General features: G+C 34.8%; 56 protein-coding genes, 1 tRNA gene and 1 other RNA gene (1 of these 58 running past the window's edge). 48 read left to right on the top strand and 10 right to left on the bottom strand.

The features are described from left to right. Window positions 1–46: 46 nt before the first annotated feature. The 22 genes from C7437_RS09880 to C7437_RS09780 all read left to right on the top strand — a co-directional run bounded on the left by C7437_RS09880 (window position 47) and on the right by C7437_RS09780 (window position 19,230). Window positions 47–118 (top strand) — tRNA-Arg (locus C7437_RS09880). Window positions 119–266: 148 nt separating this feature from the next. Further along, on the top strand, window positions 267–845 hold the full coding sequence (locus C7437_RS09875) for a LemA family protein (RefSeq protein WP_111439524.1): 579 nt from the start codon (window positions 267–269) through the stop codon (window positions 843–845). Next, entirely contained in the window at window positions 845–1,636 is a 792-nt protein-coding gene (locus C7437_RS09870) for a TPM domain-containing protein (RefSeq protein WP_111439523.1), read from the top strand. Before C7437_RS09875 ends, C7437_RS09870 begins: the two co-directional genes overlap by 1 nt. 55 nt (window positions 1,637–1,691) lie before the next feature. Further along, window positions 1,692–1,925, top strand: coding sequence for a glutaredoxin family protein (locus tag C7437_RS09865; protein WP_111439522.1), 234 nt, complete (start codon window positions 1,692–1,694; stop codon window positions 1,923–1,925). A gap of 275 nt (window positions 1,926–2,200) precedes the next feature. After that, window positions 2,201–3,238: a sugar-binding transcriptional regulator gene (locus tag C7437_RS09860; protein WP_111439521.1), complete on the top strand. Its 1,038-nt coding sequence runs from the start codon at window positions 2,201–2,203 to the stop codon at window positions 3,236–3,238. A 12-nt stretch (window positions 3,239–3,250) separates the two neighbouring features. Next, window positions 3,251–4,258: a type I glyceraldehyde-3-phosphate dehydrogenase gene (gap, locus tag C7437_RS09855; protein WP_111439520.1), complete on the top strand. Its 1,008-nt coding sequence runs from the start codon at window positions 3,251–3,253 to the stop codon at window positions 4,256–4,258. A gap of 108 nt (window positions 4,259–4,366) precedes the next feature. Continuing rightward, window positions 4,367–5,551 carry a phosphoglycerate kinase gene (locus C7437_RS09850; RefSeq protein ID WP_111439519.1) on the top strand — a complete coding sequence of 395 codons (1,185 nt, stop codon included), beginning with the start codon at window positions 4,367–4,369 and terminating at the stop codon, window positions 5,549–5,551. A gap of 13 nt (window positions 5,552–5,564) precedes the next feature. Beyond that, window positions 5,565–6,326, top strand: a complete 762-nt coding sequence (gene tpiA / locus C7437_RS09845) for a triose-phosphate isomerase (protein WP_111439518.1) — start codon at window positions 5,565–5,567, stop codon at window positions 6,324–6,326. After that, on the top strand, window positions 6,319–7,857 hold the full coding sequence (gene gpmI, locus C7437_RS09840; protein WP_111439517.1) for a 2,3-bisphosphoglycerate-independent phosphoglycerate mutase: 1,539 nt from the start codon (window positions 6,319–6,321) through the stop codon (window positions 7,855–7,857). The genes tpiA and gpmI overlap by 8 nt, the downstream gene beginning before the upstream one ends. A gap of 2 nt (window positions 7,858–7,859) precedes the next feature. Further along, the gene (gene eno, locus C7437_RS09835) at window positions 7,860–9,152 is read left to right on the top strand and encodes a phosphopyruvate hydratase (protein ID WP_111439516.1); all 1,293 of its coding nucleotides are present in this window, start codon (window positions 7,860–7,862) and stop codon (window positions 9,150–9,152) included. A 133-nt stretch (window positions 9,153–9,285) separates the two neighbouring features. Then, window positions 9,286–9,513, top strand: coding sequence for a preprotein translocase subunit SecG (gene secG / locus C7437_RS09830; RefSeq protein ID WP_111439515.1), 228 nt, complete (start codon window positions 9,286–9,288; stop codon window positions 9,511–9,513). 119 nt (window positions 9,514–9,632) lie between these two features. Beyond that, window positions 9,633–10,379: an alpha/beta hydrolase gene (locus C7437_RS09825; RefSeq protein WP_111439514.1), complete on the top strand. Its 747-nt coding sequence runs from the start codon at window positions 9,633–9,635 to the stop codon at window positions 10,377–10,379. 42 nt (window positions 10,380–10,421) lie between these two features. Further along, the gene (gene rnr / locus C7437_RS09820) at window positions 10,422–12,728 is read left to right on the top strand and encodes a ribonuclease R (protein ID WP_111439513.1); all 2,307 of its coding nucleotides are present in this window, start codon (window positions 10,422–10,424) and stop codon (window positions 12,726–12,728) included. A 45-nt stretch (window positions 12,729–12,773) separates the two neighbouring features. After that, the gene (smpB, locus tag C7437_RS09815; RefSeq protein WP_111439512.1) at window positions 12,774–13,241 is read left to right on the top strand and encodes an SsrA-binding protein SmpB; all 468 of its coding nucleotides are present in this window, start codon (window positions 12,774–12,776) and stop codon (window positions 13,239–13,241) included. 70 nt (window positions 13,242–13,311) lie between these two features. Further along, window positions 13,312–13,665, top strand: a transfer-messenger RNA (tmRNA) gene (gene ssrA, locus C7437_RS09810). Between the two features lie 762 nt (window positions 13,666–14,427). After that, a complete protein-coding gene (locus C7437_RS09800; RefSeq protein ID WP_170122359.1) occupies window positions 14,428–14,886 on the top strand; it encodes an MFS transporter in 459 nt (152 codons plus the stop codon). A gap of 126 nt (window positions 14,887–15,012) precedes the next feature. Further along, window positions 15,013–15,654, top strand: a complete 642-nt coding sequence (locus tag C7437_RS09795; protein ID WP_342767788.1) for an MFS transporter — start codon at window positions 15,013–15,015, stop codon at window positions 15,652–15,654. 139 nt (window positions 15,655–15,793) lie between these two features. Beyond that, a complete protein-coding gene (locus C7437_RS16975; protein WP_170122358.1) occupies window positions 15,794–15,943 on the top strand; it encodes a hypothetical protein in 150 nt (49 codons plus the stop codon). Between the two features lie 508 nt (window positions 15,944–16,451). After that, window positions 16,452–16,973 (top strand): hypothetical protein, encoded by a 522-nt coding sequence (locus C7437_RS09790; protein WP_111439509.1) that lies wholly within the window; start codon window positions 16,452–16,454, stop codon window positions 16,971–16,973. A gap of 133 nt (window positions 16,974–17,106) precedes the next feature. Further along, window positions 17,107–17,283, top strand: coding sequence for a hypothetical protein (locus tag C7437_RS16970; protein ID WP_170122357.1), 177 nt, complete (start codon window positions 17,107–17,109; stop codon window positions 17,281–17,283). Between the two features lie 160 nt (window positions 17,284–17,443). Next, window positions 17,444–18,616, top strand: coding sequence for a YhgE/Pip domain-containing protein (locus C7437_RS09785; protein WP_111439508.1), 1,173 nt, complete (start codon window positions 17,444–17,446; stop codon window positions 18,614–18,616). A gap of 74 nt (window positions 18,617–18,690) precedes the next feature. Next, window positions 18,691–19,230 (top strand): PadR family transcriptional regulator, encoded by a 540-nt coding sequence (locus tag C7437_RS09780; RefSeq protein ID WP_111439507.1) that lies wholly within the window; start codon window positions 18,691–18,693, stop codon window positions 19,228–19,230. Between the two features lie 515 nt (window positions 19,231–19,745). On the opposite strand, the gene C7437_RS09775 is transcribed toward C7437_RS09780, so the two are convergent. Continuing rightward, window positions 19,746–22,781 carry an efflux RND transporter permease subunit gene (locus C7437_RS09775; RefSeq protein ID WP_111439506.1) on the bottom strand — a complete coding sequence of 1,012 codons (3,036 nt, stop codon included), beginning with the start codon at window positions 22,779–22,781 and terminating at the stop codon, window positions 19,746–19,748. 730 nt (window positions 22,782–23,511) lie between these two features. On the opposite strand from C7437_RS09775, the gene C7437_RS09770 reads away from it, so the two are divergent. Further along, a complete protein-coding gene (locus tag C7437_RS09770) occupies window positions 23,512–23,985 on the top strand; it encodes an MgtC/SapB family protein (protein WP_111439505.1) in 474 nt (157 codons plus the stop codon). Window positions 23,986–24,067: 82 nt separating this feature from the next. On the opposite strand, the gene C7437_RS09765 is transcribed toward C7437_RS09770, so the two are convergent. Continuing rightward, window positions 24,068–24,355 carry a gamma-type small acid-soluble spore protein gene (locus tag C7437_RS09765; RefSeq protein WP_245909265.1) on the bottom strand — a complete coding sequence of 96 codons (288 nt, stop codon included), beginning with the start codon at window positions 24,353–24,355 and terminating at the stop codon, window positions 24,068–24,070. Between the two features lie 168 nt (window positions 24,356–24,523). Here C7437_RS09765 and C7437_RS09760 point away from each other — a divergent pair, with 168 nt between their 5' ends. After that, complete coding sequence (locus tag C7437_RS09760; RefSeq protein ID WP_111439504.1) at window positions 24,524–25,054, top strand: hypothetical protein; 531 nt, start codon at window positions 24,524–24,526, stop codon at window positions 25,052–25,054. A 106-nt stretch (window positions 25,055–25,160) separates the two neighbouring features. On the opposite strand, the gene sstT is transcribed toward C7437_RS09760, so the two are convergent. Together sstT and C7437_RS09750 are read right to left on the bottom strand one after the other, a co-directional pair. Continuing rightward, window positions 25,161–26,402 (bottom strand): serine/threonine transporter SstT, encoded by a 1,242-nt coding sequence (gene sstT / locus C7437_RS09755; protein WP_111439503.1) that lies wholly within the window; start codon window positions 26,400–26,402, stop codon window positions 25,161–25,163. Between the two features lie 910 nt (window positions 26,403–27,312). Next, the gene (locus C7437_RS09750) at window positions 27,313–28,536 is read right to left on the bottom strand and encodes an MFS transporter (protein WP_111439502.1); all 1,224 of its coding nucleotides are present in this window, start codon (window positions 28,534–28,536) and stop codon (window positions 27,313–27,315) included. Between the two features lie 229 nt (window positions 28,537–28,765). Between C7437_RS09750 and C7437_RS09745 the strand changes: the two genes are divergently transcribed. Both C7437_RS09745 and C7437_RS09740 read left to right on the top strand, forming a co-directional pair. Further along, window positions 28,766–29,095, top strand: a complete 330-nt coding sequence (locus C7437_RS09745; RefSeq protein WP_211309999.1) for a PadR family transcriptional regulator — start codon at window positions 28,766–28,768, stop codon at window positions 29,093–29,095. Then, window positions 29,092–30,222 (top strand): DUF2812 domain-containing protein, encoded by a 1,131-nt coding sequence (locus C7437_RS09740; protein ID WP_111439500.1) that lies wholly within the window; start codon window positions 29,092–29,094, stop codon window positions 30,220–30,222. The genes C7437_RS09745 and C7437_RS09740 overlap by 4 nt, the downstream gene beginning before the upstream one ends. A gap of 149 nt (window positions 30,223–30,371) precedes the next feature. On the opposite strand, the gene C7437_RS17320 is transcribed toward C7437_RS09740, so the two are convergent. After that, window positions 30,372–30,494 carry a hypothetical protein gene (locus C7437_RS17320; RefSeq protein WP_281269944.1) on the bottom strand — a complete coding sequence of 41 codons (123 nt, stop codon included), beginning with the start codon at window positions 30,492–30,494 and terminating at the stop codon, window positions 30,372–30,374. A gap of 200 nt (window positions 30,495–30,694) precedes the next feature. On the opposite strand from C7437_RS17320, the gene C7437_RS09730 reads away from it, so the two are divergent. The 3 genes from C7437_RS09730 to C7437_RS09720 all read left to right on the top strand — a co-directional run bounded on the left by C7437_RS09730 (window position 30,695) and on the right by C7437_RS09720 (window position 33,541). Beyond that, on the top strand, window positions 30,695–31,441 hold the full coding sequence (locus tag C7437_RS09730; RefSeq protein ID WP_111439499.1) for an IclR family transcriptional regulator: 747 nt from the start codon (window positions 30,695–30,697) through the stop codon (window positions 31,439–31,441). An 85-nt stretch (window positions 31,442–31,526) separates the two neighbouring features. Further along, window positions 31,527–32,069, top strand: coding sequence for an NADPH-dependent FMN reductase (locus tag C7437_RS09725; protein ID WP_111439498.1), 543 nt, complete (start codon window positions 31,527–31,529; stop codon window positions 32,067–32,069). A gap of 206 nt (window positions 32,070–32,275) precedes the next feature. After that, a complete protein-coding gene (locus C7437_RS09720; RefSeq protein WP_111439497.1) occupies window positions 32,276–33,541 on the top strand; it encodes a M48 family metallopeptidase in 1,266 nt (421 codons plus the stop codon). 534 nt (window positions 33,542–34,075) lie between these two features. On the opposite strand, the gene yhfH is transcribed toward C7437_RS09720, so the two are convergent. After that, a complete protein-coding gene (gene yhfH, locus C7437_RS09715) occupies window positions 34,076–34,204 on the bottom strand; it encodes a protein YhfH (protein ID WP_111439496.1) in 129 nt (42 codons plus the stop codon). Between the two features lie 262 nt (window positions 34,205–34,466). Here yhfH and C7437_RS09710 point away from each other — a divergent pair, with 262 nt between their 5' ends. Beyond that, on the top strand, window positions 34,467–34,967 hold the full coding sequence (locus C7437_RS09710) for an MgtC/SapB family protein (protein ID WP_111439495.1): 501 nt from the start codon (window positions 34,467–34,469) through the stop codon (window positions 34,965–34,967). Between the two features lie 109 nt (window positions 34,968–35,076). Here C7437_RS09710 and C7437_RS09705 read toward each other — a convergent pair whose 3' ends face one another. Continuing rightward, window positions 35,077–35,964: a fructose bisphosphate aldolase gene (locus tag C7437_RS09705; RefSeq protein ID WP_111439494.1), complete on the bottom strand. Its 888-nt coding sequence runs from the start codon at window positions 35,962–35,964 to the stop codon at window positions 35,077–35,079. Window positions 35,965–36,289: 325 nt separating this feature from the next. Here C7437_RS09705 and C7437_RS16965 point away from each other — a divergent pair, with 325 nt between their 5' ends. The 5 genes from C7437_RS16965 (at window position 36,290) to C7437_RS09685 (ending at window position 41,006) form a co-directional block, all read left to right on the top strand. After that, entirely contained in the window at window positions 36,290–36,454 is a 165-nt protein-coding gene (locus C7437_RS16965) for a hypothetical protein (RefSeq protein ID WP_170122356.1), read from the top strand. 158 nt (window positions 36,455–36,612) lie between these two features. After that, window positions 36,613–37,287 carry a YczE/YyaS/YitT family protein gene (locus C7437_RS09700; protein ID WP_111439493.1) on the top strand — a complete coding sequence of 225 codons (675 nt, stop codon included), beginning with the start codon at window positions 36,613–36,615 and terminating at the stop codon, window positions 37,285–37,287. A gap of 716 nt (window positions 37,288–38,003) precedes the next feature. After that, a complete protein-coding gene (locus C7437_RS09695; protein WP_111439492.1) occupies window positions 38,004–39,266 on the top strand; it encodes an ammonium transporter in 1,263 nt (420 codons plus the stop codon). 25 nt (window positions 39,267–39,291) lie between these two features. Further along, window positions 39,292–40,248, top strand: coding sequence for a DUF294 nucleotidyltransferase-like domain-containing protein (locus tag C7437_RS09690; RefSeq protein WP_111439491.1), 957 nt, complete (start codon window positions 39,292–39,294; stop codon window positions 40,246–40,248). Between the two features lie 35 nt (window positions 40,249–40,283). Beyond that, entirely contained in the window at window positions 40,284–41,006 is a 723-nt protein-coding gene (locus C7437_RS09685; RefSeq protein ID WP_111439490.1) for an exonuclease domain-containing protein, read from the top strand. An 80-nt stretch (window positions 41,007–41,086) separates the two neighbouring features. Here the strand turns inward: C7437_RS09685 and C7437_RS09680 are convergent, their stop codons facing one another. After that, window positions 41,087–42,322, bottom strand: a complete 1,236-nt coding sequence (locus C7437_RS09680) for a hypothetical protein (protein WP_111439489.1) — start codon at window positions 42,320–42,322, stop codon at window positions 41,087–41,089. After that, window positions 42,303–42,839, bottom strand: coding sequence for a sigma-70 family RNA polymerase sigma factor (locus C7437_RS09675; protein ID WP_111439488.1), 537 nt, complete (start codon window positions 42,837–42,839; stop codon window positions 42,303–42,305). The genes C7437_RS09680 and C7437_RS09675 overlap by 20 nt, the downstream gene beginning before the upstream one ends. Before the next feature lie 435 nt (window positions 42,840–43,274). Here C7437_RS09675 and C7437_RS09670 point away from each other — a divergent pair, with 435 nt between their 5' ends. The 13 genes from C7437_RS09670 (at window position 43,275) to C7437_RS09610 (ending at window position 57,291) form a co-directional block, all read left to right on the top strand. After that, window positions 43,275–43,928 (top strand): sugar transferase, encoded by a 654-nt coding sequence (locus tag C7437_RS09670; RefSeq protein WP_342767786.1) that lies wholly within the window; start codon window positions 43,275–43,277, stop codon window positions 43,926–43,928. 106 nt (window positions 43,929–44,034) lie between these two features. Next, on the top strand, window positions 44,035–44,775 hold the full coding sequence (locus C7437_RS09665; protein WP_111439487.1) for a YveK family protein: 741 nt from the start codon (window positions 44,035–44,037) through the stop codon (window positions 44,773–44,775). Further along, window positions 44,768–45,463, top strand: a complete 696-nt coding sequence (locus C7437_RS09660; RefSeq protein ID WP_111439486.1) for a CpsD/CapB family tyrosine-protein kinase — start codon at window positions 44,768–44,770, stop codon at window positions 45,461–45,463. The genes C7437_RS09665 and C7437_RS09660 overlap by 8 nt, the downstream gene beginning before the upstream one ends. Window positions 45,464–45,662: 199 nt before the next feature. Beyond that, the gene (locus tag C7437_RS09655; RefSeq protein ID WP_245909264.1) at window positions 45,663–46,808 is read left to right on the top strand and encodes a glycosyltransferase family 4 protein; all 1,146 of its coding nucleotides are present in this window, start codon (window positions 45,663–45,665) and stop codon (window positions 46,806–46,808) included. 59 nt (window positions 46,809–46,867) lie between these two features. Then, window positions 46,868–48,070, top strand: a complete 1,203-nt coding sequence (locus tag C7437_RS09650) for a glycosyltransferase (protein ID WP_111439485.1) — start codon at window positions 46,868–46,870, stop codon at window positions 48,068–48,070. Beyond that, window positions 48,063–49,406 (top strand): hypothetical protein, encoded by a 1,344-nt coding sequence (locus tag C7437_RS09645; protein WP_111439484.1) that lies wholly within the window; start codon window positions 48,063–48,065, stop codon window positions 49,404–49,406. Before C7437_RS09650 ends, C7437_RS09645 begins: the two co-directional genes overlap by 8 nt. Window positions 49,407–49,561: 155 nt before the next feature. Beyond that, window positions 49,562–51,076 (top strand): murein biosynthesis integral membrane protein MurJ, encoded by a 1,515-nt coding sequence (murJ, locus tag C7437_RS09640; protein ID WP_111439483.1) that lies wholly within the window; start codon window positions 49,562–49,564, stop codon window positions 51,074–51,076. A gap of 34 nt (window positions 51,077–51,110) precedes the next feature. Continuing rightward, window positions 51,111–51,875, top strand: coding sequence for a hypothetical protein (locus C7437_RS09635; RefSeq protein ID WP_111439482.1), 765 nt, complete (start codon window positions 51,111–51,113; stop codon window positions 51,873–51,875). A gap of 10 nt (window positions 51,876–51,885) precedes the next feature. Continuing rightward, window positions 51,886–52,986: a glycosyltransferase family 4 protein gene (locus C7437_RS09630; RefSeq protein WP_111439481.1), complete on the top strand. Its 1,101-nt coding sequence runs from the start codon at window positions 51,886–51,888 to the stop codon at window positions 52,984–52,986. Further along, window positions 52,983–53,891, top strand: coding sequence for a GDP-mannose 4,6-dehydratase (locus C7437_RS09625; RefSeq protein ID WP_111439480.1), 909 nt, complete (start codon window positions 52,983–52,985; stop codon window positions 53,889–53,891). Before C7437_RS09630 ends, C7437_RS09625 begins: the two co-directional genes overlap by 4 nt. 29 nt (window positions 53,892–53,920) lie before the next feature. Then, a complete protein-coding gene (locus C7437_RS09620) occupies window positions 53,921–55,564 on the top strand; it encodes a GNAT family N-acetyltransferase (RefSeq protein WP_245909268.1) in 1,644 nt (547 codons plus the stop codon). Between the two features lie 118 nt (window positions 55,565–55,682). Beyond that, entirely contained in the window at window positions 55,683–56,330 is a 648-nt protein-coding gene (locus C7437_RS09615; RefSeq protein ID WP_111439478.1) for a hypothetical protein, read from the top strand. Between the two features lie 49 nt (window positions 56,331–56,379). Then, window positions 56,380–57,291: a polysaccharide deacetylase family protein gene (locus C7437_RS09610; RefSeq protein ID WP_170122354.1), complete on the top strand. Its 912-nt coding sequence runs from the start codon at window positions 56,380–56,382 to the stop codon at window positions 57,289–57,291. Window positions 57,292–57,360: 69 nt separating this feature from the next. Here C7437_RS09610 and C7437_RS09605 read toward each other — a convergent pair whose 3' ends face one another. Beyond that, window positions 57,361–57,671, bottom strand: the final stretch of a protein-coding gene (locus C7437_RS09605) for an NAD(P)/FAD-dependent oxidoreductase (protein ID WP_111439476.1). It continues 904 nt past the right edge of the window; 311 of the gene's 1,215 nt are visible here — the last part of the coding sequence; its start codon lies beyond the right edge, outside the window; the stop codon is at window positions 57,361–57,363.

Here is a 57,671-nt window from a genome sequence, read left to right as displayed (position 1 = left end):
ATGGTTGAATTAATCCTGTTATATTTGTATAATAGATAAGTCGCTTGCCCTTGTAGTGTAATGGATAACACACAAGCCTCCGAAGCTTGGAATGTGAGTTCGATCCTCGCCGAGGGCATAATTTAATAATAACTTACATCAAAACTCTTTTCATTTATGAAAGGAGTTTTTTTGAAACTAATTTTTCTTTCATCCGTATTTATAATTGGTTTCAAAAGTTATAATAAAAGGTAAATGAATACTATACTCAAGTTAGGAGTGAAGAGATGAAAAAATTATTATTGCCGATTATTATTGTTTTCGTAATTATTGCTATCTTTGCAGGTATTTTTTTCTCAAGTTATAACGGTTTTGTTGACGGAGAAGAAAATGTCAATAATGCATATGCACAAGTGGAAACCCAGTTACAACGTCGAATGGATTTGATACCAAACTTAGTAAATACGGTTAAAGGTTTCGCAGCACATGAAAAGGAAGTGCTGAGCAATATAGCCGATGCTCGTTCCAAATTAGCAGGAGCAGGAAGCCCGGAAGATCAAGCAGCAGCGAATGATGAATTATCTGGCGCTTTAAGCAGACTATTGGTAGTAGTGGAAAATTATCCAGATTTAAAAGCAGATGCAAACTTCAGACAACTAATGGATGAACTTGCAGGAACAGAAAATCGTTTATCGGTAGCAAGAGGAGACTATAACACAGTCGTGGCCGAGTACAATAAATCAGTGAAACGTTTGCCAGGAAGTATCGTCGCTTCTATTTTTGGATTCGATGAAAAAGAATACTTTAAAGCAGATGCAGCAGCAAAAGATGCTCCGGCAGTTGATTTTGAAGGAGTTGGAGAGTAATGATGAAAGTTGCGCGTGTTATCTCACTTGCGCTTCTTTTTAGCATTATTTTTCCATTAATAACATTAGCGAAGTCAGATTATCCAGAGGCTTTGCCGAATGAATTGTATGTACAAGATTTTTATGATGTTTTATCGGAAACGCAAGAGCAAGAAATAGAAACACTTGGACAGAATCTTGAAAATGCTACGGGTGCTCAAATTGTGGTGATGGTAGTAGAATCATTAGGTGGTCAGGACGTGGCTACGTATGCAGTAGATGTTATGCGTGGTTACGGCATTGGGGATGCTGAAAAAAATAATGGAGTATTATTTATTTTAGAAATGGATCCAAACAAAGAAACTGATCGCGATATTTATATTGGAGTAGGTCAAGGTCTAGAAGGTGCACTTCCTGATGGGAAAACAGGAAGAATTTTAGATGATTATACATTACCATACCTTGAACAAGGTGATGTACCAGGTGCAATACTGTCAACGTATCAAGTGTTATATAACGAAGTCGCAACAGAATATGGTTGGGACGGGGAACTTGTGGTACCTGAAGAACCTGATGCAGGTTTTTCATTCACCACGATCATTATCATTATTGTTGTCATTTACTTAATCTATTCGGCTATGTCTGGCGGTGGTGGCGGTAATGGTTCTGGTGGTAAACGACGTAGGTCGTCCAGTTCAACAATGTTTGGCGCAGGAAGTGTCGGCGGCGGAAGTAGTGGTGGATCTAGTGGCGGTTTCGGAGGCTTCGGAGGAGGTAGTTCCGGAGGCGGCGGCGCCGGTCGTGGTTGGTAATCTCAGGAAGCGTCTGTTAATAGCCGCTTCTTTTTACGTGAAAGGAGGTAAGGTTTTGGACGTGAAATTTTATACGAGACCTGGTTGTCATTTATGTGAGGAAGCTAGGCTTATGTTGAAGTTGGTGCAAGAGGATATTCCTTTTCACATACATGAAATAAATATTGAAGAAGATGATGCGATACATGAGAAGTATATGCTCATGATACCGGTAGTTGAATTGGAAGGTTCCATTATTCAATATGGACGAGTAGATTATGCAACATTACTGGATGCATTATGTAAATAATGCATCCAAATGGTGGCTTATATTGTTTGGCGCAAGGTCTGAGCTCGTAATCGCAAGGTCGAACGAGTTATGCGCAAGATTGAATACTTTATTCGCAAGATCGAGCCTCTTACACGCAAGATGACTCCGCTCAGTAACCTCCACTGGAAGTGCACAACTATTGCCAATGCACATATTCTATTGTATGCTTATTGAAGAAGTTATTTTTTTTACGCAAGTGGGACTTTTTTATATATAGTGGGACAAAAACGTCTCAATAGAATAGGAAGTGACATATGGAATCTTTTCTCGCAGCACAAGTAAAGCTAATTCCTGAAATGAGTACTCTTTTACAAAAAAGATATAGTATTCTTCAAACAATCCAACTGACAAAAGGGATTGGACGACGAGTTTTAGGTGAACAATTAGGATTAACTGAGAGAGATATAAGAAAAGAAATAGATGCATTAAGAAATCAAGGATTAATAGATGTGTCAAGAGATGGAGCAGCTATAACTCCAGAAGGTACACAAGTGTTAATAGAGCTTAAAGAGTTAGTAAGAGAATGGTCAGGTAGGCTCCAAAAAGAACAACAACTTGCAAAAAAACTAGGTATTAAAGAAGTGATAATCGTACCTGGAAATGCAGATCATGATGAAAATACACAAATGCTTTTGTCACAAGAAGCAGCTAAATATTTGGAAAGTATTTTGACGGACGATAAGGTCATCGCTGTAACGGGTGGAACAACAATTGCTTCCATTTCAAACTTTATACATGATACAACGAAGTGGAAAAACTTGATGTTTATCGCGGCAAGAGGTGGCGTTGGTAAAGACGTTCGTTTACAAGCAAATACAATTGCTTCCCTTTTTTCAGATAAAATGAATGGTTCATATCGAACGTTGTATATGCCGGATAGTTTGAGCGAAGACGCGTACACTACGATGAAGAAAGAACCTTTTATCCAAGAAATGATGGATTTATATGAAAGAACAAATATTATCATACACGGTATTGGTGATGCATTTGAAATGGCAAGAAGAAGAAATTCAAACGATGAGGAAATGCAACTCATAAAAGAAGCAGGTTCTGTAAGCGAAGCATTCGGTTATTATTTTAACGATGCCGGAGAAGCAGTACACCGCATTCGAACAATCGGCGTTCAATTGAAACAATTAATGAACATCGAATATTTACTAGCAGTTGCTGGTGGAACTGCAAAGGCCAAAGCACTTATATCATATTTTAAACAAGCACCAGCCCAAACAGTATTAGTTACGGATGAAGGCGCAGCAAATGAAATATTACACATTCTATCACAAACACCCTAGGAGGAATTTAAGATGACAGTAAAAATAGCGATTAACGGATTTGGACGTATTGGACGTAAAGTATTCAGAGAAGCATTAGAGGTAAAGGAATTTGAAGTTGTAGCAATCAATGATTTAACGGATGCGGCAATGCTTGCACATCTATTGAAATATGACTCAGTTCATGGAATTTTTAATGCAGAGGTGTCATCAGAAGGTGACTTCCTAATAGTGAATGGAAAGAGAATTCTAGTTTCTGCTGAAAAAGATCCTTCTGTTTTACCTTGGAAAGAGCATAAAATTGATATCGTGATAGAGTGTACAGGAATATTCAATACAATTGAAAAAGCAAGTAAACATATTGAAGCTGGAGCCAAAAAAGTAATTCTTTCTTCACCAGCAAAAGATGGTATGCCGACATTTGTAATGGGTGTAAACCATGAAAGTTATAATCCTGAAACAGACCATATTGTATCCAACGCTTCATGTACAACAAACTGTTTAGCTCCTGTGGCTAAAGTATTGCAAGATCAGTTTGGTATAAAACGTGGAATGATGACAACTATTCACTCGTACACAAACGATCAACGCATTTTAGATTTACCACATAGTGATTATCGTCGTGCTCGTGCAGCAGCGGAGTCTATGATTCCAACTACGACTGGGGCAGCTTTAGCAGTAGCGAAAGTACTTCCTGTATTAAAAGGAAAATTAGATGGTATGGCTGTTCGAGTACCAACACCGAATGTATCTCTAGTTGATTTAGTTGCTGAGCTTGAAAAAGATGTAACAGTAGAAGAGTTGAATACAGCATTAAAACATGCATCTGAAAATGAATTAAAAGGAATCTTGTCTTACAATGAAATTCCATTAGTATCTATCGACTATAATGGAAACACTGCTTCTTCTACTGTAGATGGCTTATCTACAATGGTTTTAGGAGATAATATGGTGAAAGTACTATCTTGGTATGACAATGAATCAGGATATTCTGCACGATGTATTGATCTTGCTCTGCACATGATTAAAAAGGGTCTGTAATTATAATAGCGTGAATGTTAAATAACCTCTATAATATAAAAAGGATAAAAGGAGCAAGGGTTATCCCTTCGCTCCTTATTTTTTTTATACATAAGGAGGCTTAATCTCATGAATGCGAAACAAACGATGAGCGATATAGCACTACAAGGAAAACGAGTATTTTGTCGAGTAGATTTTAATGTACCAATGGAAGACGGAGCGATTACAGATGAAACACGTATTCGTGCAGCGTTACCAACGATTAATTATTTGATTGAACAAGGCGCTAAAGTAATTCTTGCCAGTCATATGGGAAGACCAAAAGGCGAAGTGAAGGAAGAACTTCGTTTGACTAAAGTGGGGAAACGTGTAGCTGCCCTATTAAATAAAGAAGTAAAGAAACTAGATGTATCCATTGGTTCAGAAGTGGAACAAGCTGTTAATGAGATGAAAGACGGAGATGTCATTCTATTAGAAAATGTCCGCTTCCATCCTGGAGAAGAAAAAAATGATCCGGAACTTGCAAAAGCATTTGCAAAACTAGCTGATGTGTATGTGAATGATGCATTTGGAACTGCACATCGTGCGCATGTATCAACGGAAGGAATTGCTGAATTACTTCCAGCAGTTTCTGGGTTTTTACTGGAAAAAGAACTAAATGTTTTAGGAAAAGCTTTAGCAAATCCAGAACGCCCATTTACGGCAATTATCGGTGGTTCAAAAGTAAAAGATAAAATTGGTATTATCGAACATTTATTGGATAGCGTAGATAATATCTTAATCGGTGGAGGCTTATCGTATACATTCTCCAAAGCACAAGGACATGCTATTGGTAAATCGCTTGTCGAAGAGGATAAAATCGAGCTAGCGGCGTCATTTATTGAAAAAGCAAAAGAAAAAGGTGTTAATTTTTACTTGCCAATCGATGCGGTTATAGCGGACGATTTTTCAAAAGATGCAAATATAAAAGTGGTAGACATCGACCAAATTCCATCGGACTGGATGGGGCTTGATATTGGACCAAAAACTGCTGCTTTGTATGCAGATGTCATTAAAGATAGCAAGCTAATCATTTGGAATGGACCTATGGGTGTATTTGAAATGGAAGTATTCTCCAAAGGGACAAGAGGCGTTGCAGATGCAATGGCACAAACAGATGGTTACACAATTATCGGTGGTGGAGATTCAGCAGCAGCTGTAGAAAAATTCGAAGTTGCAGATAAAATGAATCATATTTCAACTGGTGGAGGAGCTTCTCTAGAGTTTATGGAAGGCAAAGATTTACCAGGAGTATCTGCTTTAAACGATAAGTAAGGAGGAGTTTCGTATGCGCAAACCTATAATTGCAGGGAATTGGAAAATGTACAAAACACTTGCAGAGGCGGAAGATTTCGTTGCCAAGTTAAAAGAAAAACAAGTAGATCATAACAAGGTGGAAACAGTAATCTGTGCACCTGCATTATTTTTAAATCAACTTGTACAAGCGTCAAAAGGAACATTTATCTCGATTGGTGCACAAACAATGCACGAAGAAAAAGAAGGCGCTTTTACAGGTGAGATTAGTGGGCATCAATTACAAGACCTTGGTGTTAACTATGTTGTGATTGGTCATTCAGAGCGTCGTCAATATTTCAATGAAACAGATGACGCTGTAAACAAAAAAGTGCAAGCTGCTTTTGATTATCAATTAACGCCAATTATTTGTGTTGGAGAAACATTAGAACAACGCGAGCAAAATGAAACAGAAAATATTGTTTCCAATCAAGTCATGGCCGCTTTAGAAGGAGTTTCAGAAGAAAATGTGAAAAATTCTATTATTGCATATGAACCAATCTGGGCAATCGGTACAGGGAAAACTGCTACAGCAGATGATGCAAATGATGTATGCCAAGCAATTCGTGAAACGATTCTTGACGGTTTCGGAGAAGAAGTTGCAAGCAGTGTTCGCATTCAATATGGTGGAAGTGTGAACCCTGGAAATATTGAAGAGCTATTATCAAAAGAACATATTGATGGTGCTTTAGTAGGCGGAGCAAGTCTACAAGTAGAATCATTTGTAAAACTTTTGGAGGTAGCGGAAAATGTCTAAAAGTCCAGTAGCTTTAATCATATTAGATGGATTTGGGTTGCGTCATGAAGTGTACGGAAATGCAGTTGCACAAGCGAAGAAGCCTAATTTTGATCGCTATTGGAATACGTTTCCGAATGCTACACTCATTGCATCTGGGGAATCTGTAGGCTTACCAAATGGGCAAATGGGTAACTCAGAAGTAGGACATTTGAATATAGGTGCAGGTCGAGTTGTGTATCAAAATTTGACACGTATTCATAAATCGATTCGTGATGAGGAATTCTTTTTAGAGCCGAAACTTCTTTCTGCTATTGAGCATGTGAAGCAAACAGGTGGGAAATTACACTTGATGGGATTGCTTTCTGATGGAGGAGTTCATAGTCATTATTCGCATTTATTTGCTTTATTGAAATTAGCAAAGGCACAAGGATTAGAAGAAGTATTTGTTCATGGCTTTTTAGATGGACGTGATGTTGGACCCCGCACGTCCATTGGCTATATAGAAGAAACAGAAAAACAAATGAAAGACATCGGTGTAGGTAAGTTTGCTTCTATTAGTGGACGTTACTATGCAATGGACCGTGATCGTCGTTGGGATCGTGTGGAGCTTGCATACAGTGCACTTGTGGACGGAGTGGGGCGGACTGCAGAATCTGCAACAGCTGGAATCCTTGCTTCTTATGAAGAAGATGTAGTAGATGAATTTGTCCTTCCATTTGTTATAGAAGATAGTGCAAAACCAGCTGTTACGATTGATACTGGGGATGCAGTTATTTTCTTTAACTTCCGACCAGATCGTTCGATTCAATTATCAATGGCGTTAAATACTCCATCGTTTGATAGCTTCACATTAAGTGAGAAACATCCTACGAATTTGAAATTTATTTCGTTCACACATTATAGTGATGAAGTTGTGTCAGATGTTGTGTTTGAAAAAGAAAACTTGTTTAATACAGTTGGAGAAGTGTTAGCGGATAATGGGAAAACACAACTTCGAATTGCAGAGACTGAAAAATATCCACATGTGACATTTTTCATGAGTGGTGGCCGCGAAGAAAAATTTCCGGGAGAAGAGCGTATTTTGATCAATTCTCCAAAAGTCGCAACGTATGATTTGCAACCAGAAATGAGTGCATATGAAGTAACGGAAGCGCTTTTAACGGAGGTTAATAATGATAAATTTGATGCCATCATTTTAAATTTCGCAAATCCTGATATGGTTGGCCACAGTGGAATGCTTGCTCCTACTATTAAAGCGATTGAAACGGTGGATGAATGTCTAGGGAAAATCGTGGATGCTATTATTGCCAAAGGTGGACAAGCGATTATTACAGCGGACCACGGAAATTCAGATGAGGTAATGACGATGGAAGGTCAACCAATGACTGCCCACACAACGAACCCAGTTCCAGTAATCGTGACGAAAAAAAATATTTTCCTTCGAAGTGATGGAATTTTAGCCGATTTAGCACCAACCATGTTACACTTATTAGGTATAAATACACCGCCTGAAATGACAGGTAATACACTAATCGAAACGGAGAGTTAAAAATGCCAATTATTACACAAGTACAAGCTCGTGAAGTATTAGATTCACGTGGGAATCCGACAGTAGAAGTAGAAGTTTTCACAGAAAGCGGTGCGTTTGGTCGCGCGATCGTTCCATCTGGTGCATCTACTGGTGAATATGAAGCAGTAGAACTTCGAGATGGTGATAAAGCAAGATACCTAGGTAAGGGTGTTTTAAAAGCGGTTGACAATGTAAATACTATTATTGCAGAAGAGTTAGAAGAAAACTTTTCAGTATTAGATCAAGTATTAATTGATCATGCAATGATTGAATTAGATGGTACAGAAAACAAAGCAAATCTTGGAGCGAACGCAATTCTAGGTGTTTCCATTGCTGTTGCACATGCAGCTGCAGACTACTTAGATATTCCGCTATATCAGTATCTGGGTGGGTTTAATGCGAAACAACTTCCAGTTCCAATGATGAACATTTTAAATGGTGGAGAACATGCGGATAATAACGTAGATATCCAAGAATTTATGGTTATGCCAGTTGGAGCAGAATCATTCCGTCATGCACTTCGCATGGGCACTGAAGTTTTCCATAGCTTAAAATCAGTGTTAAAAGAAGCTGGTCTAAACACAGCTGTTGGGGATGAAGGTGGATTTGCACCGAACTTGAAATCAAACGAAGAAGCACTTTCAACAATTATGACAGCTATTGAAAAAGCAGGATACAAACCTGGTGAAGACATACTTTTAGCAATGGATGTAGCATCATCTGAGTTATTTAACAAAGAAGATGGTAAATACCATCTAACTGGTGAAGGTGTTGTTAAAACGTCTGAAGAAATGGTTGCTTGGTACGAAGAGCTTTGCGAAAAATACCCAATTATCTCGATTGAAGATGGTCTAGATGAAAACGATTGGGCAGGTCATAAATTATTGACAGACCGTTTAGGTAAAAAAGTACAATTAGTTGGAGACGATTTATTCGTAACAAATACGAAGAAATTGGCACAAGGAATTGAACAAGGTGTTGGAAACTCTATCCTTGTGAAAGTAAACCAAATTGGTACATTGACAGAAACATTTGATGCTATCGAAATGGCGAAACGTGCTGGATATACAGCAGTAATTTCTCATCGTTCTGGTGAATCTGAAGATGTAACAATTGCTGATATCGCAGTTGCAACAAACGCTGGTCAAATCAAAACAGGTGCACCATCTCGTTCAGATCGTGTAGCTAAATACAATCAATTACTTCGTATTGAAGATCAGTTATATGATAGTGCTCAATACTTAGGGAAAAATACATTTTATAACTTAAAATAAGTGCTAGAAAAACAGTCAGTGATTCTCACTGGCTGTTTTTTTACAACTATTTATAGGCTCGGTAGTTGTCATCGTTGATATTTTTTGGTAAAATTATATATATTGTGAACGTTCATATCAGGAGGTGGAACAAATGCATGCGTTGTTAATGATTTTACTAGTCATCGTATCGCTCGCATTAATCGTTGTTGTGTTGTTACAATCAGGGAAGAGTGCTGGTTTATCGGGAGCAATCTCTGGTGGGGCTGAACAACTTTTTGGAAAACAAAAAGCTCGAGGTATGGACCTTATTTTACATAGAGTGACGATTGTACTTGCCGTGATATTCTTTTTACTTACTATTATTGTTACTAAATTTTAAACAAATCCGAATGAACCGCCTGACCGACTTCTGATTGGTTAGGCGTTTTCTTTTAACTTAAAGCATTCATTCATATATACATAACAAAGTCTAGTTGTTCTAGAGTGGAGGATTTTTTCATGCTGATAAAAACGACAAAACCTTTTTTCTTTGAGGCAGGAAAGCGGGCAGTATTGCTTCTCCATGGATTTACAGGGAATTCGTCCGATGTTCGAATGCTTGGGCGTTTTTTAGAGAAAAATGGCTATACATCTTTGGCACCACATTACAAAGGTCACGGTGTGCCACCAGAAGAACTAGTGAAGACTGGTCCAACTGATTGGTGGCAAGATGTAGAAGATGGTTATGAACAATTGAAAACTGCAGGATATGATGAAATTGCTGTTGCTGGGCTTTCACTTGGTGGTGTATTTTCATTGAAATTAGGGTATACAAAACCTATTAAAGGTATTGTAACGATGTGCTCACCCATGACGATGAAAACAACGGATGTGATGTTCGAAGGTATAATAAAATATGCAAGAGAATATAAAAAGTATGAAGGAAAAACAGAGCAACAAATCGAAGAAGAAGTAGAGGCAATTAGACAAACTCCAATGGAAACCTTATCGGAGTTAAGAGAATTTGTTTATACGGTTCGAGAAAATGTGGATCATATTTATGCTCCACTTTTAGTAACACAAGGTAGAAAAGATAAAGTTATTGATATTGAGTCTGCTAACTTTATTTATAAACAAGCAGAGTCTATGGAAAAGAAATTGAATTGGTATGAAAACTCTGGCCATGTTATAACACTAGGTTCTGAAAAAGAACAGCTGAACAAAGATATATTAAACTTTTTAGAGGCATTGGAATGGAATGAGTAAAATGCACCAATTGTGCACACGCTAAAAAAGGAGGGATGTTACATGGAAAATATGAAAGAAAAACTACTTGAATTAATGAAAACAGATGAATATAAACCATTAACAACAAAAGAACTGGAAGAACATTTCGGTTTAGTAGAGTCAGAAGATTTTAAAGTGTTAGTGAAAACACTTGTTCAAATGGAAGAAAAAGGGCAGGTTGTGCGCTCTAGATCGAATCGCTATGGTACTCCAGCAACAATGAACCTAGTATCAGGAAAGTTCATCGGGCATGCAAAAGGCTTTGGCTTTGTTGCACAAGATGAAGCTGGATTAGATGATGTCTTTATACCACCGAATGAGGTAAACGGAGCAGTAAACGGGGACAAAGTACTTGTCCGTATTTCTAGAGAAACATCCGGAGATCGTCAAGAGGGAACTATTATCAAAATAACAGAACGTGGTACTACTAAAGTTGTTGGGACATTCCAAGACAATAAAGGATTCGGGTTCGTTATTCCGGATGATAAAAAGGTACCGATGGATGTATTCATTGCAAAAGGCGATACGCTTGGAGCAATTGAAGGACATAAAGTAGTTGTTGAAATTACTGAATGGCCGAATGAAAGAAAATCTGCTACAGGGATTGTTTCTCAAATTCTTGGACATAAAAATGATCCAGGTGTGGACATTTTATCGATTATTCATAAGCATGGAATTTCAATTGATTTCCCTGAAGATGTGATTAAACAAGCAGAAGCTGTGCCGGATCAAATTGAACCAAGTGATTTAGAAAATCGCAGAGATTTGCGTGAAGAAGTAATTGTAACGATTGATGGAGCAGACGCGAAGGATTTAGATGATGCTGTTACAGTAACTAAGAATTCAGATGGTACATTTAAACTAGGGGTACATATTGCAGATGTTAGTCACTATGTTACAGAGGGCTCTCCACTAGATACAGAAGCTTATGACCGTGGTACGAGTGTCTATTTAGCAGACCGTGTAATTCCAATGATTCCGCACCGTTTGTCTAATGGTATTTGTTCATTAAATCCAAATGTGGACCGTTTAACATTATCATGTGAAATGAATATCAATGGTTCTGGTATCGTAACATCGCATGAGATTTTCCAAAGTGTGATTCGGACAACTGAACGTATGACGTATACGGATGTATTTAAAATAGTGGAAGAAAAAGATGCAGCGTTAATCGAGCGATACAAGCCATTAGTGCCGATGTTTGAAACGATGGCAGAGCTAGCTGAGGTATTAAGAAAGAAACGTGAAGAACGTGGAGCGATTGATTTCGATTTCCCAGAAGCTAAAATAATCGTGGATGAAAGCGGCTGGCCTATAGATGTCGTAACCCGTGATCGTACAGTTGCTGAACGTTTAATCGAAGAATTTATGTTAGCTGCGAATGAAACAGTAGCGGAACATTTCAAATGGATGGACGTTCCATTTATATATCGTATTCATGAAGATCCAAAACCTGAAAAACTAGAACGCTTCTTTAACTTCTTAACGAATTTTGGAATAGTAGTTAAAGGAACTGGAAATGAAATTCATCCAAAAGCATTACAAGAAATTATCGAAAACATTGAAGGTATGCCAGAAGAACCTGTTATTTCTACAATGCTTTTACGTTCATTGCAACAAGCAAAATATTATTCGGAATGCTTAGGACATTTTGGTCTATCAACCGATTTTTATACGCATTTCACATCACCAATCCGTCGTTACCCAGATTTAATCGTCCACCGACTAATTCGTACGTATTTAGTTAACGAAGATGTGTCACAAGCAACGATTAATCATTGGGGCGCAATTATGGATGATATCGCAGAGCACACGTCTAAACGTGAACGACGCGCTGTTGATGCAGAGCGTGATACAGATGCACTGAAAAAAGCTCAGTTTATGGCTGATAAAATCGGTGATGAGTTCGAGGGTATTGTTAGTTCTGTAACGAACTTTGGTTTATTCATTGAATTGCCTAATACAATTGAAGGTCTTGTACATGTGACGAACATGACAGATGATTATTATCGTTATGATGATCGTCAAATGATGATGATCGGAGAACGTGGCGGTAAGCAATTCCGACTTGGAGATGAAGTAACAGTTCGTGTTTCTTCTGTTAAACCAGAAGAGTCAGCGATTGATTTTGAAATTGTCGGTATGACAAAATCATTCAAACGTACGAGAAAAGAAGCACCAAAAGTAATTCATGCGAAGAAAAAAGAAGGTACTGGAAGAGCGAGTTCTTCTCAGCCAGGTCCGAAAAAAGAAGTAAAACAGAAAAAGAAATTTTATGAAACAATTGCGAAAAAATCGCAAAAACGTAAAAGACCGAAGAAAAAATAGAGATGCGAGAAAGTCGCATCTCTCTAGTTTTGAGAGGTGAATGAAATGTCAAAAAAACCAGAAAATAAAATTCTTGCACAAAACAAAAAAGCAAACCATGATTACTATATCGAAGAAACAATTGAAGCTGGTATCGTGTTGCAAGGAACTGAGATTAAATCGATTCGTAATGCAAAAGTACAGCTAAAGGATGCATTCATTCGCATTCGTAATAACGAAGCGTGGATTTCGAATATGCACATTGGTACGTACGAACAAGGAAACCGTTTCAATCATGATCCTTTGCGTGCGAGAAAATTACTTTTGCATAAAAAGCAGATTAGTACATTGATTGGGGAAACAAAGCAAGATGGATACTCGATTATTCCGTTAAAAATGTATATGAAAAACGGCTTTGCGAAAGTTTTAATCGGTGTTGGTAAAGGGAAGAAAGAGTATGATAAACGCGATGTCTTGAAGAAAAAAGAAGCAAAACGTGACATGGATCGTGCATTTAAAGCGTACAATCAATAGTAACACTTGAAATTTGACCATTTTTGATGTATAATAACTAGGTAACAACAAAGCTTATTTTATTCCATACGGGGACGTTATGGATTCGACAGGGATAGTCTGAGCTTGAGTTGCGCGTCGGAGGCTCGGCTCCGTAAAAACGGAACTTATAACAACAGGCAAACAAAACAACAACCTAGCATTCGCAGCGTAAGCTCGGATCTGCTTTATCTATTCATCGCCCATGTGGCTAGATAGAGCTCAACTTTAGTGGGATACGGTAGCCAGTGCCACTTGAGCTGTCTGCAAGAGATTTTCAAGTTAGCGTACACAACGCCCGCTTGTCGGCATAGTGCTACGCGAAACCTAAATAGGCAAGATACACGCGTAGAAGCTTAAGTGTTAGAGTTTCTGGACGCGGGTTCAAATCCCGCCGTCTCCATAAAGCCATTCAATAGTTTGAATGACATTTATGAAGTTAAAAAGCTACAATTACTGAAGATAATTCAGTAATTGTAGCTTTTTTGTTTCCAAAAAATATGCCTAAAAATAGAAAATGCTCCTGTATTAGAAACATTCACGTTAATTTAAACAAACATGAATATTTAAACTTTCATGTTTGTTTCTAACACAGGGACAAAACACTCAAATCCCGCCGTCTCCATAAAGCCATTCAATAGTTTGAATGTCATTTATGAAGTTAAAAAGCTACAATTACTGAAGATAATTCAGTGATTGTAGCTTTTTTGTTGCCAAAAAAAGATACCCCATGTTAGAAAGATTCACGTTAATTTAAACAAACATGAATATTTAAACTTTCATGTTTGTATCTAACACAGGGGCAAAACACTAATCTTCTGGTGAGACACCTGCTTCTCTAATTAATTGCTCAGTTTCTACTGCATCACTTCCAAGCCAATATCAATTAGGATAGGAAACTCATCCTTAATAAGAACCATATTTGCACTTGGAAACTTCCATTCAAAAAAGATAATACTAGATTCCCCCATAAACTATTTCCCCCTTAAAATTAAAGTCGAGCGACCGCTCAGTTAATATCGTATTACTAAAAATCCTGAATATAATAAATAGACTTGAGTATTTTGAAAATTCTGGATAGAATAAAGGGACTTGTGTATTTTAAATTTTATAGAACTTGGAGGTGGATGCGATAAAAAATATTCATAAAGGATGGTTCATCTTAATTTTGATTACATTGTGTAATTTGGCAGCTCTTGGTTTTGCACGCTTTTCCTTTGGTGCTATCCTTCCATTTATGAAAAATGGTCTAGGGTTAAATTACCAACAAACCGGATTTTTAGCGCTTTCTATCTTTTTAGGCTACCTCATTGCTGTGTTAGTCGCAGGCCACTTTGTTCTAATATTCAAAGCGAAAAAAGTAATAGTTTTTTCATTATTTCTTGTTTCAACAGGAATGGTCTTAACTGCCAGTGCTGATTCCTTTTATATCTCCTTTATCGGATGCTTCATTATCGGTGTAGCATCAGGTGGAATCTATGTTCCTTCTTTAGGTCTACTTGGTCAATGGTTTACTAATAAAAGTAAAGGAATGGCAATGGGAATAGCGATGGCTGGCTCTGGAGGTGGTATGGTTTTTAGCGGAGTTACAGTTCCTATATTAATTGCCCAAACGGGAACGAACTGATGGAGAATTAGCTGGTATATCCTTGCTATTCTCGTTCTAATCATTGCTGTTACCAATCTCCTATTTTTAAAGAATAAACCAGAAGATTTAGGGCTAAAAGCAATTTCAAGAGGGCAGGATTCTATATTGATTCAAGAATTACGTAACGCAAATTTAGATACAAATGTATACCGTAATAAAACAATGTGGTATCTAGGCTTAATCTATTCTACTTATGGTCTCAGTTATTTAGTTTTTTCTACTTTTCTCGTAGACTATCTTATTGCAGATGTGGGGTTTACGAATTCATCAGCAGGTACTTTTTTTGCGATTGCAGGAATTACTAGTATTATTAGTGGCCTTATTTGGGGAAGTCTTTCAGATCGATTTGGACGTTTGGTTACTTTAATGATTGTATTCTTTATTCAAAGTATTCTTCTTCTCACTTTTAGTTTATCAAGTAACAGTACTCTCATCCTTTTGACTACAGCTTTGTACGGTATCACGCTTTGGGCAGTTCCGACGATTATCAATGCCAGTGTAAGTGATTATATTCATCCAAAACTTACTACTATCGGAATGGGATTTGTAACCGTATTTCTAGGCATCGGGCAATTAGTTTCCCCTGCAATTATCGGTTATCTGATTGAATACTCCAATTCCTATTTTACTGCATTCCTTTTTTCTAGTATCATCGCATTATTCGGTGCGCTCGGTTGTATAAGACTTTTGCTTAATAATCGGAAACGTGCGGAACAATCTGAGTTATCGAAAATGCCCCTGTGTTAGAAACATTCACGTTAATTTAAAAAAACGTGAATATTTAAACTTTCATGTTTGCTTTTAACACAGGGACAAAACACTAAATAAGGTATATTATATTTGTTGAATAGATTCTTTTTAAAGACAAGAAAAGTAGGTGAACAAAGTGGGGAAATATCTATTTGATACCAAAGGTCAGATGGCTGTGACAAAGTATCATGAAAAAAACAAGCCTGCCAAATTTGATAAAAAGCAGCAACTTGAAAAAATACGTGCGGAGTATTTAAAAAAGAAGCAAAAACAAACAGATAAATAATATGAATGAAAACATAGGAAGACTAAAACCTCCCTATGTTTTTCTTATTCGAAGTTCTGTTTTCAATTGAGGACAAGAATTACATGAATTGAACGGAATATCCTTTTTTGAGAAACAACTAGAAACTCAATTGTATCAAGGTTGATGAGTGGGCTGTACGACATCACTTCTAAGCCGTCTCCATAAAGCTATAATTACTGAAGATAATTCAGTGATTGTAGCTTTTTTGTTACCAAAAAAAGAGACCCTATGTAAGAAAAATTCATGTTTGTTTCTTACATAAGGACAAAACGCTTGGGTGACATCATGAGATTATTGAAATTGATTTTGCTGGAGAAGGATTTAAAGGAATTAGCAATTTAACAACGCAAATTTAGGGAAAAATGGATAAAACTAAAAGTCGCTTTCATAAAGGGATGAATAAATTAGTAGCAGAGTTGGATAAAGTAAAAGAAGGAGCGGCATGAAGATATAAGTCGAGAACTTAGAGACATTAGAATGAAAGGAGTTGGCTGATATTAGAGGAATAGATATAACTAAATTAAAAGCGGAAGAAGATGCAAAACTTAAACTAAACGAAAGTATTAAAGAACTTACACAAAAGCAAAAAGTGTTGATGGAAGAGGTACAACTCTACGCTAAACTTGATGAAGCCAAAAATAGTTTATTTAATGTGATTGAAGGAAATCTCAAGATGCAAGGATTTATAGTAGATAGACAAGGAACATATAAAATACTAGCAACATATGGTAAGGCGGAGGTCAGCGCTAAATCCACTAATTATGAAGTAGATATACTTGAGGGTACTAAATTAGTTGAAACAATATTAATTTCAGAAAAAAGCAATTTAAACGCGACAACAGTAAGTTTCACATCATCACAAAAAAGTTTAGAAACAATAGAATTGGAGAATAAAATTTTAATACTTCAATCTAGTATTGATTCAATGGAAAACTTTAGTGTTTATTATCATTTGAATGAAGAGATCAAAGAAACGCCAGAAGATGTAGTAAATGCAATCTTTAAGTAAAATAATGTAGGTCACATCTAATTATTGTGGCTATTTACAGTGTAATAACAAAAAATTACAAAACTTTACAATAAAATCTGTTTCTTCTGTGTCCTTTTTGTTCTATAATTAGAAAAAGGGGAGGTGGATGAAGATGGGTGATATTATCAACGAGTGCAAACAATTAATGAACAAGTACGGTCATTTGTCTTTTGTAGAATCACTACCTGCTCTACAAAATGGTTGGTGGTCAATTGGTAATAAGCATGATTTAACAGGACCTCAAGTTTTAAATATTTATCTAGCATGGAGAGGCGAAGAAAATAAATAAACTAGAAAGTCACATCTAAGCGATGTGGCTTTTTTTTTTGTAATGAATTATTCATTGTAAAATAAATCGCTTTACTTTTTTAAAATAGTAATATAAACTTCAATAAAGTACTCTAATTAGAGTACTTTATTGAAGTTTATATTAAGAAGGGGAATACAAAATGAAATTTAAACAATTTTTAGGTTTACAAGGAGTTAAAGCGTCCATTTTTATGGGTATTTTTTATGCAGTAGCAATGTTATTGATTTTTCTAACAGGCTATTCATCTTTACCTGGCAACATGGACGAACTGAAAGTAGCAATTGTTAATGATGACGTGGGGGAAGCAGGTACACAAATCGCGGATCAGTTAAAAGAAAGCTTACCGTTCAAAATTAATACAGATTTAACAAATGAAAAGGCATTAGATAAATTAGAGGACAACAAATATGCGTTAGTAATCCATATTCCTGAAAATTTCTCTGAAAACGCACAAAAAGGGGAATCGGCTCAAATTGACTTCTCTGTCAATGAGGCATCAGCTACAATGGTTTCATCAGCAATGAAATCAGTTGTAGATGAAATTAACAACCAATTAAGCGCTAGCTTCTCAACTCAAACAGCAAAAGGTGTGTTATTGAACTTTAACCTACCAGAGGATCAAGCAGATAAAATTGCAGCTCAAATTGAAAACAGTTATGTAGGTAACTACATTATCGTGAACGATGTACCAGATGGTATGCACAACAACATGCTACCAATGTTCTTAACAATGGCTTGTTACGTTGGGGCAATGATTGCAGCAATGCAATTAGTAGGTGCCTTTAAACAAAGTCGTGGCAAAGCGTCAAAAGCAAAATTATTTACGTATGTACAAGGTTCGGCTTTAGTAATCGCAGTTGTATCAACAATCTTTGCATTATTAGTGGCATACTTAATTGCAGATATCGATTCAGGTATTTTATTTAAATTAGCAGGGCAGCAAATTTTACTATACATGGCGGCATTTAACGTGTGTGCAATCTTCACATTCTTAATCGGTGAAGCTGGTATGATCTTAAATATCCCTGTATTACTTTCACAAACAATCGCAAACGGTGCGACAATGCCTCGGGAAATGATGTACGGTTACTTCGATTTCATTAGTCATATATCACCAATGTACTATTCAGTGCAGTCGTATTATGCAGTGATGTTTGGTTCTACAGAGCAAGCACCATTCCTTTGGGGCTTAGCAGCAGTAGCGGTTGGTGCAGTGATTATCAACATATTAATCGTTACATTTGTAAACAAAAAAGTACCAGTTGAAACAACTTCAAAAGCATCAGTTGGCGTTATTACAACAGCTCAATAATAAAATAAAGATTCAATATATTACTTGCTTGAAGTTTTATTACTTCTTCTGTAAATTATTAAAGGAGGTGTAATATGTCAATCCAAATTTATATTTTAAGTAAGCTAATAGAAGAGGACAATTATCCTTATAAGTTAAAAAAGGAATTATCAGAGCCTATTCCATTTGATAAAATGGCTAATTTAACAGAAAGTAAACTATACTACCATTTTGAATCGCTTACAAAACAAGGACTAATCGAGCCACTTGAGGTCATCAAGGAAGAGAATCGTCCAGATAAACAGGTCTTTGCCATTACAGACAAGGGTCGTGAGCAGCTACCAGAGAAGATTTATCAAATGTTTGAAAAGACGAACATACTGGCGGAGATGATTGTTGGGCTGATGTTTCTACGCCATGTCGAGCAATCACGCATCATTCGTATTTTAGAGGAAAAGGTGGACTACTTACGCTCGAAGCAGTCACGATATAAGGAAATTTATGGTCAAGTTCGAGTAGATGACAACTTGCAGGAAATGCTGGAATTTTCGGAATCGTATTTATCGGACACGATTACGAAAGATATTTTTTGGTTTGAGAAGCTGATTGGAAAATTGAAGAACAGTTGTGAATAGGCATCTAGAAGGTCTGGAAGTAAAGTACACACATGCTTATATGTAACAGGGAGAGTACACTATAGTTTTTTATGTTTTGTCAATGAAGAAACCAACTATCTTCCTGTGACTGAAATGTTCCTCAATTTGTTGCTGCCACTGGGACGGTTTTTTCAAAAGAAACTCTTTTAACAAGAAGTTAGAAAACTAAATGCTCAATCTGTTCCAAAAAACGCAAAAGCACAAGGTTGAAATAACAACATAAACAAATAACAAAAACGATAGGAGCCTGTGCTCCCATCGTTTTTATTACTATGGCCGTAAAGTTTGAAAATGGATGATGTATAAAGGAATTATGAAATTAGGGTATTCAAATAGTAGAGAATTTATTAAATCATACCGTATTCTTTTCAGGTAATGCATCTTATGAAGGTTCAGAAATTGACGACGGGGAGGAATCAACTTTATCCAGAAGCTGCTATTTTGGGGTTGTATAATAAAAAAGAAACTCATATTCTGAGTTTCTTAATTGAAGTCTAATTTAATTCATGTTCATGCTCAGCTAATTGACTAATTCTCTGTTTCTTCGATTTTCTAAAATAAAGCAATTCATATATACATGGAATTACAATCAGAGTCAGTAGGGTTGCCATGGCTAATCCACCAATAACTACAATAGCGAGACTTTGTGAGACTAAACTTCCTGTTTCGGCTTGTTTCACTAAAAGTGGAAGCATCGCACAGATGGTTGCAATAGCAGTCATAAAGATTGGTCTCATCCTTGTTGCTGTTGCTTCAACAAGCGCATCACGAATAATCATTTTTTGTTCGTTTTGTTTTACTCGGTCTAAAAGTACAATCGCATTTGTTACGACGATACCAATTAGCATTAATGCTCCTAGTAGTGCTGTGATATCAACTGGAATACCGCTGATGACAACACCTAAAATGGCTCCGATCGCAGCAAGGGGTAGGGAGCATAGAATAGCGATTGGTGCTCTGATTGACTTAAATGTGATGACCATAATTAAAAATACAATCCCGATTGAAACAAGCATAAGGAGAAATAAATCTGTAAAATCATCTACCTGTTGGCTGCTCGATCCACCAACTAGAACCTCGACATTCTCTGGGAGATCCATGCCTTCATTGTCCTTTTTATCGCCGAAAATCTCTACATTAACAGCACTCGAAATTTCCGATAGCTTAGCAGAATCGACTGATGCAGTGACTCGAAGATAGGCTTCTCCATCCTTATGAAACTGGTTAGTTGAACGTTCTTCACTTTGTAAGGTAGCAATGGACGATACTGGGACAAGACCTGTATCGGTCATGATTTGTATATTTTCCAAGTCTTCAGGTGTTTCCGTATCCAGGAGAGGTTCCAGGAATACTGGTTTTTGCTTGTCGTCTAAGCTAATTGTTCCGATTGGTGTTTTATTTAACATCACACCGAGCTGCTGTGCAATCTGTTCCGTGTTACCTTTTGATGGATCCACAATGAGGGAGTATACGGTTTTCTTTTCATCTTGATTGGTCGTTACTTCCTCTACACCGTCAATATTTTGTACTTTTTCTTTAATAGTGGTTGCCACTTCTTCAAGATCCGCTAATTCATCACCGACTACATCAATGGTGATATTTGAACTTGCTCCCCCCATCATAAAGGAGGCTGTAGTAACTTCTAAATGAGCATCTGGATATTGATCCTTTTTCTTTTCCATTTCTTTCACTATGAGGTCTGTATCTTTTTTGTCGTTCAATAAAATACTGAAGGATGCTTCTGTCGATGATCCTACCCAGCCATATTGAGCAGCTTCAGCTGGAGAACCTACCTGTGAAAACACATATTCTACCTCATCAATAGCTTGAATAGATGATTCAAGTTCAATTGTCTTTTCTTGTACTTCTTCAATTGGTGTATCGTTCGGGTAACTCAGCGTGGCTACAACATAGTCAGCAGAAGAGTTGTCAACTGCGCCTTTTGGAATGACAAAGTAAGTGCCGATTGATCCGATGAAGAGAAGGATGGAAATCGAGAAGACAATCCATTTATGATTTAAGGACCATGTTACAATTTTTGGAAAACGAACAGCTGGTTTATGCTTGGGAATCTTAGTATTCTTCAATAATCTCGCACTCATTAACGGAACAACAGTCAACGCGACGAGCAAAGAAGCAAGCAAGGAATAGGTAATCGTTAATGCGAATGGTAAAAGGAATTCTTGCAGTCCTCCGTTTAATAAACTCATCGGTAAGAAAACGGCTACTGTTGTAAGTGTTGATGCAGTAATAGCGACTCCTACTTGTTTAGTTGCGTCTATAATCATTTGGACTGAGAATTTCTCTGTTTGCATTTTGCGGAAAATATTTTCGATTACGACAATGCTGTCATCAACTAGACGCCCAACTGCAACAGCGACACCGCCAAGCGTTAAAATGTTCAATGTCACACCAGACCATGATAGTAGGAATAGTGTGAAGCAAAGTGATAAAGGAATTGATACAATGGTAATAAAAGTAGTGCGGATATTTCTTAGGAAGATCATAATAACAATCGTTGCAAAAAGTGCACCAAGAAGGACTTCTTTTATCATAGATTGTACGGAATTTTGAACCAAATCAGCAGAGGATATGTAGATTACAGATTCCTGCTGATCATATTTTTCATTGATGTCCTTTGTTACTTTTTCAACTTCTTTGCTAATAGTCACTGCATTGGATTGACTGTCCTTTGTGATGCTAATATCTAAGCTATCCTTTCCATTGAAACGGCTCATGAAATTGGCATCTTTTGTTTCTTCCATTGTTGCAATATCTCCAAGTGTTACACTAGGTGCTACAGCTAATCCTTTCAATTTTTCAATGCTTGTTAAATCACCGATTACTTTAATATTACTTGTTTTTCCATCGATAATCTTTTCACCGACAGCTACAGCAGTGTTTTGACCATTAAGAATACCCATAACCGTTTGAAGAGAAATTTGATTTTCAGCCAATTTTTCATCATCGATTTTGACGGAAATGACGGAATCTGTAATCCCATATATATCGACACTGGAGACCCCTTTAATTTCTTGATATAGAGATTGAAGCTCTTCACGTGCGAAATCCATATTTTCTGTAGTCAACCCTTCTTCAAAGGTGACGGCAATGTTAACAATTGGAATCATAGAAGTATTAAGCTGTGAAATTGTTGGCTTGGATATATAAAGAGGCAAAGTTACATTGCTTAAAGCATCTTGTACATCCTGTTTGGCTTGCTTCATATCAGAGCCAGCTTCGAAGAACAGGTCTACTTTTGAAAATCCATCTCCAGTTGTAGAAAAAACGGATGTTTTTCCATTCAATCCTGTAACGGCTCTTTCAATCGGAATGGTCACTTCTGATTCCATTGTTTTGGAGTCAGTTCCCTGGCCCATGGAAATAATGGTGACTTGCGGATTATCCGCAGAGGGTAAAAATTCCATAGGTAGTCTAAAATAACTGACAACACCTATTACTAATACTAAAATGGTTAGTACTGCGACAGCAGCCCTGTTACCAAAAGCCCACTTTGTAAAAATAGACATATAAAGTTCCCTCCCAATAATATTAAAATTGACACCAAATAAAATACTCTTATAAATGCAAAAATAGAATCAAATCTTAGTTAACTTAAGAAAATTTACATAAACTTAATTCAAACTATGCGCTCCCTTCTTTCACGGTCTCTGTTACATCTCTATTGTAAGAAATAGAAAATATTTCCACATCTATCCTTAGAACTATATTTTTCTAAGCCCTGAGACTTAGGAGACCTTGCTTCATGAACCTGTGTCAGAAGCATTAACGCTAATTCAAACAAACTTGAATATAATAAGTTCCATGTGGATGCTTGGATAACGGAGTATCTATAACAAATGGAGCAGCATTCATACTACTAGAAAGAAAAAGCCGCCGAAATTGCATCTTCGGCGGTTTACAATTTATGTGAAGTAAGTGGCGGACAGACGAGAGCTACAGGATTTCTCTTTTCAGTAAAATGTAAGTGGAAGGACTGTAGTGACTATGAAAAACTATGTTTCGAATGCAATAAAAACGTGAATTCAATTTATTGAGGAAAAATTGAAGGCAAGAACTTTAAACGAATAGTATGTAGAAAGCATAACTGTGTAGTGAAGTCTAAGTTTACGGAAGAAAATAATGAATGGTATGATATGATAGTATAAATATCTATTATAGTAATAACTCTAATAATCTGGATTTACTTTAACATATTTAATTACTGATACTTTTTTAGTGAAAGGGGTAAATAGGGATATGGATATTATTACATCTCTTTTCAATTCGAATTATGAATTATACATAAGACTAATTATAGCTACATTTATAGGTTTTTTAATTGGTCTAGAACGAGCTATTAAAGATAAGCCAGCAGGTATTAGAACGCATATATTAGTATGTTTAGGGTCAACGTTGGCAATGACTTTGTCGACTTTGAACCAAGGCCCATATATGGATCCGATGCGATTAGCAGCCCAAGTAATTAGTGGTATTGGATTCCTTGGTGCAGGTGTTATTTGGTTAGATAAGGATAATGTAAAACGTGGCCTTACTACTGCTGCAAACCTTTGGATAACTGCTTGTGTTGGTTTGACAATAGGTTATGGCGCATATGATTTAGCCATTATCACTGTAATTTTAATGTTTATTGCAATGAACTTACCAAAACTTGTTGTAAAATTAGGAATCTTACCATCTAGAGAAAAAGATGCTGATAGTGATGGGGAATAATAGTTGATGAGTATTTCTAAATCCAAAAACAAAACCGATGAGAGTATTAGCTCCCATCGGTTTTGTTTTTTATGTTGTTACTTCATTGACCTTTTTTAGCAGATTTAGCATTTTGTTTTTTAACTTCTTGTGCATTAGTTTGACTTTCAGATGGAAGACCAAATTCAGCACCAAACTCACTAGTCATGTTTTGTCCACCTGAAGCAGCTTGCGTTTTTTGAGCGGATTTAGCATTTTGTTTTTTAACTTCTTGTGCATTAGTTTGGCTTTCAGATGGAAGACCAAATTCAGCACCAAATTCACTAGCCATGTTTTGTGCACCATTGGCTTGTTGTTGATTAGCCATTTTGTTGTTTTTATTTTTTGTCATTTTCTTCACCTCCACAAATTATGATTGCCTAAAGAGTGGATTTTACAACTGGTAATTAATGGAGTTTGATGATTCGAGTTATTTAACAGGAAATAAATTCAATATAAGAAAAGGGAGATACTATATACTGGATAAATAATAAATTTTAATAAAGGGGGAATTATAAAAATGATTAGGTTGATTAAGAAGGTAAATAACGAAATGCACTATTGGCAAGTTTGGAAATTAGACAAGGATATATTTACACAGTTTGGCACTTTAGGAGTGATTGCTGAAAAGGAAGAAATACAACGGAAGTTTTTTGAAAGCTCTAAAAAAGTTATGCGTAGTCTAGCTAAGGAGAAGCAGCTTCAGGGGTACGAATATATTGATGAAGAAGCATTAATCAAAGTATTTGTACAATACCGATCTAAGGATAAAGAACAATTTGAAGAAGTGGAGGAAAAAAGTTTATCTGTAGAGGATTTATTAGACTATGCATTATTCTCGACAGGTAATGGATCGTGTGATGGTTCAGAAATTGGTGATGATGGAGGGACTAACTATTGTAGTGTCATAAGTATTGAAATAGCACTTGAAACTATTTTGAAAGAGTTATCTACTAACAATTTATTAGATGGTATTGAAATAGCCTTTTTAAATGAAGATGGTGAATATGTTTCTCTATATCCAGAGGGTGCTGTTTTTGAAATTTTATAACAAAAAAAGAAACTCAAATTCTGAGTTTCTTTTTTTGTTAGCAATTACCTTTTGAGAGCACCGCTAATATATTTGACTATTTGATGCTAGAATATCGACTAGTCTACTAACGTAGTTTCCAGGAATTCATAGAAACTTCTTTACCTTCTTTACGTTCTCTAGCGTATTCAGCTGTAGCTGTGAACAGTACGTCAGAAGATGAATTCAGTGCCGTTTCACAAGAATCTTGAATAACACCGATGATAAATCCAACGCCAACAACCTGCATAGCAATTTCATTTGGAATTCCAAATAAGCTACAAGCTAGAGGGATAAGTAAAAGTGATCCACCTGAAACACCTGATGCACCTGCTGCAGAGACAGCTGCTACAACAACAAGTATAAGTGAAGTCACAAAATCTACTTCAATACCAAGCGTATTTACTGTTGCAAGAGTTAGCACAGCAATTGTAATAGCTGCGCCAGCCATATTAATAGTTGCACCTAGTGGGATTGATACTGCATAAGTATCTTCATCTAAACCAAGTTTTTCACATAACTTCATATTTACTGGAATATTTGCAGCTGAACTACGTGTAAAGAATACCGTAATACCACTTTCTCTTAAAACCATGAAAACAAGTGGATAAGGATTTTTTCGCGTATAGATGAATACGATTAATGGATTCACTATAAGTGCGATAAACAACATACATCCAACTAAAATTAATATTAATTTACCGTATACAAGTAAAGCGGAAAAACCACTTGTTGCAAATGCAGTAAATACAAGCCCCATAATACCAAGCGGTGCTAAATTAATCACCCATTGTACTACTTTAGTGATTGCATCCGAAAAACTACCTAACATGTCTTTTGTACTTTGATTCGCATTTTTTAATGCAATCCCAAGAACGACTGCCCACATTAATATACCTAGATAGTTAGCATTTACTAATGCATCAATTGGATTGGCAACTACGTTAAATAGTAATGTTTCAATAACTTCACCAACACCTTCAGGAGGAGAAAGGTCTTCTGCTCCTGTTGTCAATGTTAATGTAACTGGGAATATATAGCTTGCAACTACAGCGACAGCCCCAGCTAGGAATGTGCCAATAGCATAAAGAACAAGAATCGATTTCATATTCGTTTTCTTACCTTTTTTATGACCAGCAATAGCAGACATCACTAATACTAATACTAATACTGGTGCAACTGCCTTTAATGCACCAACAAATAATGAACCGAAAATGGAAATCCATGTGGCATTAGGTACAACTAAAGCTAAAATTAGACCGAGGATAATACCGAGAACAATCCTTTTTACTAAGCTAACTTGATTAAATTTAACAAATAAATCTTTCATAACACTATCCTCCAAAAGTTTTCTAAACTCGCATGATAAAAGAACGTACAATCACTTTTCCGCATTGTGGTTAGTATGTTCTAATCTTATCCTGAGATAGTCTGACATTAATTATTTTACCACATTTATTTTGAATTGTTCATTGAATTTTGTTATACTAATATACTTCCAAAAGATTGAAATTTTCTGAGCGTACCATTTGTGCTTCTAATAATGCCAGCTAAGAGTGATCTAAATACTATATTAGTGCTAGTTTTCTAAATTTTTTTGTTCTCTATACGGTTTACTTCATTTTAATTTATTGTGTTTTTTTCAGAAAATATTAGTATTAGAAAAGTGTCTAAAATCGTAAATATTATGATTTTCATGCCAAGGAATAAACACTAAGGTACTATTTTTCAGATTTTTGTCTCTTTATCTTAGTGGACTTCAATTTTTTTAAAGGGAAAATATTCCGCTGATTAGAGAGTATTCGAAAAAAGTATGTTCATTAACAATGGAAGATGTTAGCGCCTTTTCAAAATGGAGGAATTCCTAGACGATCGGATAAAGAATCGGAGCAGTATTTTAGAAAGAGATTGGCCGGGGATAGTGATATTTAGTATGGATAGTTCCTTGTGTCAGATTTGATTATTTTCATTTGAATTATTAGGAATGATTTTGAAAAATGAGCAATTTGACTATACGACATAATTGCAAATAAGTGCCAAATGGTGCTTTTCTCACATATTTGCACTTATTTTAAAATATGCCGTATGTCAATTTTGCTCTTTTTTGTTGTTCGCTGTTTTACAGAGATCACTTTACTTTTGTGAGTGTGGTGTGATTTGAATATGCAAAATGATTTCCGCGATCTTTAATAACTTGAATTGGGAAGGTGTTTTTATAAAATGCAGCAAGACGAACAATCTCAGCTACTCTGTTTTAGACTCAAATGCTCCTCGGTTTTATTATATGTATCCGATTTCTTGACACTTACTAATCTCCAATAAATAAGAGCTGTCAAGATTACTATTACACCACAAAAAATATACATGATGGTATAACCCCACTGTGCTGAAACAACCCCTAACAAAATAGCGCCTATCGCCAAACCTCCATCAAATAATGTGAAGAATGTAGAAGTAGCATGGCCACTTCGATGTTTATGTGTAGACTGAATGGCTAATGCTTGGAGACAAGGGAAAATGGAACCATACCCGATGCCGATGAGGGCTCCCGCTACTAATAATGTCGGAACAGTGTGTATGTTACTTAACATGAATAATCCAACCGTAAAAAAGAAAAAAGATGGATAGATGACGGAATTAGGACCTTTCGTATCGTATAGCTGGCCAGTAAAGGGACGAACAATCATCATTGCTATCGCAAATACGAGGAAAAATAAACTTACATATTCAAATACATCTCTTGTCTCTGCGAATACAGAGATAAAGGATAAAACACCAGCATATGAAAATGCAGTTAAAGCCCCGACAATAGCTATCGGAATAGCCTTAGATTCAATGAAATCTTCCCATGTAAGGCGATTACGTTTCACAGTTGAAAGTGAGGAGGGATATTCTGAAACTTTCAAACTAAATATGAATAAAAAGCTCATAAAAACCACAGTAGCTAAACTAGTGAATAATACTTTATAAGGAAACCACTGTAAACCAGTTAATACAATTAATGGGCCAAATACAATTGCTAAATTATTGGACATCATAAAATAACCAATCCCTGCACCCTTACGACTTTCAGGAATAATATCATTTACAATCGCAATTAACACCGTTGTTAAAATACTAAACCAAATACCATGAAATAATCGCAGAGCAAGTAATAAAGGGAGTGAATCAATAAAAATATATAAAACGGAAGAAAGACAAAAGAATAGCTCAGAAATAAGGAGCGTTTTTCGTTTTCCAAACACTTCAATGATCTTGCCTGCAAATGGTCTCACGATAATGGCTGATAGCATAAAAATGGCCATTGCCAAACCTGCTTGTCCTTCATTTCCGTTTAATTCATAAAGAATATACAAAGGTAAGCTTGTTAATAACGCATAATGAACAACGAATAAAAAGAAGTTGTTAATAACTGCAATCCAAAATTGTCCTGTCCATATTTTTTCTTGCCTTTTTTCGCCCATAAAATTCCCCTTTCTTTAAATTCCCTAATTCCCCATATGTTTTAATTACTAGCATAATAACCTATTCGACACCTCTATTAATTTACCTGCTTATTTGTGATACCAGAAGGGAAGGGCTAGATCATTCTTATATAAAATACGTGCAGAAGGAAAAATATTGCATTTATATGTCACGTCGTGATATAGTCGAGATGTGACATACTTATTTCCAAGAGTGGAAGTGAACAGATTGACAATAAAAAAGATTATTGAAACTTATATTCCAATGACAGAAACTGCATTTTATATATTGTTATCTCTATCTGAACCAAGACATGGTTACGGAATAATTAAACATGTGGAGGAGATTACAGAAGGTCGACTAATACTTGGTTCAGGAACTATTTACGGAACCCTGAAGAAGCTGCAACGTGATCACATTGTTACAGTGTATGCAGATGAACTAAGAAAAACAATTTATGAAATTTCTGATTTGGGCAAGCAATTAATGAATCATGAGATAGAGAGATTGAAAGAGCTACATACTAATGCTTTAAAGTATGAGGAGGAGTTCAAATGATCAAAAAATGGAGACCATTTTGGAGTTATAATGTGGAAAAGACAGAGCGCTGGTTATCTTCATCTGCTATAGATGGTAAGAGATTGATTGATGTGAAGCTGTTTTCGAGAATATTTGTATTTGAAGAAACACCTACAGAGCAAATGGAATATCAAGTTATATTCGATAAATCCAAAAATAATCTAGCGACTGGTTTAGTTAGTTCTGGTTGGGAAGATTCAGTAGTAAAAGGAAATTGGAAATTCGTAAATAATAGGGCTGATCCCATACATGCGTATCCTTCAAGGGAAGGCATATTGAAGAGGAACCGGGTCCATTTGCTTTTCCTGACGGGACTTTCATTTCTCTATATATTCCAATTAATTCCATTTGTAATAGCGATGCTCACAATTTTGTTTTCCCCAGATGATGCAAATGTTGTTGCAAGTCCGTACTGGTCTCTTACTTTTCTTTACTTTATACAGGTTATTGGAGTAATTATTTTCACCTTTTATATGTCACGAAACTTACTAGCATTTGAACGCAAATTTTTTAAAACTTCTGTTACTGAAAATGAAAAGAAAGCTGCAGGGGAGACGTTTACTAAATGGAGATTTGCTTGGATGTATGCACCAGATTTATTAGAAAACTGGCTGAGTAAGATGGCTGCTGAGGGAAATAATCTTGTCTGTATAAGTAAAGTATGGCCAGCGTTTACTTTCGAAAAAGGTACACCCAAATTGGTTTCTTATGTGCAAGACTTTCAATGGAAGACGAATCCAGAGTATGTGGAAATTCATAAAAGTGCAGATTGGAAGTTAAGATTTGCATCCAAATCTTGGTTGTTTAAATACTCTATTTGGGAAAAAGAGTATGAATTAGGTGATATGAAACCTCGTTTTACGTATGATTCGACTGAGAAAAAAGCACAAGTAAGAAGGGTAGTTATTGCTAGTTCTATATTGGTGAGTTATTTACTAGGGATATTATTTATGGCATTATGGATGCAATTTAAAGTAAATCCACCATTCGATCAGACTATTTTGCATCAAATTTTGATTGTATTTTTAATTATTTCATCGCTATCTCCGCTATTCATTTTTACACGGACTTTTCTATATGCTTTGCGTATGCGAAAGAGTATGTAGGATAAATACATGTTCCAAGGTAATAGGGACTCGGGTATTGTTGGGAATAGCTGATTTTCACTAATATAAAACCTGAGCATTCTAAAATTCGCCCCCATTGAAATAAGCATCAACTCTTTTTCAACAAGATGATGCTTATTTGTCTTTTATCAATAAAATAGTTTTGTTTGAAGAATATCCAGTGCACGGTCAATATCCTCTAAATCTTCTTTTGAAGCATTTTGTATTCGATTTAGAAATCGAGATTCTATAGATAAAAAAGCTTTGTTCATCATGGTTTCCCCATCATTTGAGAGACGAATATATTGTTTTCGTCGATCTTCTGTATCATTTAACTTTTCTATTAGCCTTTTTTAATGCAAATACATAATATTTACATAGAGAATAATGTTTCATATAATGAAACATTAGCGTCTTTTCTTGCAATATGTACAGTAGATTTATTATGATAACAGGGAGTTGAGGTAATTAGATGAGCCAATATGAGGTAACCACGTTAAAAAAAGGATTACAAATCATAGAGTTATTAAAAGAACAGAACGGACTATCGTTGACTGAAATTACAAAGCGATTAGAACTGAGTAAAACGACCGCTTTTCGTATGCTGGCAACGTTAGAAGAAATGGGTTATGTACAAAAATTTCAAAACCGTTTTGAAATTAATCATAAAATGTTTTGTGAACATTTTGAGAGACGAATAGCACTTGACTGGGTATCACTGACGACTCCTTATAAAGTAGCGAAGGAAGTTGGGGAAAGTTTGTATATTGGGAAGATGGACGGAACAAATTTAGTTATGGTCCAAGTCTTGCAAGCTCCATTTACCGTACCTGCTCGTGAAGAGATTGGCAATCGTTCGCTCGTACATCAGTCTGCTTTAGGGAAAATCATTTTAGCCAATCTCCCCTCAAAAACTCAAACAGACATCTTACGAAATTTGAACTTTGCAAAAGCGACAGATCAGACATTTAATGATGCACATTTATTTGTCCATCATTTAAATGTTATTCATAAACAAGGTTTTGCCTTTGACGATGAAGAACGTATTGTCGGCATTCGTTGTGTTGCTGTGCCCTTATTCTTAGAAGGAAAAGTGATTGCTTCTATAGCCATTGCTGCACCAGCCGAACGTATTACTAAGTCTAAAAGGACAAGACTTATTCGCAAGCTAATTGAAGGTAGCGAGAAGATTGCGCGTGAAATTGAATCGCTCAGATAGAAGCAGACATCATTTAATCAAAGGAAAACTACGTTTTGATTTTGTTAAAATGTGAAGTCATTTTCAACAACAGGAGGAAACACACATGAAAGTAGTAGCAATCGTTGGTAGTATCCGTAAAGAATCATTTAACTTAAAATTAGCACAGCACGTACAAAAGCGTTACGCAGATAAATTCGAATTAGAAATTTTAAGCCTGCGCGACATACCCATGTATGATCAAGATATCGAACTAGATGCACCAAAAATCGTACTCGACTTTAAAGCACGCGTAAAAGCAGCTGATGCTGTTCTCTGGGTAACACCAGAATACAATTCAACAATTCCAGGTGTACTTGGTAACGCAATTGATTGGATGTCTCGTGTGGACCGTTCAGTAAATGGTAAACCATCCATGATCATGGGTGCTTCTATGGGTGCAATGGGTTCAGTTAAAGCACAAATGCACTTACGTGACATCTTATTTGCAAGTGGATTAAACTCTCCTTTACTTCCAATGAACGAAGTATACGTAGGTGCAGCTCACACGAAATTTGATGAAAACGGCAATTTGAGTGACCAAGCAACAATCGATTTTTTAGATACAGTAATCGAAAACTTCCTAAAATGGATGAAAGCATTCGCTTAAGTTAAATATGGAAACCTTATGCATTCGATGCATAAGGTTTTTTTATGAAGTATCCAATAACTAGTTTATTGCTAATATTATGAAAGTGGTTATTAGTATGGGTTTTTCTACTTACCAATTTTTATAAAGAATTTTGAAAAAAGTTCTATCTTTTCCGTTTTTGATTACATTTAATGTAAGTAAGATTGAATGGAGTGGAAGGGAATATGGTGAAAAAATGGGGAATTACAGCTCTTTTACTATTTGGGGTATATGCTATAGGGATGTATTTTTATATCTTCCATAGTGATAGTGCTGGTATTCCAGCAAATTTAAAAGGGACTGTTGCAGATCCGCAGGTTTTTATGTCTGACCGTGAATTGTACCTGAGTGAGGAGTATTCAAAAATAAAGAATTTCCTCTTTTTTGTAGCAACACCGTTTGAATGGCTCATCTATTTATTAATACTGATTACTGGGCTTTCTCAAGCGTTTGAAAGATGGATCCCTTTGCAAAAAAAGGGGGGGATTTTGCAAAATGCGGTCTATGTATTTTTGCTATCATTTCTTCTGTTTATCGTGTTATTCCCTTTAGACTACTACAGATATTCCTTAAGTAAAAACTATGGAATTAGTACCCAAAATTTCCATTCTTGGATGCGGGATAATGTCATTGATTTTTGGGTTAATTTCGGAATGACTGTAGTGATTGTAACCATTCTTTATTGGCTTATTAATAAAAGCACAAAGAAATGGTGGCTAAATGCCTGGTTATTAATGATTCCTTACACTATTTTCCTCATGTTTATACAACCGGTAGTGATCGACCCATTATATAATGATTTCTATCCACTAACAAACAAAGAATTAGAGACGAAAATTCTTACGTTGGCTGAGCAAGCAAATATTCCAACAGCGCATGTATATGAAGTGAATATGGCGGAAAAGACAAATGCGCTAAATGCCTATGTTACGGGGATTGGGAGTAATTCAAGAATAGTGTTATGGGATACGACTTTAAACCGCTTATCAGAAAATGAAATTCTCTTCATTATGGCTCATGAAATGGGGCATTATGTGGAGAAACATATTTATTTCGGAATCGCTGGTTATATCTTAACGATGTTTGTTGGGCTTTGGTTAACAGCGAAACTAATGCCTTGGGTCATCGCTCGCTTTGGACGTGTATTAAAAATTAAGCGAATAAATGCTATTCATTCACTGCCATTGTTTTTACTTATTACATCTTTTCTGTTATTCGTTTCAAGTCCACTTTCAAATTATGTTTCTAGATATCAGGAAACTAGAGCAGATCAGTATGCAATAGAGTTATTGGTCGACCCGGAGGCAGCTGTCAGCGCTTTTCAAGAGCTTACGAAGGCTGGATTAAATGAAGTGAATCCTCCACTACTCGTAAAATGGTTTCGATATTCACATCCGACAATGCTAGAAAGAATAACTAATATAACGAATGAAATAGGAGAAAAAGAGTGAGGTATGTTATTGGAAGCGCACTAACTAAAAGAAGTTATAAGGAATCAAGCTATTAACCTGATTGAAAATAAGTAAATGTATTAGGGCGTTTGTTCAGTAATGAATCAGCGTCCTATTTCAGAATAGTGGAGTGCTAAAAAGGAAAGTTTGTTTATTCAGATATGACATTTTCCTTTTCCATTTTTAGTCGGATCTTAAAAATGAATTGACACTATTTTTAAGAAGCCGTTAAGTTCCTTCATGTTCTCTTCTTTTACGTATTGTGACTGGTAAATCCTTACACACCTAATTTCTAGAGAGTGGCAGACAGACAGACGGAAGGAAGGGAGGCTAACCTGTATCTTGTATTAAAGTGTAGGCTAAAGTCCGGTCCAAAGCGATCCAGAAAGAATTTCATCCTGGTGTTTGATTCTGACGCAGCAAACAAAAAAATAGACATGAACAATACTCTTCTTTTAGAAAAAGTTTGTTTATGTCTTTATTAGTTTTATTTTCATTTATTATCTTCCTTTTTAAGTTCGGAAATTAGACGTTCTATTCTTCTTGTGTACGTAAGCAATGTTCGCATTCGTATAAATATGATTCGTGTTGCTCTTTAATTTCACTACCACATTCACGACATTCTTTTTTCGGTAAGTTTCGATAAAATTCTAAATTCAACATTTTACTACCCCCATTTATTTTTTAATTAAATTCATTGTACTATAACAGTGTTTTAAAATCAACGCTGTTATACAATTTATTTTCTGATTTTTTAATATTTAAATTAAAAAGGAGATGAAACCCTGTCATATCAGGGTTTCATCTCCTTTTTATTATTAATTTTAATCAAACATAAGGTTTATATTTCTCTATTTTTATCATTATTTTATCACGTGTTGAATATTATTGATTATACAAAAAAATTATAAGGAGTACATGCTCCATGAATTATGTTAGTTCATTATTCAATTCACATTATGAACTATATATTAGATTAGTTATCGCAACGTTTATAGGATTGGTAATAGGTTTAGAGAGAGCTTATAAAAATAAACCAGCTGGTATTAGAACGCATATTTTAGTTTGTTTAGGGTCTACATTGGCGATGACCTTATCTATTTTAAATCAAGGTCCATATATGGATCCAATGCGTTTGGCAGCTCAAGTAATCAGCGGTATTGGTTTCCTTGGTGCAGGTGTAATTTGGATGGATAAAGATAATATAAAACGTGGTCTTACAACCGCAGCAAATTTATGGATTACAGCTTGTGTAGGTTTGACAATAGGTTATGGAGCCTATGATTTAGCTATAATCACCGTGATTTTAATGTTTGTTGCGATGAATTTACCGAAGCTTGTGGATAAAATAGGTATATTACCAACAAGAGAAAAAGAAGGAAACGATAGTCACAATGAAAGTACTAGTGATAGTGATGGAGAATAGAATAGGGGTTTGGAAAAGCGAATAAGCTAGTTCACTAACTTCGATTACATAAAAAAAAGACGTTTCCAAACACCACAGCTGGGTATTGAAAACGCCTTTTCTATAGTAGTTATGTCCGTGATGCTTCATAAATCCCTTTAATCGAACCTTCCAATATATCATTAAATTCTTTATCTGATTGACTTGCATTTACGCCTTCTGATAAAGCTCTTGAGAAGCTTGCAATAAGTCCTTGGTTCGCGGCTAATTTCTGATTTGCATCTTCGCGACTGTATCCACCAGAAAGGGCTACCACTCTTATTACTCGTGGGTGATCGATTAATTCTTTGTAGTAGTTTTCAACTGTTGGAATAGACAGTTTCAGCATGACATTTTCATGTTCACTTAACACATTCAATTGACGGAGGATTTCTTGTTTTAAGAGTTCCTCGGACTGTTGTTTGTCTTCACTTTGAATATCAACTTCTGGTTCAATAATTGGAACTAAGCCAGCCGCTAGAATTTGTTTAGCTACTTCAAATTGCTGTTCAACGACATTCTTGATCCCTTCATAATTTGCTTGTTTGATGACAGAACGCATTTTCGTTCCAAAAATATTTCGTTCATTCGCACGTTTTAAGACATCGTCTAGGGTAGAATTAGGTTTCATCAATTGAACGCCATATGCTTCTTCTTCCAGTCCTTTATCAACTTTTAGGAAGGGAACAACGCCTTTCTTTTCCCATAAATAATCGGGTGTATAAAGGTCTTCTACTGTGCGGTTCATCGTTTGTTCGAATAGGATTGCACCAATAATTGAATCCGAATTGAATGTAGGAGCAGTCATTATGCGAGTTCTCATCTCATGTATTTGGTCATACATTTCCTCTTCAGTAGAATATTGATCTTCTGAGACACCGTAAAGTGCTAACGCTTTTGGTGTACTGCCTCCACTTTGGTCAAGTGCAGCGATAAAACCTGTTCCATTTTTAATTAATTCCAATTGTTCTTTTTTCATAACTCCAGCTCCTTAGGTAATTTTATTCAGCATTAACGGGAAGTTCCTTTTTCAATCAGTGGGGGATGAAGAAAACTCACATGGATTGAAGTTTCACTTTATAAAAGATAAAAGCTGATATCTACAGAAATTGAACTAAAAGAAAGCATTACATTAAATAGTGTATCAATAAAAGCCCCAATGTGTCCGTTACATTTATGTAAATTTAAAAGACATGGAAAATACAGTTAAGTTAATTAAATAATGTAATATTCAGAATTGTGTATATACAAAATAAGGATTTTGTGTTAAAATTAAGTGGTGTCTTGAAAGGGGATGGGTACAGATGATTAGAAAGAAAACGATGGACCTGCAACAAAAGGTTGAAGTAGAAGTATTGCGTATTGAGGAATATATGAAGGTGCAGGTTACAAATGCTTTGCAGCTCATAGAAGAATCTCATGAACGAATTGCAGACTATCGGAAACAAATTAAAGAACTTAAATCATAAAAAATTCCAAATACAAGGACTTCACATCAATTTGTGGAGTCTTTTGTATTTGAGAATTATCTACAAACATTGTATAGAATAAGAATGGAATTGTTATCATATCTTGAATTCGATGTTATGATGAATGCTACATATTATTTAAAGGAAGCGAAGGATATATGAATAACACGAATGTTATTTTAAAGCGACTCGTCTTGTACGTGTTCGGTTTATTTTTTTTAACGCTTGGAGTTAGTTTCTCGATTCAAGCGGGACTCGGCGTATCTCCTGTTTCTTCATTAGCGTATGCATTTTCGTTAACGACAGGTCTATCGATCGGCATTACAACGGTGCTTGCAAATGTTTTATTTATAATTGTTCAAGTCATTTTAAACAAACGTATCGACTTAAAAGAGTTTATGCTTCAGTTAACTATTGCATTTTTGTTTGGATTCTTTATGGAAGCAACGCTATTCATTGTACAACTTTTCCCAACACCTGAAACAATCGTTGTTCGATGTGTATATTTAATTATTAGTTTATTCGTTGTGGCAGTCGGTTTGCTCGGCTATTTTACAGCAAAACTTCCGTTAATGCCATATGATGCATTATCGTTTGTCATAAGCGAAAGATTTAAGATGAAATTTAGTAAAGCGAAAATTTCAGGAGATTTAATTAATGTTTGTGTGGCTGGTGCAGTTTGTGTAATTTTTATTCAATCTTTAGGCTCAATCGGGGTTGGAACACTGATTGCTGCTTATTTCATCGGGAAAATTTTAGGTTGGTTGATGGCGCATTATCAACACTCCCTGGAACACTGGGTATATCAAAACGAAATCACGAACGTCATTTGACAAAGAACCATCGTAAAATATAAAAAAAGCATTATCTCAAAAGAGATAATGCTTTTTTTCTACAGAATTCTTTGTTCCTAAAGAACTCTTGCGGGTTTGGCACCCAATAATCTCGACTGTACTGAACTTGTGAATAGTAATCGGTATTATTGGATGTCAAAACTTAGTAATGAAGTTATTTGTATAGTATAGCACACATAACTTATCGAAACAATAGCCATTGTTAAAAATATTTATAAGTTTACTATATTGCGTACTCCATTCCTCTTTTGAGTAATTGCGTTACTAATGACTTTCTGCCTTTCTCTGGAAATAATCGTAATCATAGCGTGGAAGTCGAGAGGGTTTGTGTGGAAGTCGAAGGGTTTGTGTGGAAGTCAGAGGATTTGTGTGGAACTCGGAGGATTTGCGTGAAAGTCGAGAGGGTTTGTGTGTAACTCAGAGTCTTCTCCACTCTTTCTCATTTATCCAATTTCCATAAGTTTCGTCCAAAGTGATCCGGCACTCTATATAGAAAAAGTGTCTAGCATGAGGGCCAGGTAGATATATGGATTTGCATTAGTACTATTATTTCAACAATAGAAAAACAAAAAAATTCTGATAATTGTATTGACTTGGAGAAAAAAACCAGTAAAATAAAAATATAGACATCATGTCATATTAACTAACATATATTAGTTAAGAAACATAACATGATAAAAAGGGGAGGAATTTTGATGGATGATGTAATGTATTTGATGAACAGCTTATGGACGATGGTTAGTGCAATTTTAGTTATTTTCATGATTGCTGGATTTATATTACTAGAGGCTGGTTCAACACGAATGAAAAATGCGGGTCATGTTGCTGGTAAAACTGTTTTCACATTCGGTCTTTCATCTTTAGTATTTTGGGCAGTTGGTTACGGATTTATCTTTGGTGGTGATGCGAATTTCTTCATAGGTATGTCAGACTTTTTCTACGGCGGTGATTTAATAGAAGGTGCAGGTCTAGCTACAACCGTATTCTTTGTTTTCCAACTAGCATTCGCTGGAATCGCAATAACAATTGCACTTGGAGGATTTGCAGAACGTGCCAAATTTTCTGCATACGTAATCTTTACAATTCTTTTCGGAATTATTATTTATCCTGTTATCGCTCACTGGATCTGGGGCGGTGGTTGGTTAGCTGAACACGGGAAACAAGACTTTGCTGGATCTACCGTAGTACACTTAACTGGAGCAGCAGCAGCTCTAGCAGCTACAATATTACTTAAACCAAGAATTGGGAAATTTAATAAAGATGGTTCTTCCAATAATATAGCTGGTCACAACCAAGTGTATACAGCTTTAGGTGTGCTAATCTTATTTGTTGGTTGGTTTGGATTTAACGCAGGTAGTACAGTATCAGTCGATGCTGCATTCTTCGGGTTTGTTGCTTTAAATACAGCTCTAGCAGCTTCTGCAGGAGCGGTTGCGGCAACTTTAATCTCTTGGATGGCATTGGGGAAACCTGATATTACAACTATTTTAAATGGTGCACTGGCAGGTTTAGTTGCTATTACAGCATCTTGTGCATTCGTAGATGTTTGGGCCTCTGTAGTTATTGGGTTTATCGCAGGAGTACTAGTATTCTATAGTACTAGATTCTTCGAGAAGAGAAGAATTGATGATCCAATCTTTGCATTATCGGTACACGGGGCTGCAGGTGTTTGGGGAACTTTATCGACAGGATTCTTTGCTACTAAAGAACTTGCGACAGTTGGTAAACCGGGATTATTCTATGGCGGTGGATTCGAACAATTAGGCGTACAGTTAATGGGAGTTGTCGCTTGTGGAGTATTTGCTTTCGTCGTATCGTATGCTATCCTATTCATAATGAAAAAAGCAGGCGGCATTCGTGTTACAGAAGAGGAAGAAATCATGGGCTTAGATATGAGTGAACATGGTAGCTATGGTTATCCTGAACAAATGATGTTAGATCAATCAAAATTTAAGTAATAACTGCATAAAAGGAAGTGTGATTGTGGAAACATATGAATCGATTAGAGAATGGAAGGATCAACATATCACTAACTTCCTAGATGACACCCTTTCTCTCAATGATTTTCATGATCAAGTAATGCATAAAGTAATGGAAATCGCCAAAAGTAAACTAAAAAAAGATAGTCCTCCTTGTGATTTTACATGGTTTATTACCGGGAGTGGTGGACGATTTGAACAAGGCTTTATCAGTGATCAAGATCATGGTATCGTGTATGAAATTTCTAGCGAAGAAAATGATGCGTATTTTAAAAAGCTAGGAAATGAAATATCATATGGGCTCCATATTACTGGTTATCCATATTGTCTAGGAAACATCATGAGTTCAAATCCAATCTGGTGTAAGTCATTACATGATTGGCAAAAACAACTACAACAGTGGATGGAAGACGAAAGTTTCGAAACCATCAGGCAGCTGCAAATTTTTTATGATGCAAGAGTTTTGCAGGGGGAATTTGGCTATGTAAATCATTTAAAATCCTTAATTTATGAGTATCAATTAGCCCATCCATTCCTTCTAAATCGTTTTTCTGCAAATGTTAGTCATGTCAAAAATGTTATTGGGCCAATGGGGCAAATATTAGTGGAACGGCATGGTGTTTATCAAGGTTGTGTGAACTTAAAATACGCTGCATTTTTACCGTATGTAAATGCTATTCGATTACTTTCTATTAAAGAGGGGATTTTTGAAACCTCCACATTAGCCCGCATGGATCGATTAATTCAATTAAATGACTATGAAAAAATACTCCAAAATTGTGAAAGAAATTTTTTGGACTTATTAAAATATCGTTTATCGTTATTTCGAGTAGCATCCTATTCAGATACTCATTATTTAAATATAGAAAAATTGTCTAAAATAGAACGTAAAGAAATAAAACGGATTTTAAAAGATGGTAAAAGGCTACATGATGAAGTAATTACTTTGACTTCTTTATAGGCGCTTACGTTTTTCATAGAAAAAAGGTGATGTCAATGGCATTTGAACCGTTCATGCAAATATTTCGTGGTCTACAAGGAAAACGTTCAAACGTTGCTCTTGGCGATATACAAAATGCACAACAACTAGCATTTTTACGGAATTTACAAAAAGAAGTGAATCAAGAAGATTCTCTGAGCATCCCATTAGAAAAGCTAAATGTAGTGGTATTCGATATTGAAACGACTGGTTTTTCTCCAGAAAAAGGAGATGGCATCATTTCTATTGGTGCAACGAAAATGTGTGGTGCCAAGATTCAAGAAGAGGAAGTTTTTTATTCTCTTGTCCACTATGGCAAAGAGATACCACAAGAAATTGTTCAATTAACAGGAATTACAGATGAGCAGGTAAAGGAAGCAGCTCCGTTATCTGAAGTTCTGATCAACTTTCTTCAGTTTAAAGAAAGTTCTACGCTAGTCGCGCATCACGCAACTCATGAACGAAATTTCATGCAACATGCCAGTTCGAAATTATTTCGTACGCCATTCAAGCATCGTATTGTGGATACATCTTTTCTATTTAAAGTAATCGAACCTAAAATAGATCTTATTAAGTTAGAAGATTTATGTGCACATAATAACATCCCAATTGTCGGTCGTCATCATGCACTTAGCGATGCCAAAATGACTGCAAAACTTTGGAGCATCTATTTAGAAAAAGCGGAACAAATTGGCTGTGAAAATTTGCATGATGTGTATAATCGATTTTCAAGGATTTAAAGATACTAATAGAAAGAGGCTATCCAAAAGTTAGACTTTTGGATAGCCTCTTTCTATTAGTATGACTCTATTTTTTGTTATTAATGAAGAAGTTCTTCGTTTGTATCATATATTGCTGTGGAAAACGAATTGAAAGAACTAGGGATGTAAATGCCGTATATATTTGCTTTTCCTGGTTCTATATTTATTGTAAATGTTCCAAGTTTTCCATCCCCTATCAAATCGATTCTAGAGGCTGTATGACCTTCTTGTGTAGCAATCACAAAGATTCTTGTTTCGTCGTCGACAAATACATGCTCTGTGAAGAATTTTTGTTTTCCCCATTGGGCACCTTGATAAATATATGCTTCATCTGTACGTTCAAAACTTGAAAATGCACTTACGTCGTCGTATAGATTGATAAGGGCGTAACGATAATTTCCGAATGTTGCTGCATAGGACAGATTTTCTCCTCCGACAAGGTCAATGTCTGATTCAATTTGTGTTAACGTTTCCTGCATAAGCATTGTTTCGTTATGGCCGAAGCGCATGTACGCATCATTTCCAAAGCAAATAATCCATAATAGAAAAATAAGTATAAATACTTGAATGAAGCCAAAAAACAAATTGCGATTTCCTTTCCAGTTACGGTACAATAAAGTGCTAAAAAAGAGAAAAACGCTAATTGTTACAAGTTGTTGTGGAAAATCTGCATTTAAAAAACTACTATTTGTTGCTGTTTGTTCCTGTGCTGTTGAAATGTACTCATTATTAGTGAGTGAAGCTAATGTGTTTGATAATTCTTCTGCTTTTACTCTTAATTGTTCAAATGATTTAATATCACCGATTGCAAACTGTATTTCTTCAGAAGGATTTGCAACATATTCGTACATATAAAAGAGGAGGGAGTTTAAATTGTAAATCTCCTCTTCGCTCAAGCCTTGTGAATTATAAAATAAACTTTCTCCGCTTTCGATTGCTCTTTGTAATAGCCAATCACTTTCGGCCAAATACTGAAGCTGTTTCTCTTCGTCCATGCCTCCATATGAAAGTAGTTCTTTAAATTCTTCAAAACGATTCATATAAGCTGGTGCTACATCGTTTGGTGCAAGCTGTGATGAGGAGGTTCCTTTTAATTTATATATATTTTCATCACTGCTTGTAAGGAGGAAAATCGTGAGTACGGCTACGAAACAGGTTGCAATAATCGTAATACTAAATGGCAGAAATTTCTTTTTCTGATTTCGTACTTTTTGCCGAGTATCTATTTTCTTTGCATTTGAAAACTTACCATCTTTATATGCTTCATTTATGGCATTACGAATTGGATCTTGCATGGTCTTCTCCTCCTTCTTCTAAGGCAATTCCAAGCGTTCGTCTGGCTCTTCGTAATCTCGTTTTCACTGTATTTACGGGGATATTTAGTGCAAAAGACACTTCTTCTAGTGTCATTTCGCCAAAGTGAAATAATAATAGGACGTCTTTATATTTTGTTTGTAAGCCTTCAATTCCTTTTACTAGCTGCGCTTGTTCATCATGTTTAATAGCTTGTTTTTCCGGAGTGTCCTCGGACTTTAATAGCTTTTGAAAAATTTCGGATATATGTACTTTTTTATATTTCCAACTGCTTAGATAATCCTTGCAAACATTTACAGCGATTCGAAATAAATACGTTTTCACCGATGCTTCACCGCGAAATTTAGGTAAATTATTATAGTATCGAATAAATGTTTCTTGGGCTAAATCTTCGGCTGTTTGCCAATTACGTACATATGTATAACAAAGCTGCACTAAATAGTCTCCGTATTCATTCATAGCTTCTGTCAGTAATGAATCCTTCGTTTGCTCATCCACAATTGCCCATCCTTTCAAAATGCTTTGTAGTTAGACTAATTATTAATGGGAAAAGTTTCACTTTTTAGAAATAATATTATAAGCATACGTCACTATAATGGATCCTGCTAAGTTAGAAGATTTATGTGCACATAAAAACATCCCAATTGTCGGTCGATATCATGCACTTGGCGATACCCTATTTGCTGGCTTACACAGAGTTCTTAAAATTATTGTAAATAAGGAACGAATAGTTATGTATTTGAATAATATACTATCTATGGAACTATGTATTAGCTAATATTTACTAGCTAATTAATGGTTTATTTTTTTGAAACAATTTGTGTTTGTTTCTATTGACTTAACTGAAAGTTTATAGATTAGTTCTTTTTTGGTAGGGATGGTGAATATACTTTTTCATAGGCCATATTCCACGATGGATAAGGAGACTGTGTTTTGGAGGACCTCAAAGATTTTGAACAGCAACAATCCACTTATTATTTGTATCATCGCATTGGAAAAAGAACAGCGGATATCATAGCAAGTTTTTCTCTCCTCTTGCTCTGTTTTCCTTTATTTCTTGTATTTGCAGCAATTCTGTTCTGCTTTTCCGGGAGACCTATTTTATTTAAGCAGCTACGAACCGGGCGGAATAATAAACCTTTTACTATTTGGAAGTTTCGAACGATGCAATTGACAGTTTTAGAGTCGAGTATTCATCAATATGAATGGGAAAGTGAGGTTCCGCAAGACTTTGTTTTTGCAAAGCCAGTTAATTTAAGGATAACTCGATTAGGAAGTTTCTATAGAAAATACAGTATCGATGAAATACCCCAGCTATGGAATGTGTTGAAAGGTGATATGAGCTTTGTTGGACCTAAACCAGAAATTATTGAAATCACGAAGCACTACTCATGGGATCAAAAGAAACGTCTGCTTGTAAAACCAGGAATTACAGGTTATGCCCAAGTAAATGGACGATCAGCTATTACACATGGGGAAAAAATATTCCACGATTTGTATTACGTGAAGAACTGCTCATTTTCTCTAGATTTGAAGATTATATTTCTAACATTAGTGATTGTTGTCACTGGAAAGGGTGCTTATTAATCTTATTTTTTCTGGACTAGATTATGAGCACTTTCTGTGGAGGGAATTATAACTTTCTGCACATTTAATTATACTAAAAAAATTCTAAGAAGGGAGTAAAATACTTTTGAAAGAAACGATCAGCCTACAAGAATTATTCAAGATATTGAAGAAACGGATTGTACTTATATTCAGCATATTAGTAATGTCAGTGACGATTGCAGCGGTAGTTAGCTATTTCTTTCTGAGCCCTATTTATGAAGTGTCAACTCAAATATTAATAAATCAAAAGGAACTAGAACAAAATCAATTCAACACGCAGGATATAGAAACGAACCTTCAATTAATCAACACCTATAATGTCATTATTAAAAGCCCAGTTATCCTGTCAAAAGTAATAGATAATCTAGAGTTAAATACCACAACAGATTTACTCTATGAAAAAATTGAAGTTAACAGTGAGCAAAATTCACAAGTTATTAATGTAAGTGTTCAAGATTCTAATCCTATAAGAGCTGTGAATATAGCCAATATGACTGCAGAGGTACTTCAAAATGAAATTCGAACTCTTATGAATGTTGATAATATTACTGTAATATCACCAGCAGTCAATAAAAAAAATATTAAACCTGTATCTCCCAATATTCCTTTAAATTTAGTGATTGCAACAGTAATAGGAGTAATGATTGGAGTTGGGATCACTTTACTGAAAGTGTATTTAGATACCTCTATAAAAACAGAGCAGGATGTGAATGACATACTAGAGCTATCAATTCTTGGTCTCGTTAGTCCAATTACTCAGAAGAAATCTATAGACTCAAAAGGATTGAAGAGTCTTAGAAAGCAACGGAGGCATAAAAGTGTTTAAAAAGAAGCAAATAAAAACTGCGAGGAAACTTGAGACAAGCACCAATCCTAAATCAATTGTAGCCGAACAATTTCGTACGGTGCGTGAGAATATAAAATTTGCTATGAAGGAAAAGAAACTGGGTACTCTTTTAGTCACTTCTGCTTCTATGGGGGAGGGGAAATCAACGATAGCAGCAAACATTGCTATTTCTTTTGCGCAAGAGGGTAAAAAAATACTTCTAGTCGATGCTGATTTAAGGAAGCCCACGATGCATTACACATTTAATACACTAATTTCTCCCGGAATAACTAATCACTTAATGAGTCGATGGAGCATTGAAAAAATTGTTAAAGATACTGGAATTAAAGGATTAACATTAATAACATGTGGCCAGATTCCTTCTAATCCATCTGAACTCCTAGGATCGAATGTAATGGATGCCTTTATTGAAAGTGTGAAATTAAAATATGACCTTGTTATCTTTGACGCTCCACCAGTCCTTTCTGTTGCGGATGCACAAATTCTATCAAATAAATGTGATGCAACAATTATTGTCATCAGTTCAGGAACAACGGATAAAGGAAATGGTGTAAAGGCAAAGGAAGCACTCCAAGCTTCAAACGCGAATATTCTTGGGGTAATTCTTAATAATTTCAAAATAGAAAAAGATCATTACTATTATCAACACTATGGAGAAGCGGAATAGTGATATGTCATTTTTCTATTATTTTGGATTAAGTTATGTAAACACATCCGTCTGTAGCCGCTACATGAAACGATTATTGCAATATCTAAAAAATAGGATATGTATATTATTGTAATTTCAAAGTCGGGAACCAAGACTGAGCTAGTCATTAATTTTCGTGTATTGATGAAATATATATAATTTAAAAGAGGGTTATAGTTTGGGGAAAAAAAGTATTGTACTTTTAAGATCAAACCCTGTAGATCCTGATTCGAGGGTTGAAAAGGAAGCTAATAGCCTTATTAAGGCAGGATATGAAGTTAAAATTGTTGCGTGGGATAGAGACTTTAAATACAAAATAAAAGAATCATTCTTAGAACTGAACGATGGAAGAGTGAAAATTTATAAACTAGGTATTCCTTCTACCTATGGTGAAGGAGTTAAAAACCTAAAACCCTTTTTAATATTTCAATTCCGTCTACTTTTATGGTTATTTAAGAATCGAAAAAAGTATCATATAATTCATGCTTGTGATTTTGATACAGCCTACACTGCATATCATTGCTCAAAATTACTAAAAAAAAAGCTAGTATATGACATATTTGATTACTTATTTACTAATTCAGGTGGCAATTTTAGTATATTGAAAAAGTATATCGTGCACTTGCAACACACAATAATTAATCATGCTAATGCAACTATTATTTGTACAGAAAAAAGGAAAGATCAGATAAGAGGAACAAAACCGAAAAAATTAGTTATTATTCATAATAGTCCACCTAGACTAGATGAAAATCTACCAAAATTAAAGCTAAATAAAAATAAAGTTAAAATTGTGTATGTTGGTGTACTTCAAGATAAGAGATTTATAGAAGAATTAGCTGATATTATTAAGAATAATAAAGAGTGGGAGTTACACATAGGTGGTTTTGGAAAGTTTGAAGGTTATTTTAAAAAGCAAGCATCTGAATATGACAATATTAAATATTATGGAAAACTTTCTTATAGTAAAACATTAGAACTTGAAAAAAGTTGTGATATTATGACTGCAATATATGATCCAACAGTAGGAAATCATTATTATGCTGCGCCCAATAAATTCTATGAGGCATTAATGCTTGGAAAACCGTTAATAATGGTAAAAAATACAGGAATGTCAGAAATAGTTACACAATTTAATATTGGTGAAGTAATTGATTATAATTCTGAAAGTCTGAAGGTTGCAATAGAAAATTTAATAGCAAAAAGAAATGAGTGGCCAGAGATATCCTTCAAAATGAAAAAGTTATATCAAAAAGACTATAGCTGGGATGAAATGGAAAAAAGACTAATAAGTCTATATAGGGAATTGGAAAATGAAAAATAGCTCTAATACTTACTATATCTTTTAAAATTCAGGAGAATTTTTAATGAAAGGAATTAAGTATGAAACTATTATTTGTAGGCCAAAATTTACAAATCGGTGGTATTCAAAAAGCACTAATAAACACATTAAAGGAGTTAAAAAAAGAAAATATAAAAAAAAATATAGATTCTGATATTGAGATAGATCTCTTTTTATTTGGTGATGGAGTCCTAATAAAAGATATACCTTATAAAGTTAACTTATATAGTGGGTCATTGTTTCTAAGATTAATTTCAACACCTTATTCTGTCGTTAAAGATAAAGGAAATATATTTCACTTATTACTAAGAATCGTTGGCATGGTAATTGTTAGAATAATTGGATCTGAGAAATTTTATAGACAGCTTTTTAAAATGCAAAAAAAATTAGATAAATATGATTATGCTATTTCATACTTTAATGACGTTCCATATGGATATTTTAACCGTGGAACAAGTCAATTTGTTGATGAATTTGTTGATGCGAGTAAAAAAATCGCTTGGGTACATACAGATCCAATAAAAGCAGGATTTAAATACAGGACTACTATGAATACTTATAGAAATTTTGATAATATTGTGTGCGTCTCGAATGCTTGTAGAGAGAATCTAATCGAACTTATACCTGAATATCAAAAAAAGATAAATGTTGTTAATAACCTTTTTCCAATTGAAGAGATAAAAACCAAGGCAATGGAATACACACCATTTAAGACAAAAGGAATAAGTATTGTTTCTATAGGTAGAATAGAAAATTCAACAAAGCAATTCCATCTAATACCTAAATTATGTAAAATGCTAAAAGATGATTCAATAACTAATTTTCACTGGACAGTTGTTGGTGATGGGCCAGATTTTGTAACAAATAATCTTCTTGTAAAAAATTTAGGCGTATCGGATTTAATTGAATTTGTTGGTAATAAAGATAATCCATATCCTTATATTGAAAAAAGTGATATTTTTGTTTTAACATCTGCATATGAAGGCTATCCCATGGTCATAGGGGAGGCTTTAGTTTTAGGGACACCTGTTGTTACAACGTGTTTTCCTTCTGCGAGTGAGCAAATAACGGAAGACTTTAATGGCATTATTACAGAAATGGAATTGGAAAGTATTTTTTCAGTTTTAAAATCCTTGTTAATAAATCCAGATGAAATTGAAAGGATGAAAACCAATATAAATAATAGTGTTTTTACTAATAAGAAATCTATGGATCAGTTTTTAGAGGTGGTAAAAATTGGGTAGGGAAAGTATATATGAAGGAAGAAACAGCATAATAATTTGTATCATATCAAGCATTTTTGTTGTTCTTAAAATGTATACAGGGAATAATATTTTTCTATTGATATTTTTACTCCTTACTTCTGCCGGGATATTATTTGATCGTATTGAATATAAATTTGAATATCTTTTGTTTTTTATTTCTTGGGTATATGTATTGAAATTTCAGTATTCCGATTTTTCTTTATTTATATTTTTATCTGCCATGTATATTTTTATCTGCATAATATACATGCTTATTCATAATAGTAAATTAGAAATAAAGTTCTTATTAGGCTACATGTTATTTGCGGCATATGTTATTACAATACCATTAGTAGGTGGAAGTTCTTTAACAACCGTATTAGGTTTTTTGTTAAATTACACACTATTATTTTTTGCGGTATCGTTTGTAAAAAATAACAGGCTTTTTGGAAGGTATATTCGAATGTATGCTCTAGGATTGTTATTATCAAGTTTCATTAGACTTATTAGTTACAAAATTCCCGATTTAAATCAATACTTTATAAGTATGACGGAAATATATACTTTGATAGTTGGTGGGAAATTGAATATTAGGTTCGCTGGAGCTGATATAGACCCGAATTATTATTCAATTCAAATCTTATTAGCTATATCATGCTTGTTAGTTAGTATTTACTACGATAAAGAGAGAAAAAATATATCAGTTTTGTTATGTATGATGTTATCGGTCTTAGGATTTTTATCTCTTTCAAAAATGTATTTAATAGTTTTCTTATTCTTAGTTATCTTAGCATTGATTTCTTTTTCAAGAAACAATATAAAAGTTGGCATAAAATTCACATTATCAATACTTTTATGTGGTGGAGTGGTTGCTTTTTTTGCATTCGATTATCTCTATAGTTCTTACTTCCAAAGATTTGTTGGATCTGGACAAGGCTTTACAGGTTTGACAACAGGTCGAAGTGAAATTTGGCAAATGTTCTTGTCCGATATAACTTTTGATATGAGAGTCTTGATTTTGGGAGTTGGATATGGAGCGGTTTCTTTAAACGATACAATGGCACACAATAGTTATTTGACAGGTCTTTATTATATGGGAATCATAGGGACAATTATTACCTTAATTTATTTTAATACTATACGTGAAAACTTAATAATTGAATCTAAAAACAAAAAAAGATTTAAAATATTATCCGTGAATAACATCCCACTTTTAACATTACTATTAGCAAACTTTTCATTAGATTCATTTGTTATGGAGTATTTTCCAATCCACCTATTTTTAGTTATTTTCGCTCTGAATTATAATGGATACACAAAGCATCAAATGATCTAGATAACGACTTATCTAAACAGAAAAATCTAACTTACCCTCCTCCAGTAAAGGAATATTTCTAGTTTACTTTTGTTCTGTTTACCTAACCTACTTGAATATAATTCTAGTACAACTTCATCCGTATAGGATGTGAGGGAGGGAAACTCGCTAATACGATGAAAAAAATAGCAGTACTTTTAATGTCCATAACGATTCTTTCTAAAATGTTTGGATTTCTACGTGATATTATACTTTCCTATTTTTATGGTGCATCTTCTATAAGTGATGCATACATCATTTCAATTACCATTACTTCAGTTTTATTTAGTCTTATCGCTGTAGGAATATCCACTGCTTATATTCCAATGTATAAGAAAATAGAGCATGATGAAGGTCTTCGTTCAGCCACAGGATTTACAAATAATCTTATGAATATTGTTTTAGTAGTGACAACTGCATCGATTGTAATTGGTCTAGTATTTTCAAATATATTAGTAAAATTATTCGCATTAGGCTTTGACGGTGAGACATTGGAGACAGCAGTCTTATTTACACGTATTGCATTAGTAGGGGTATATTTTACTAGTGTTACCCAGATATTCATAAGTTATTTACAATTGCATGGTAAGTTCACTGTACCGGCTATGATTGGATTTCCTTTCAATTTGATTATTATCCTTTCCATTATTATCAGTGCACAAACGAATATTATTGTTTTAGCAATTGGAAGTGTTATTGCTGCATTGGTTCAATTGCTTTTTTTATTGCCTACCCTATACAAGATTGGTTATCGATATAAACCAGTTATCCATTTTGGAGACAAGAATATTAAGAAAATGGCTGTTATTGTCTTTCCAATTATGATTGGGATATCCATTGATCAAATTAACATGATGATAGATAAAACACTTGCCTCTACATTGGTCGAAGGGGGAATATCTGCTTTAACCTATGCGAGTAGATTAAATGATTTCGTCCAAGGGGTATTTGTCATTTCTTTTGTAACGGTAATGTTTCCACTTATTTCAAATATGGCAGCTAAAAAGAATACAGAAGAATTTAAAGAGTCCATTAATGAAGTTATTTCTAGTGTGCTTCTTATTGTAGTGCCAGCAAGCATTGGGATCATGATTTTATCTGAGCCAATTATTCGGCTACTTTTTGGACGTGGCCACTTTGATGAACATGCAATTAATATAACTTCCCAAGCGCTTTTTTTCTATTCCATTGGGATGATTGGATACGGTATTCGGGAAATTTTAAATCGTACTTTTTACTCTCTTCAAGATATGAAAACTCCTATGTATAATGCTTCAATTTCAGTAGTCTTAAATATTATTTTAAATCTACTATTATCCTCTTTTATGGGAATCAGTGGACTTGCATTGGCTACTAGTATTTCTGCAATTTTCTGCTCGACACTTTTAATAATTACTCTTAGAAGGAAAATCGGTTCTTTTGGATTGAAAGGGAATTTCATTACTTTTATAAAAGTAACATTAGCTTCCTTTGTGATGGGTGTAATTGTATATGGATTATACGAATATATATTAACTGATTGGAACGAATTATTAAAGATGTTCATAGTCATTTTTATAGGAAGTGTCGTCTATTTTATTCTAATTACACTATTAAAAGTGAAAGAATCGAAAATTATTTTACATTTTTTGCTTAGTAAAATTCATCGTTAAAGGGTAAGCGAGAAAGGTAAGGTGCTAAATAAAAGTGATTACAATTGAAAGGAAATTAATGAATGTAAAGATTAAAATACATTATTTTCGAAATGAGAAGCTTCCAAAGGAATCTAAAGTTCCGGTAACCTGCTATTTACATTCTTTGAGTCCAGAAGGTTTATCTAATAGTTACGAGACGCTTCAAATCGACTTACAAAAAGATGAGTCAGAATTATTGAAGGAAATGAATAAAACTACAAGAAGGCAAGTTAGAAGAGGAGAAGAGCTAGAACTTGGGCATATTGTAATTGAAAACCCAACAGATCAAGATTTATTAGAATTTCAAAATTTTTATAATGATTTTGCTAAAGATAAAAAAACGCATTCTTGCAATTTCTATCACATGAAAACGATGAAGTTACTTCGCGATACAAAGTCGTTACTAATAACTTACATGAAAGACGGTAAAAATATTCTTTGCTATCGCGTTTACATTATAGATGATAAAGTCGCCATGAATTTGTATTCTGCTTCAACATTTAGAAAGATTGACAATCCAGAGTTTAAAAAAATGATGAGCCAAGCAAATCGCTTCTTAACGTGGACCAGCATTCTTTGGTTTAAGAAAAATGATTACGAATTATACAATTTTGGAAGTTTAACTAATGATGAGAACATCCGGAGATTTAAGGTTGGATTTGGTGGAGAAATTATTCCTGTATATTTTGGATATAGAGCAGGCACAATTACCGGATTCATTCTCCTAAAAATAAGGGACCTAAAATTCATTGTAAGTGCTATCAGAAAAATAAAATGAGGGATACTCCATGAAAATTGTTCAACTCATTACACATATGCATGAAATAGGAGGAGCACAGGTGCATGTGCGCGATATTTCGAGGTGTCTTTCCGAGGAGGGACATTCAGTTTCGATTATTTATGGTGGAGGTAAAGAAGCTATCGGAGATTTAAAGGTAGATGGGGTCAACTATTTTTTTAGTAAGTATTTAATTCGTCAGATACATGTTTGGAAGGATCTTCTTGCTTTCATAGAAGTGAGGCGAATGTTGAAAGACATACAACCCGATCTTGTAGCAATTCATTCTTCAAAGGCAGGAATCATTGGTAGGCTTGCCAGTTGGTCCGTTCGAATTCCATGTGTGTTTACGGCGCATGGGTGGGCCTTTACAGAAGGTGTAGATCCGAAAAAGCAACGATTATATAGAACAATTGAAAAGGGTGTAGGAAAACTTTCCAAAAAGGTTATTACTGTTTGTGATCAAGATCGTAATTTAGCGCTAAGTCATAACGTACTTCCAGCCAATAAAATAATGACGATTCATAATGGAGTATTGGATTCTCGTTATAACTCTATTAATAGTATCACTAATGATGAAGTGAAAATCCTGATGGTTGCGCGTTTTGACCAACCAAAGCAGCAGTTACAACTATTACATGCACTTATGCATATAAAGGATTTGAACTGGCATATGATTTTTGTAGGAGATGGTCGGTTAAAACAATCATCTGTTCAGTATGTGCAAGAAAATGATTTGGCGGATAAAGTCACTTTTTTAGGTACCAACTCCAATGTATCCGAGCTTTTAAATGAGGCAGATATTTTCGTCCTCACTTCTGCTTGGGAAGGACTTCCTCTAAGTATTTTAGAAGCGATGTCACATGGTCTTCCAATCATTGCATCTAATGTTGGAGGAGTGAAAGAAGCTGTTCGGGACAATGAAAATGGATTCTTAATAAACGGAAATTTAACAGAATCTATTAAGCTGCTAGTAGAAAATGAGCTGTTAAGAGTGAAAATGGGTACGCGAAGCAGAGAAATTTATGAAGCAAGCTTTACTTTTGACAATATGTATGAAAAAACAGTTAATCTGTATCGAAATTTAATCAAATCGGAGGATATGCTATGAAAGTATTGGTAACGGGAGCAGCAGGTTTTATTGGTTCATACGTAGTCCAAGCATTATTGGAAAAACAAATTTCGGTAATTGCTTTAGATAATCTGTCGACGGGCAAGTTAAGTAATCTCCCAGGAAATATTGTCTTTTATGAAATGGATATTACGAAAGATGAAATAGAAACTGTTTTTCAAATAGAACAGCCTGATTATATTATTCATTTGGCTGCGCAATCTTCTGTTATAGAATCGATGAGTAAACCGGTAGAAGATTGCCAAGCGAACTTATTTGGCACGCTAAACATTTTACGGTATGCAAGGCAGTACAAAACAAAAAAATGTGTCATTGCTTCCACCGCAGCTGTATATGGCAATCCAACTACACTACCAGTAGTAGAGGATAGTAAACTGCATGCCCTCTCTTTTTATGCCCTTTCTAAACTTTCTGCAGAAAAGTATGTTCAACTTTATGATAAATTATTTAATGTAAAAAGCTGTATCGTTCGTTTTTCAAATGTATACGGTCCATTGCAACCAAATGGAGCCATTACTACTTTCATCAGTCAATTAATAGAAGGACAAAATCCAACCATTTATAATGGCAATCAAACAAGAGATTTCATCTTTGTAAAAGATGTCGCACTTGCATGTATTCAATCGATGTTATCAGAAGAAATCGGTATTTTTAATATTAGTTCCAACACCGAAATTTCTATTCAACATTTATATAAAGAAATAGCTCAATTGGTAGGAGTTCATACAGAACCAGTCTATGAAAGCTTGCGAGAAGGTGAGATTGAAAGGAGTGTTCTTTCAAATGTAAAAGCGATTCGATCCCTTGGATGGACTCCGACTTATCGTTTACAAGAAGGTTTGAAAGAAACAATCGACTATTATGTTCAGCTAAAACATTCTTAACTTTATTTAGGGATGCAAATTTGATACGAATGGATGATTACTTGGAGCTTATTCAGATTAGAACCTATAAGCATTTAGAAATATATGAAAATGAATGGAATACTATTTTAGAAAAAAATAACAATTCTAATCCATTTATTGAATATGCATTTGTCTATAATTGGTGGAGAATTTTAGGATTAGAGCAACAAATAGAGATATACGCAGTAAAAGAACATAATCGAATCATTGCATTTTTTCCATTTCAATTTGAAAAAAAGTGGTTTGGATATATGGTCCATTTTCTAGCTTTAGGTGATGCAAATTATATGGATTTTATCGTCCGAAAAGTGGATAAAAGTAGAGCAATTATGTACCTATTTGATGAATTAATTAAGCTGAAAAAAAGCGCCGTATTTAATTTACATGGATTGCTAGAAAGTACGGATACACCAAATATATTATCGGATTATTTAAAAGTTAGAAATATGAAACAGCGATATAACCGAATTGAAACACCGTATGTAAATCTACAAAATATGGATTTCGAGGATTATATGAAGCCGAGACGAAAGATGCATGGAATGGATCGTAGAGAAAAAAGATTGCGTGCACTTGGAGATGTATCATTACAGATTGCTTCAGCCTCCGTAATGGACAAAATTGTTAAAATGCATAAGAAAAGATGGGAAAAGAAAAATGATACTAGTGGGTTCTCCAGTGAAAGAAAACAAGTTTTTTTTCGCTATTTAGCGGAACAAAAACCAGACAAAATGGGTGTCAGATTGTCTACATTACTTGTAGGTGACGAAATAATTGCATTTACTTATGGTTTTACATGTAGAGGTCGATATATGGGCTATGTTCTTGGTCATAATTCTGATTTTGATTGTTATGGTCCAGGTAGATTACTCATAAAAGAAAAGATTCAAAGATGTCTGGTGGATAACTTTCAAAAATTAGATATGAGTATTGGGTATGAGCCATATAAATTTGATTGGAACACAAATCTTGACTATACAAGAAAAACAATTTTTTCAACGAATACAATACGAGCAAAAGCTTTTAGAAACTTTTTATGGGTAAAAGAGATGCTTATCGCAAAGATAAAGAAATATCGTTTTTTTGTATTGTTCCGAAGAAATACGATTGGAAAGTTAAAGTATTTGATAAGAAATAAGTGGGAAGTGCAAGTGTGGAAGTCTCTATGGAAGGAAAAGATAGTTCCATTTTTCTATGAAAAGAAAGAATATGTAATTGTAAAACTTTCAGATAGTGAGTTGAAGAAGGTCAGTAACTTTAAAGAAATTACAACTCAAATGGTGCTTACCTGTACCAATAACCGGAATGAAATGTTGCAGAAAATTTATAATGGTTATATAGGGCACTACACATCAACGATTCAAGATGCATTTTGGGTCAATAAAAATGTCATTCGTTTAGAGGATATTGAATTAGTATCCAACTTAAAAAAGAGAAGTGTTTATATTAGAGATTGGAAGAAAGAAAACTTAGAAGATATTATTTCATTTGTTCAAACACAATATGGCGTAAAGTATATTTATATGCATGTAAATAGGAAGGATTTTGCAAGTGTGGTTGCATTAGAATATGCTGGTTTTCTATGGGAAGAAAAGTTAACATACTCGAGAAAGCTAGGTAGAGCAAAATTAGAAAAAGTAGTAGCAAATTAGAAAAGAAGGTGCTGCCATTATCCTTTTAAAAAGAAAAATATTAAATTTAAGCATGCTAAACTATTACTTTATAAAAGAACCTAATCTGTATAATAGATCAGTGCATATTGTGGGATTTATGCATTCCTCGATTCCTAATAATACATTACCAAAAATTGAAACCATATATATTGATTTAACGAAAACAGAAGAAGAGTTATATACAAAGTTGCACAGATCAAATCGAAAACAAATTAATAAAGCATCTAGCTATGGATTTCATATAGAGGTCTTAACACAACCAACTATTGAAGATATTCGAGAATTCCAAACGTTCTACAATCAATTTGCTAAACAGACGAAAACATATTCATGTGATTCTTTTCATTTAAGTACAATGCGATTATTGGTAGATCAAAATGCACTTATTATAACGAAACTTTTAAATGAATCAGAAGTAGTCCAATGTTACCGAGTATACATTTCAGATGGAGATATTGCTTTTTCCTTATATTCAGCTTCTCATTTTCGTCTTTCAAATAAAACGGAAGAGAAAAGGAAGTTAAGTGAAGGAAGTAGATATTTACTTTGGCGAAATATTTTATACTTTAAGGAACATAACCATTTAACTTATGATATGGGTGGGCTGACGACAAATGAAAATATATGGAAATTTAAAATGGAGTTTGGAGGAGAGGTTATCTCGGTTTATTCAGGATATGAGGCGAATTCAATGATCGGCAAACTTGTCCTCTGGTTGCGCTCTGTCAAAATGACGAAAGGATGAAGAACTGGGTGCTCTCATTATTTCGTTAGATGTGGAGCTGAATTGGGGAGTGCATGATGTATTTTCTCTTGATGAATATGGAGAGAATATATTAGGTGCCAGGCATGCTATTCCTAAAATATTACAGTTATTTTCCACATATAATATCCATGCCACCTGGGCTATTGTTGGAATGCTTTATTGTCAAAACAAAAAAGAGCTAAGTTCCATTTTAGAAACATTAGATCTACCATATGAGAACCATCTATTTTCTCCTAAGCGTAATCTTCCTTTTGTAGGAGAAGATGAGCAACAAGATCCATATCATTTTGGGAAGTCCTTTATTCGTGAAATTGCAGCGTCGGTCAATCAAGAAATAGGCACTCATACATTTTCTCATTATTATTGTTTAGAAGAGGGACAAAAGCTAGCTCATTTTGAAAAAGATTTACAAGCAGTTCTTAAAATGGAAGACAGTGTCACTTCATTAGTATTTCCGAGAAATCAAACAAATGTTGACTACTTACAAGTTTGCAAAGCGAATGGAATAACAGCTTATCGAGGAAATGAAGACAGCTGGATTTATAGACCTTATACAAACAAAACGAATACTAAAACAAAACGAGCTCTTCGTTTAATGGATGCCTATTTTAATATTACTGGTCATCATACATTTTCTAAAAAGGACATAGAAACAGAGCCGATTATTAATATTAAGTCTAGTCGGTTTTTACGTCCTTATAGTAAAACATTAAAACAACTAGAGGGGCTTCGTTTACGTAGGATTAAAAATGGGTTAACAGATGCAGCTCGCAAAAATGAACTGTATCATTTATGGTGGCATCCTCATAATTTTGGAAAACATACAGAAGAAAATCTAGCCTTTTTAGAAGAAATATTAAAACATGTAGCATTTTTAAAAGAAAAATATGATTTTCAAAGCTTCCATATGTGCGAAGCTGTCAACTATGTGCAATCATAAGTGAGAAAAAAACAGGCGATCACGACAAAATCAAAAAACGATAGGAGAACCAAATCTCCTTTCGTTTTTTTATTTAATCCCATATTGTCGATTTAACCCAACAATATCGGCATCTTCATTTCGTTTACCAGTTAATAAATCTCTCAAAATATGAGAACCTAACATACTATAGACTGTGCCATTTCCTCCATATTCAAGTAAGTAGTATTGCCCTTTTTTTGTAGGATGCTCGCCGATGAAAGGTAAATTATCAATCGATTCACCGAAGCTAGCAGCATAGGCATAGTCAATTTCGATCTCATATTGGGGGAATAATTTTTTGCTTTGTTTCAGTAAACGTTCGGCACGCTCCATAATTATTTCATCCGACAGCGGTGCAT

It is taken from the genome of Psychrobacillus insolitus, assembly GCF_003254155.1.
Taxonomy (GTDB): Bacteria; Bacillota; Bacilli; order Bacillales_A; family Planococcaceae; genus Psychrobacillus; species Psychrobacillus insolitus.
Note: the sequence above shows the minus strand (reverse complement) of the source record. Positions and strands in the feature narration are given on the sequence as shown.

Bases quoted from the DNA above. Each gene is read 5' to 3' on its own strand.
- C7437_RS09825 (WP_111439514.1), top strand. From the start codon at position 9,633: ATGCTGATAAAAACGACAAAACCTTTTTTCTTTGAGGCAGGAAAGCGG.
- C7437_RS09770 (WP_111439505.1), top strand. From the start codon at position 23,512: ATGGATATTATTACATCTCTTTTCAATTCGAATTATGAATTATACATA.
- sstT (WP_111439503.1), bottom strand. From the start codon at position 26,402: ATGAAAGATTTATTTGTTAAATTTAATCAAGTTAGCTTAGTAAAAAGG.
- C7437_RS09630 (WP_111439481.1), top strand. From the start codon at position 51,886: ATGAAAATTGTTCAACTCATTACACATATGCATGAAATAGGAGGAGCA.
- C7437_RS09765 (WP_245909265.1), bottom strand. From the start codon at position 24,355: ATGACAAAAAATAAAAACAACAAAATGGCTAATCAACAACAAGCCAAT.
- C7437_RS09725 (WP_111439498.1), top strand. From the start codon at position 31,527: ATGAAAGTAGTAGCAATCGTTGGTAGTATCCGTAAAGAATCATTTAAC.
- C7437_RS09860 (WP_111439521.1), top strand. From the start codon at position 2,201: ATGGAATCTTTTCTCGCAGCACAAGTAAAGCTAATTCCTGAAATGAGT.
- C7437_RS09700 (WP_111439493.1), top strand. From the start codon at position 36,613: ATGAATAACACGAATGTTATTTTAAAGCGACTCGTCTTGTACGTGTTC.
- C7437_RS09740 (WP_111439500.1), top strand. From the start codon at position 29,092: ATGATCAAAAAATGGAGACCATTTTGGAGTTATAATGTGGAAAAGACA.
- C7437_RS09730 (WP_111439499.1), top strand. From the start codon at position 30,695: ATGAGCCAATATGAGGTAACCACGTTAAAAAAAGGATTACAAATCATA.
- C7437_RS09760 (WP_111439504.1), top strand. From the start codon at position 24,524: ATGATTAGGTTGATTAAGAAGGTAAATAACGAAATGCACTATTGGCAA.
- smpB (WP_111439512.1), top strand. From the start codon at position 12,774: ATGTCAAAAAAACCAGAAAATAAAATTCTTGCACAAAACAAAAAAGCA.
- murJ (WP_111439483.1), top strand. From the start codon at position 49,562: ATGAAAAAAATAGCAGTACTTTTAATGTCCATAACGATTCTTTCTAAA.
- C7437_RS09650 (WP_111439485.1), top strand. From the start codon at position 46,868: ATGAAACTATTATTTGTAGGCCAAAATTTACAAATCGGTGGTATTCAA.
- C7437_RS09620 (WP_245909268.1), top strand. From the start codon at position 53,921: ATGGATGATTACTTGGAGCTTATTCAGATTAGAACCTATAAGCATTTA.
- secG (WP_111439515.1), top strand. From the start codon at position 9,286: ATGCATGCGTTGTTAATGATTTTACTAGTCATCGTATCGCTCGCATTA.
- C7437_RS09705 (WP_111439494.1), bottom strand. From the start codon at position 35,964: ATGAAAAAAGAACAATTGGAATTAATTAAAAATGGAACAGGTTTTATC.
- C7437_RS09785 (WP_111439508.1), top strand. From the start codon at position 17,444: ATGAAATTTAAACAATTTTTAGGTTTACAAGGAGTTAAAGCGTCCATT.
- rnr (WP_111439513.1), top strand. From the start codon at position 10,422: ATGGAAAATATGAAAGAAAAACTACTTGAATTAATGAAAACAGATGAA.
- C7437_RS09685 (WP_111439490.1), top strand. From the start codon at position 40,284: ATGGCATTTGAACCGTTCATGCAAATATTTCGTGGTCTACAAGGAAAA.
- C7437_RS09710 (WP_111439495.1), top strand. From the start codon at position 34,467: ATGAATTATGTTAGTTCATTATTCAATTCACATTATGAACTATATATT.
- C7437_RS09720 (WP_111439497.1), top strand. From the start codon at position 32,276: ATGGTGAAAAAATGGGGAATTACAGCTCTTTTACTATTTGGGGTATAT.
- tpiA (WP_111439518.1), top strand. From the start codon at position 5,565: ATGCGCAAACCTATAATTGCAGGGAATTGGAAAATGTACAAAACACTT.
- C7437_RS09780 (WP_111439507.1), top strand. From the start codon at position 18,691: ATGTCAATCCAAATTTATATTTTAAGTAAGCTAATAGAAGAGGACAAT.
- C7437_RS17320 (WP_281269944.1), bottom strand. From the start codon at position 30,494: ATGAACAAAGCTTTTTTATCTATAGAATCTCGATTTCTAAATCGAATA.
- C7437_RS09695 (WP_111439492.1), top strand. From the start codon at position 38,004: ATGGATGATGTAATGTATTTGATGAACAGCTTATGGACGATGGTTAGT.
- C7437_RS09680 (WP_111439489.1), bottom strand. From the start codon at position 42,322: ATGCAAGATCCAATTCGTAATGCCATAAATGAAGCATATAAAGATGGT.
- C7437_RS09870 (WP_111439523.1), top strand. From the start codon at position 845: ATGATGAAAGTTGCGCGTGTTATCTCACTTGCGCTTCTTTTTAGCATT.
- C7437_RS16965 (WP_170122356.1), top strand. From the start codon at position 36,290: ATGATTAGAAAGAAAACGATGGACCTGCAACAAAAGGTTGAAGTAGAA.
- yhfH (WP_111439496.1), bottom strand. From the start codon at position 34,204: ATGTTGAATTTAGAATTTTATCGAAACTTACCGAAAAAAGAATGTCGT.
- C7437_RS09625 (WP_111439480.1), top strand. From the start codon at position 52,983: ATGAAAGTATTGGTAACGGGAGCAGCAGGTTTTATTGGTTCATACGTA.
- C7437_RS09615 (WP_111439478.1), top strand. From the start codon at position 55,683: ATGCATTCCTCGATTCCTAATAATACATTACCAAAAATTGAAACCATA.
- C7437_RS09875 (WP_111439524.1), top strand. From the start codon at position 267: ATGAAAAAATTATTATTGCCGATTATTATTGTTTTCGTAATTATTGCT.
- eno (WP_111439516.1), top strand. From the start codon at position 7,860: ATGCCAATTATTACACAAGTACAAGCTCGTGAAGTATTAGATTCACGT.
- C7437_RS09750 (WP_111439502.1), bottom strand. From the start codon at position 28,536: ATGGGCGAAAAAAGGCAAGAAAAAATATGGACAGGACAATTTTGGATT.
- C7437_RS09775 (WP_111439506.1), bottom strand. From the start codon at position 22,781: ATGTCTATTTTTACAAAGTGGGCTTTTGGTAACAGGGCTGCTGTCGCA.
- C7437_RS09850 (WP_111439519.1), top strand. From the start codon at position 4,367: ATGAATGCGAAACAAACGATGAGCGATATAGCACTACAAGGAAAACGA.
- gpmI (WP_111439517.1), top strand. From the start codon at position 6,319: ATGTCTAAAAGTCCAGTAGCTTTAATCATATTAGATGGATTTGGGTTG.
- C7437_RS16970 (WP_170122357.1), top strand. From the start codon at position 17,107: ATGGGTGATATTATCAACGAGTGCAAACAATTAATGAACAAGTACGGT.
- gap (WP_111439520.1), top strand. From the start codon at position 3,251: ATGACAGTAAAAATAGCGATTAACGGATTTGGACGTATTGGACGTAAA.